At 64.7% G+C, this 56,366-nt stretch carries 55 protein-coding genes (1 of these 55 running past the window's edge); 18 read left to right on the top strand and 37 right to left on the bottom strand.

The genetic code is table 11. The annotated features are described in order from the left end of the window. Positions 1-530 carry the 5' portion of a biotin transporter BioY gene (locus WCJ41_RS05250; RefSeq protein WP_336904786.1) on the bottom strand. 22 nt of this gene lie to the left of the window's left edge, so only the first 530 of its 552 coding nucleotides appear in the window; it begins with the start codon at positions 528-530; the stop codon falls past the left edge of the window. 79 nt (positions 531-609) lie between these two features. Here WCJ41_RS05250 and WCJ41_RS05245 point away from each other — a divergent pair, with 79 nt between their 5' ends. Both WCJ41_RS05245 and araD read left to right on the top strand, forming a co-directional pair. Next, a complete protein-coding gene (locus tag WCJ41_RS05245) occupies positions 610-1,491 on the top strand; it encodes an MBL fold metallo-hydrolase (protein ID WP_336904785.1) in 882 nt (293 codons plus the stop codon). A 2-nt stretch (positions 1,492-1,493) separates the two neighbouring features. Further along, positions 1,494-3,227: an L-arabinonate dehydratase gene (gene araD, locus WCJ41_RS05240; protein WP_336904784.1), complete on the top strand. Its 1,734-nt coding sequence runs from the start codon at positions 1,494-1,496 to the stop codon at positions 3,225-3,227. Here the strand turns inward: araD and WCJ41_RS05235 are convergent. Then, on the bottom strand, positions 3,224-4,858 hold the full coding sequence (locus WCJ41_RS05235) for a long-chain-fatty-acid--CoA ligase (protein ID WP_336904783.1): 1,635 nt from the start codon (positions 4,856-4,858) through the stop codon (positions 3,224-3,226). The genes araD and WCJ41_RS05235 overlap by 4 nt on opposite strands. Positions 4,859-4,933: 75 nt before the next feature. Further along, positions 4,934-6,340, bottom strand: a complete 1,407-nt coding sequence (locus WCJ41_RS05230; protein ID WP_336904782.1) for an amidase family protein — start codon at positions 6,338-6,340, stop codon at positions 4,934-4,936. A gap of 105 nt (positions 6,341-6,445) precedes the next feature. Here WCJ41_RS05230 and gabT point away from each other — a divergent pair, with 105 nt between their 5' ends. Further along, positions 6,446-7,747, top strand: coding sequence for a 4-aminobutyrate--2-oxoglutarate transaminase (gene gabT / locus WCJ41_RS05225; protein ID WP_336904781.1), 1,302 nt, complete (start codon positions 6,446-6,448; stop codon positions 7,745-7,747). A 208-nt stretch (positions 7,748-7,955) separates the two neighbouring features. Further along, the gene (locus WCJ41_RS05220) at positions 7,956-8,441 is read left to right on the top strand and encodes a fasciclin domain-containing protein (protein WP_336904780.1); all 486 of its coding nucleotides are present in this window, start codon (positions 7,956-7,958) and stop codon (positions 8,439-8,441) included. Between the two features lie 48 nt (positions 8,442-8,489). On the opposite strand, the gene WCJ41_RS05215 is transcribed toward WCJ41_RS05220, so the two are convergent. From WCJ41_RS05215 to lnt, 13 genes are all read right to left on the bottom strand, one after another. Further along, positions 8,490-8,975 carry a c-type cytochrome gene (locus WCJ41_RS05215; RefSeq protein WP_336904779.1) on the bottom strand — a complete coding sequence of 162 codons (486 nt, stop codon included), beginning with the start codon at positions 8,973-8,975 and terminating at the stop codon, positions 8,490-8,492. Between the two features lie 221 nt (positions 8,976-9,196). After that, positions 9,197-11,350 carry a polyribonucleotide nucleotidyltransferase gene (gene pnp / locus WCJ41_RS05210; RefSeq protein ID WP_336904778.1) on the bottom strand — a complete coding sequence of 718 codons (2,154 nt, stop codon included), beginning with the start codon at positions 11,348-11,350 and terminating at the stop codon, positions 9,197-9,199. A 166-nt stretch (positions 11,351-11,516) separates the two neighbouring features. Next, positions 11,517-11,786 (bottom strand): 30S ribosomal protein S15, encoded by a 270-nt coding sequence (gene rpsO, locus WCJ41_RS05205; protein WP_336904777.1) that lies wholly within the window; start codon positions 11,784-11,786, stop codon positions 11,517-11,519. 25 nt (positions 11,787-11,811) lie between these two features. After that, positions 11,812-12,729, bottom strand: a complete 918-nt coding sequence (gene truB, locus WCJ41_RS05200; protein ID WP_336904776.1) for a tRNA pseudouridine(55) synthase TruB — start codon at positions 12,727-12,729, stop codon at positions 11,812-11,814. A gap of 104 nt (positions 12,730-12,833) precedes the next feature. After that, on the bottom strand, positions 12,834-13,217 hold the full coding sequence (gene rbfA, locus WCJ41_RS05195; protein ID WP_336904775.1) for a 30S ribosome-binding factor RbfA: 384 nt from the start codon (positions 13,215-13,217) through the stop codon (positions 12,834-12,836). 8 nt (positions 13,218-13,225) lie between these two features. Beyond that, positions 13,226-15,850 (bottom strand): translation initiation factor IF-2, encoded by a 2,625-nt coding sequence (gene infB, locus WCJ41_RS05190; protein ID WP_336904774.1) that lies wholly within the window; start codon positions 15,848-15,850, stop codon positions 13,226-13,228. After that, positions 15,847-16,488 (bottom strand): RNA-binding protein, encoded by a 642-nt coding sequence (locus WCJ41_RS05185; RefSeq protein ID WP_336904796.1) that lies wholly within the window; start codon positions 16,486-16,488, stop codon positions 15,847-15,849. Before WCJ41_RS05185 ends, infB begins: the two co-directional genes overlap by 4 nt. Further along, positions 16,485-18,083, bottom strand: coding sequence for a transcription termination factor NusA (nusA, locus tag WCJ41_RS05180; protein ID WP_336904773.1), 1,599 nt, complete (start codon positions 18,081-18,083; stop codon positions 16,485-16,487). The genes WCJ41_RS05185 and nusA overlap by 4 nt, the downstream gene beginning before the upstream one ends. Then, positions 18,076-18,687, bottom strand: a complete 612-nt coding sequence (gene rimP / locus WCJ41_RS05175; RefSeq protein ID WP_336904772.1) for a ribosome maturation factor RimP — start codon at positions 18,685-18,687, stop codon at positions 18,076-18,078. The genes nusA and rimP overlap by 8 nt, the downstream gene beginning before the upstream one ends. A gap of 413 nt (positions 18,688-19,100) precedes the next feature. After that, on the bottom strand, positions 19,101-19,757 hold the full coding sequence (trmB, locus tag WCJ41_RS05170) for a tRNA (guanosine(46)-N7)-methyltransferase TrmB (RefSeq protein ID WP_336904771.1): 657 nt from the start codon (positions 19,755-19,757) through the stop codon (positions 19,101-19,103). Beyond that, positions 19,754-20,950, bottom strand: coding sequence for a methionine adenosyltransferase (gene metK, locus WCJ41_RS05165; RefSeq protein WP_336904770.1), 1,197 nt, complete (start codon positions 20,948-20,950; stop codon positions 19,754-19,756). The genes trmB and metK overlap by 4 nt, the downstream gene beginning before the upstream one ends. 94 nt (positions 20,951-21,044) lie before the next feature. Continuing rightward, positions 21,045-21,446 (bottom strand): helix-turn-helix transcriptional regulator, encoded by a 402-nt coding sequence (locus WCJ41_RS05160; protein WP_336904769.1) that lies wholly within the window; start codon positions 21,444-21,446, stop codon positions 21,045-21,047. A 181-nt stretch (positions 21,447-21,627) separates the two neighbouring features. Next, the gene (lnt, locus tag WCJ41_RS05155; protein WP_336904768.1) at positions 21,628-23,202 is read right to left on the bottom strand and encodes an apolipoprotein N-acyltransferase; all 1,575 of its coding nucleotides are present in this window, start codon (positions 23,200-23,202) and stop codon (positions 21,628-21,630) included. Positions 23,203-23,268: 66 nt separating this feature from the next. Between lnt and WCJ41_RS05150 the strand changes: the two genes are divergently transcribed. Then, positions 23,269-24,075, top strand: a complete 807-nt coding sequence (locus WCJ41_RS05150) for an aspartate/glutamate racemase family protein (protein WP_336904767.1) — start codon at positions 23,269-23,271, stop codon at positions 24,073-24,075. Beyond that, positions 24,075-24,668 carry a DUF1989 domain-containing protein gene (locus tag WCJ41_RS05145; RefSeq protein WP_336904766.1) on the top strand — a complete coding sequence of 198 codons (594 nt, stop codon included), beginning with the start codon at positions 24,075-24,077 and terminating at the stop codon, positions 24,666-24,668. Before WCJ41_RS05150 ends, WCJ41_RS05145 begins: the two co-directional genes overlap by 1 nt. Here WCJ41_RS05145 and WCJ41_RS05140 read toward each other — a convergent pair. After that, the gene (locus tag WCJ41_RS05140) at positions 24,665-25,153 is read right to left on the bottom strand and encodes a peroxiredoxin (protein WP_336904765.1); all 489 of its coding nucleotides are present in this window, start codon (positions 25,151-25,153) and stop codon (positions 24,665-24,667) included. The genes WCJ41_RS05145 and WCJ41_RS05140 overlap by 4 nt on opposite strands. Before the next feature lie 27 nt (positions 25,154-25,180). After that, positions 25,181-25,936, bottom strand: coding sequence for a protein-disulfide reductase DsbD domain-containing protein (locus WCJ41_RS05135; RefSeq protein WP_336904764.1), 756 nt, complete (start codon positions 25,934-25,936; stop codon positions 25,181-25,183). 162 nt (positions 25,937-26,098) lie between these two features. On the opposite strand from WCJ41_RS05135, the gene WCJ41_RS05130 reads away from it, so the two are divergent. Then, positions 26,099-26,683, top strand: a complete 585-nt coding sequence (locus WCJ41_RS05130) for a YqgE/AlgH family protein (RefSeq protein ID WP_336904763.1) — start codon at positions 26,099-26,101, stop codon at positions 26,681-26,683. A 3-nt stretch (positions 26,684-26,686) separates the two neighbouring features. Here WCJ41_RS05130 and WCJ41_RS05125 read toward each other — a convergent pair whose 3' ends face one another. The 12 genes from WCJ41_RS05125 to coxB all read right to left on the bottom strand — a co-directional run bounded on the left by WCJ41_RS05125 (position 26,687) and on the right by coxB (position 39,780). After that, entirely contained in the window at positions 26,687-30,004 is a 3,318-nt protein-coding gene (locus tag WCJ41_RS05125) for an EAL domain-containing protein (RefSeq protein WP_336904762.1), read from the bottom strand. A 127-nt stretch (positions 30,005-30,131) separates the two neighbouring features. After that, the gene (locus tag WCJ41_RS05120; protein ID WP_336904761.1) at positions 30,132-30,707 is read right to left on the bottom strand and encodes a GNAT family protein; all 576 of its coding nucleotides are present in this window, start codon (positions 30,705-30,707) and stop codon (positions 30,132-30,134) included. Positions 30,708-30,715: 8 nt separating this feature from the next. Further along, positions 30,716-31,975 carry a pitrilysin family protein gene (locus tag WCJ41_RS05115; RefSeq protein ID WP_336904760.1) on the bottom strand — a complete coding sequence of 420 codons (1,260 nt, stop codon included), beginning with the start codon at positions 31,973-31,975 and terminating at the stop codon, positions 30,716-30,718. A 14-nt stretch (positions 31,976-31,989) separates the two neighbouring features. Next, positions 31,990-33,381 carry a threonine synthase gene (thrC, locus tag WCJ41_RS05110; RefSeq protein WP_336904759.1) on the bottom strand — a complete coding sequence of 464 codons (1,392 nt, stop codon included), beginning with the start codon at positions 33,379-33,381 and terminating at the stop codon, positions 31,990-31,992. A 70-nt stretch (positions 33,382-33,451) separates the two neighbouring features. Next, positions 33,452-34,198 (bottom strand): SURF1 family cytochrome oxidase biogenesis protein, encoded by a 747-nt coding sequence (locus tag WCJ41_RS05105; RefSeq protein WP_336904758.1) that lies wholly within the window; start codon positions 34,196-34,198, stop codon positions 33,452-33,454. After that, positions 34,195-34,569, bottom strand: coding sequence for a DUF983 domain-containing protein (locus WCJ41_RS05100; protein WP_336904757.1), 375 nt, complete (start codon positions 34,567-34,569; stop codon positions 34,195-34,197). The genes WCJ41_RS05105 and WCJ41_RS05100 overlap by 4 nt, the downstream gene beginning before the upstream one ends. 71 nt (positions 34,570-34,640) lie before the next feature. After that, complete coding sequence (locus WCJ41_RS05095) at positions 34,641-35,495, bottom strand: cytochrome c oxidase subunit 3 (protein ID WP_336904756.1); 855 nt, start codon at positions 35,493-35,495, stop codon at positions 34,641-34,643. A gap of 12 nt (positions 35,496-35,507) precedes the next feature. Next, on the bottom strand, positions 35,508-36,086 hold the full coding sequence (locus WCJ41_RS05090) for a cytochrome c oxidase assembly protein (RefSeq protein ID WP_336904755.1): 579 nt from the start codon (positions 36,084-36,086) through the stop codon (positions 35,508-35,510). After that, positions 36,086-36,235 carry a hypothetical protein gene (locus tag WCJ41_RS05085; RefSeq protein WP_336904754.1) on the bottom strand — a complete coding sequence of 50 codons (150 nt, stop codon included), beginning with the start codon at positions 36,233-36,235 and terminating at the stop codon, positions 36,086-36,088. The genes WCJ41_RS05090 and WCJ41_RS05085 overlap by 1 nt, the downstream gene beginning before the upstream one ends. 8 nt (positions 36,236-36,243) lie before the next feature. Further along, positions 36,244-37,200 (bottom strand): heme o synthase, encoded by a 957-nt coding sequence (locus WCJ41_RS05080; RefSeq protein WP_336904753.1) that lies wholly within the window; start codon positions 37,198-37,200, stop codon positions 36,244-36,246. A 16-nt stretch (positions 37,201-37,216) separates the two neighbouring features. Beyond that, the gene (ctaD, locus tag WCJ41_RS05075; protein WP_336904752.1) at positions 37,217-38,860 is read right to left on the bottom strand and encodes a cytochrome c oxidase subunit I; all 1,644 of its coding nucleotides are present in this window, start codon (positions 38,858-38,860) and stop codon (positions 37,217-37,219) included. A gap of 20 nt (positions 38,861-38,880) precedes the next feature. Next, on the bottom strand, positions 38,881-39,780 hold the full coding sequence (gene coxB, locus WCJ41_RS05070; RefSeq protein WP_336904751.1) for a cytochrome c oxidase subunit II: 900 nt from the start codon (positions 39,778-39,780) through the stop codon (positions 38,881-38,883). Between the two features lie 317 nt (positions 39,781-40,097). On the opposite strand from coxB, the gene WCJ41_RS05065 reads away from it, so the two are divergent. The 5 genes from WCJ41_RS05065 (at position 40,098) to WCJ41_RS05045 (ending at position 45,002) form a co-directional block, all read left to right on the top strand. Further along, a complete protein-coding gene (locus WCJ41_RS05065) occupies positions 40,098-40,784 on the top strand; it encodes an invasion associated locus B family protein (protein ID WP_336904750.1) in 687 nt (228 codons plus the stop codon). 129 nt (positions 40,785-40,913) lie between these two features. Next, positions 40,914-42,341 carry a metalloprotease TldD gene (gene tldD / locus WCJ41_RS05060; protein WP_336904749.1) on the top strand — a complete coding sequence of 476 codons (1,428 nt, stop codon included), beginning with the start codon at positions 40,914-40,916 and terminating at the stop codon, positions 42,339-42,341. Between the two features lie 8 nt (positions 42,342-42,349). Then, the gene (locus WCJ41_RS05055) at positions 42,350-42,961 is read left to right on the top strand and encodes an HAD family phosphatase (RefSeq protein ID WP_336904748.1); all 612 of its coding nucleotides are present in this window, start codon (positions 42,350-42,352) and stop codon (positions 42,959-42,961) included. After that, a complete protein-coding gene (locus tag WCJ41_RS05050) occupies positions 42,958-44,313 on the top strand; it encodes an MATE family efflux transporter (RefSeq protein ID WP_336904747.1) in 1,356 nt (451 codons plus the stop codon). Before WCJ41_RS05055 ends, WCJ41_RS05050 begins: the two co-directional genes overlap by 4 nt. Further along, complete coding sequence (locus WCJ41_RS05045) at positions 44,310-45,002, top strand: DUF937 domain-containing protein (RefSeq protein ID WP_336904746.1); 693 nt, start codon at positions 44,310-44,312, stop codon at positions 45,000-45,002. Before WCJ41_RS05050 ends, WCJ41_RS05045 begins: the two co-directional genes overlap by 4 nt. 5 nt (positions 45,003-45,007) lie before the next feature. Here WCJ41_RS05045 and WCJ41_RS05040 read toward each other — a convergent pair whose 3' ends face one another. Beyond that, positions 45,008-45,259, bottom strand: a complete 252-nt coding sequence (locus WCJ41_RS05040) for a DUF1127 domain-containing protein (protein ID WP_336904745.1) — start codon at positions 45,257-45,259, stop codon at positions 45,008-45,010. On the opposite strand from WCJ41_RS05040, the gene WCJ41_RS05035 reads away from it, so the two are divergent. Beyond that, positions 45,231-45,887, top strand: a complete 657-nt coding sequence (locus tag WCJ41_RS05035; RefSeq protein ID WP_336904744.1) for a LysR substrate-binding domain-containing protein — start codon at positions 45,231-45,233, stop codon at positions 45,885-45,887. The two genes, WCJ41_RS05040 and WCJ41_RS05035, sit on opposite strands and share 29 nt — an antisense overlap. 10 nt (positions 45,888-45,897) lie before the next feature. Here the strand turns inward: WCJ41_RS05035 and WCJ41_RS05030 are convergent, their stop codons facing one another. Next, positions 45,898-47,244, bottom strand: a complete 1,347-nt coding sequence (locus WCJ41_RS05030) for a glutamate--cysteine ligase (protein WP_336904795.1) — start codon at positions 47,242-47,244, stop codon at positions 45,898-45,900. A gap of 117 nt (positions 47,245-47,361) precedes the next feature. Continuing rightward, the gene (locus tag WCJ41_RS05025) at positions 47,362-48,096 is read right to left on the bottom strand and encodes a 16S rRNA (uracil(1498)-N(3))-methyltransferase (RefSeq protein ID WP_336904743.1); all 735 of its coding nucleotides are present in this window, start codon (positions 48,094-48,096) and stop codon (positions 47,362-47,364) included. Here WCJ41_RS05025 and ubiA point away from each other — a divergent pair. From ubiA to WCJ41_RS05000, 5 genes are read left to right on the top strand one after another with little or no spacing between them, the layout of a single operon-like run. Then, on the top strand, positions 48,095-49,060 hold the full coding sequence (gene ubiA / locus WCJ41_RS05020) for a 4-hydroxybenzoate octaprenyltransferase (protein ID WP_336904742.1): 966 nt from the start codon (positions 48,095-48,097) through the stop codon (positions 49,058-49,060). The two genes, WCJ41_RS05025 and ubiA, sit on opposite strands and share 2 nt — an antisense overlap. Then, complete coding sequence (locus WCJ41_RS05015) at positions 49,057-50,379, top strand: metallopeptidase TldD-related protein (protein ID WP_336904741.1); 1,323 nt, start codon at positions 49,057-49,059, stop codon at positions 50,377-50,379. Before ubiA ends, WCJ41_RS05015 begins: the two co-directional genes overlap by 4 nt. Beyond that, entirely contained in the window at positions 50,372-51,151 is a 780-nt protein-coding gene (locus WCJ41_RS05010; RefSeq protein ID WP_336904794.1) for a 3'(2'),5'-bisphosphate nucleotidase CysQ, read from the top strand. The genes WCJ41_RS05015 and WCJ41_RS05010 overlap by 8 nt, the downstream gene beginning before the upstream one ends. Beyond that, positions 51,148-51,399, top strand: coding sequence for a DUF4170 domain-containing protein (locus WCJ41_RS05005; protein WP_336904740.1), 252 nt, complete (start codon positions 51,148-51,150; stop codon positions 51,397-51,399). Before WCJ41_RS05010 ends, WCJ41_RS05005 begins: the two co-directional genes overlap by 4 nt. Positions 51,400-51,427: 28 nt before the next feature. Beyond that, positions 51,428-52,324 (top strand): DMT family transporter, encoded by an 897-nt coding sequence (locus WCJ41_RS05000; protein WP_336904739.1) that lies wholly within the window; start codon positions 51,428-51,430, stop codon positions 52,322-52,324. Here the strand turns inward: WCJ41_RS05000 and WCJ41_RS04995 are convergent. The 4 genes from WCJ41_RS04995 to WCJ41_RS04980 form a co-directional block, all read right to left on the bottom strand. Then, entirely contained in the window at positions 52,321-53,328 is a 1,008-nt protein-coding gene (locus WCJ41_RS04995) for a bifunctional riboflavin kinase/FAD synthetase (protein WP_336904738.1), read from the bottom strand. The genes WCJ41_RS05000 and WCJ41_RS04995 overlap by 4 nt on opposite strands. A 12-nt stretch (positions 53,329-53,340) precedes the next feature. Beyond that, entirely contained in the window at positions 53,341-54,171 is an 831-nt protein-coding gene (locus WCJ41_RS04990; protein WP_336904737.1) for a TIGR01459 family HAD-type hydrolase, read from the bottom strand. A 12-nt stretch (positions 54,172-54,183) separates the two neighbouring features. After that, complete coding sequence (locus tag WCJ41_RS04985; RefSeq protein WP_336904736.1) at positions 54,184-55,371, bottom strand: EAL domain-containing protein; 1,188 nt, start codon at positions 55,369-55,371, stop codon at positions 54,184-54,186. Between the two features lie 183 nt (positions 55,372-55,554). Further along, on the bottom strand, positions 55,555-56,366 hold an 812-nt coding region (locus tag WCJ41_RS04980), incomplete at its 5' end, for an aminotransferase class III-fold pyridoxal phosphate-dependent enzyme (protein WP_336904735.1).

Here is a 56,366-nt window from a genome sequence, read left to right as displayed (position 1 = left end):
CAGGCGGCAGGAAAGCCGAGGGCGGCCACCGCAGCTTTCACAAGATCACCCGCTAGGAAGGGCATGAGGCCATACTGGATGGCCTTCTCGACACCGATGAAGCCCGACAGCCAGATCAGGCCCGGCACATAGAGGACGGCCGCGCCCAGCAGCATGGCGGCGAACATCTTGGGGACCGACCGGTCCCAGCCGCGCTCGGCGAGGTAACCCACCACCCAGGCGGCGGCAATGAAGCCCAAAACGTAGCCGAAGCTCGCCAGCATGACGCCCGACTTGAACTCGGCGAAGACCGGAAGCCCGATGGCACCTTCCAGCGCATAGAGCGCCAGGGTGGCCGCACCCAGACGCGAGCCATAGGCAGCGCCAATCATCAGCACGGCGAGCGTCTGCAACGTCATCGGCACGGGGATCATCGGTACGTTGACTTGCGCCGCTGCGGCGACGACGAGCGAACCCACAACGGCGAGCACGACATTGCGCGCAAGGCCCGTCTGCGGCCACAGGCGGTCGGAAAGAAGGCTGGCATTCATGATCGTTCACCCCTACCCTGTTTGAAGAAAAAACTGGCACCGCTTATAGAGTTGGCCACCCTGCGCCGCAACTGATCGCATGACGGACTTGCAATTCGACCGCAACTTTGACGTGACGCCCGGCAACGCCGACCGCGTCTCCCCCCTCGTCCGTCGCGTGCTGGTGAACAATCCGAGCCCCTATACCTTCAAGGGCACCAACAGCTACATCGTCGGCTCAGGCCAGGTGGCAGTGATCGACCCGGGGCCGGATGACGACGCGCACCTGGCAGCACTTCTCGACGCGGTGAAGGGCGAGACCGTGACCCACATCCTCGTCACCCATTCACACGCCGATCATTCACCGCTGGCAAAGCGGCTGATGGCAGCGACCGGGGCAATCACCCTCGCCTTTGGTGCGGTGGAGGCGCCGCCCTCTTCGGGGCTCCGGCTCGATGCCTCGATCGACCATGACTTCGTGCCGGACCAGCGGCTTGTGGACGGAGATGCCGTGAGCGGTCCCGGCTGGACGCTGGAAGCGCTGTTCACGCCCGGCCACATGTCGAACCACATGTGCTTCGCCCTGAAGGAGGAACAGGCGCTGTTCGCCGGCGACCATGTGATGGCCTGGGCAACGAGCGTGATCGCCCCGCCCGATGGTGACATGGGTCAGTACTTCGCCTCGCTCCGGAAGTTGCTCGACCGTGACGATCAGGTCTACCACCCGGGCCATGGCCCCTCGAAGCGCGACCCGCTGCCGCTGGTGCGCGGCTATCTCGCGCACCGCCGCATGCGCGAGGAGGCAATCCGCGCGCGCGTTGCGCAGGGCGCACGCAGCGTGGGTGAGATCGTGGCGTCGATCTATGCCGACGTGGACCCCAAGCTCCATGGCGCGGCAGCACTCTCCACCACCGCGCATCTCGATCACCTCGTGGAACAGGGCAAGCTCCGCAAGGTGGACGGCATCTACGAGGCGACCTGACGATGGCCCGCAAGACACCCGAAGATCTCCGCAGCGCCCGCTGGTTCGCGCCCCACGACCTGCGCGGATTCGGCCACCGCTCGCGCCTCATGCAGATGGGCTATGCCAAGGAAGACTGGGCCGGAAAGCCCTGCATCGCCATCATCAACACCTGGTCTGGCATCAACCCCTGCCACGCGCATTTCCGCGAGCGGGCGGAGGATGTGAAGCGCGGCGTCTATCAGGCGGGCGGCTTCCCGATCGAGCTTCCCGCACTGTCGCTCGCCGAGAACTTCGTGAAGCCCACCACGATGCTCTACCGCAACCTGCTGGCCATGGAGGTGGAGGAGCTGATCCGCTCTCACCCCCTGGACGGCGTAGTGCTGATGGGCGGCTGCGACAAGACCACGCCAGGGCTGCTGATGGGGGCCACCAGCGCGGGGGTTCCCGCCATCTATGTTCCCGCTGGCCCGATGCTGCGCGGCAACTGGAACGGCAAGGTGCTGGGCTCCGGCAGCGATGCATGGAAGTTCTGGGACGAACGTCGCGCCGGCAACATCTCGGACGCCGAGTGGAGCGCTATCGAAGGCGGCATCGCGCGCAGCCATGGCCACTGCATGACCATGGGCACGGCTTCCACCATGACGGCCATCGCCGACGTGCTCGGCATGACGCTGCCGGGCACCTCATCCATCCCCGCTGACGACGTCAATCACATGCGCATGTGCGCCGCCGCCGGGCGGCGCATCGTGGAGATGGTGTGGGAGGACCTCAAACCGTCCGACATCATGACGCGGGCGTCCTTCGAGAACGCGATCCGCGTGGCGATGGCCATGGGTTGCTCGACCAATGCAGTGATCCATATGATCGCGATGGCAAGACGCGCCGGGCACCACATCACGCTCGATGACTTCGACGCAGCGAGCCGCATCGTTCCGGTGATCGCCAATGTGCGGCCAAGTGGCGACACATATCTGATGGAAGATTTCTACTACGCCGGCGGCCTCAAGGCGCTGATGAAGGAGATCGCACCGTTGCTCGACCTCGAGCAGGTCACCGTGTCTGGCAAACGCTGGGCGGAGGAACTTGACGGTGTGAAGGTGCACAACACTGACGTCATCCGCTCCATCGAAACTGCGATCTACCCTGAGGGTGCACTTGCAGTTCTGCAGGGCAACCTCGCGCCGCGGGGATGCGTCATCAAGCCTTCAGCCTGCGCGCCGCATTTGCGCCAGCATTCAGGCCCCGCCATCGTGTTCGACGATTACCCGTCAATGAAGGCGGTGATCGACCGCGACGATTTCGACGTGACACCCGATCACATTCTTGTCTTGCGCAACGCCGGGCCAATCGGTGGCCCCGGCATGCCGGAATGGGGCATGCTGCCGATCCCGAAGAAACTGGTGAAGCAGGGCGTGCGCGATATGTTGCGGATTTCCGACGCCCGCATGAGCGGCACGAGCTATGGCGCCTGCATCCTGCATGTGTCACCTGAGTCTTACGTCGGCGGCCCATTGGCGCTGGTGGCGACAGGGGACATCATCACGGTGGACGTTGCCGCCCGGTCCATCACGCTCGACGTGGACGACGTGGAACTTCAGCGGCGCAAATCACGCCTGAAGCCCCCTGCTCCGCGCTTCGAACGTGGCTACGGCTTCATGTTCGCCCAGCATATCGGGCAGGCGGACGAAGGCTGCGACTTCGATTTTCTCAGGAGTGATTTCGGCGGGCCGACAGACGAACCGGCGATCTTCTAGGTGCCGGGAAACGTGTAGTCCTTGAAGCGCGCGCGCAGTTCCAACTTGGAAATCTTGCCCGTCGCGGTGTGGGGGATCTCATCGACGAAGGCCACGTCGTCCGGCATCCACCATTTCACGATCTTTCCATCCAAGTGGCGCAGCACATCCTCACGCGTTACGGCCGCGTCCTTCCGGCGCACGATGACCAGCAGCGGACGCTCATCCCAGCGCGGGTGCGGCAGGCCGATGGCTGCGGCCTCATGCACGCCCGGGCAGCCCAGCGCGATGTTCTCGAGATCAATGGAGGAAATCCACTCACCGCCGGACTTGATCACGTCCTTCGCGCGGTCGGTGATCTGCATGAAGCCATATCTATCAATCGTGGCGACGTCGCCTGTGTCGAACCAGCCGTCAGCATCGAAGGCGTTCTCGCCTTCACCCTTGTAATAGCTGCGCGCAACGGAAGGGCCCTTCACCTTCAGTCGTCCGAAGGTCGTGCCGTCATGCGCCAGCGCCTTGCCGTCATCATCGGTGATCTTCATGTCCACCATGAAGGGCGGTCGGCCCTGCTTCAGCTTCACCGTCCACCAGTCCTCGGAAGAAAGCGACGTCGTCTCGCCCGTTGCCACACCGAGCGAGCCGATGGGGCTCATCTCCGTCATGCCCCAGGCATGGATCACGTCACTGCCATAGGTTTCGACGAAGGCCTTCATGATCGATTCCGGGCAGGCGGAACCGCCAATCACCACGCGGTTGAGATGCGGCAGCCGCAGCTGCGGATTCAGTTCGAGATACTGCAGCAGCATCAGCCACACGGTGGGCACTGCGGCGGTGATGGTGACGCGGCCTTCGGTGAGCATCTCGTAGATCGACGCGCCGTCGAGCTTCAGGCCCGGCATCACCAATGCGGCACCACCGATCGGCGCGGAGAAGGCCAGCGACCAGGCATTGGCATGGAACATCGGAACGACCGGCATGGCCACATCGACGCTCTTGATCGCCATGGCATCGCCCAGCGCACACATCAACCCGTGCAGCACGTTGGAGCGGTGGGAGTACAGAACGCCCTTGGGATGGCCCGTGGTGCCGCTGGTGTAGCACATGCCACAGGCGGTGTTCTCATCAAACTCCGGCCAGACATGCTCCTCATCGCCGCTGGCGATCAGGGTCTCGTAGCAGACGGGATTGCGCAGCGTGGTCTCGGGCATATGCGCTTCATCCGTAAGGATAACGAAGCCCGTCACATTGGGGATCTGCTCCTGCAGCTTTTCCAGCAGCGGCACGAAGGTCAGGTCAGTAAATATCCACTGATCCTCGGCATGGTTCACGATGTAGCCGAGCTGGTCGGTGAAGAGCCGCGGGTTCAACGTATGGACGATGCCGCCCATGCCCATCACGCCATACCAGATCTCGAGGTGCCGCCAAGTGTTCCAGGCCATGGTCGCAATGACCGATCCCATGGAGAGACCCAGCTGCTTCTCACAGGCAGACGCCAGCGCACGGGAACGTCGATTGACAGTCGCATAGTCGGTGCGGTGCAACGGGCCTTCAACGGATCGCGACAGAATCGGCCGGGTGCCATGCCAGCGCGCCGCGTGATCGAGCACGCGGTGAACGAGCAATGGAAAATCCTGCATCAGGCCGCGCATGGCGTCTTGTTCTCCTGACGTGGAAACTATCGGGATTGGTGGGGAGCCGCCAGATGACGTTCGGCTGTTGTTAGGTCAAGTTCTGGGGTCGATGGGCGTGATGGCGCCCAGACCCAGCACCTGCTCGATGAAGCGGGCACCGGCCAGCAGCTTGGCCTCGCCACGCCCGGGCGCCACGACCTGCAGGCCCACCGGCAAGTGGTCCGCCGTGAAGCCGCAGGGGATGGAGATGGCGGGGCTGGCTGTCAACGTAATGGCGTGGACGATCATCAGCCAGTCGACATAGGTATCGAGCTTCACGCCATCACATTCCGCAACGTAGCGCTGCTCCACCGGGAAGGGCGGCACGATGGTGGTGGGGCAGAGCAACAGGTCATAGGTATCGAAGAAGGTGCGCATGCGCCGGAACATTTCGCCGCGCTGCGCCTCCGCCCGGGCGATCTCGGCGCCGGTGATCTTCAGCCCCTTCTCGATGTTCCACACCACCTCGGGCTTCAGGAGATCGCGGTGCGTGTCCAGCAAGGGCTTCATGTTGGCATAGGACAGGGCACGCAGCGTCTGGGCGCATTCCCGCGTTTCGCGCAGGTCCGGATGGGCTTCCTCGACGATGACGCCCTCGGCCTCGAGCTTGCGGGCGGCGGCCATGACGAGATCAGCCACGCGCGGATCGACCGGCGGCAGGCCAAGGTCGCGGGAGACCGCCACACGCCTCGGCTTCCAGCCTGAGCGCGCGGCCTTGAGAAAGGATGTGCCGTCGGACGGGAGCGACAGCGGGTCCGCCGGCTCCTCGCCCACCATGGCGTCAAACAGGAGCGCCAGATCCTCGACATTGCGGGCCATGGGGCCTTCCACGCCCAGGGTCGAGTCGATCTTTGAAAACACGCTCGCAGCCACCCGGCCAGGCGAGGGCCGCATGCCGACCACGCCGCAGAAGCTGGCCGGGTTGCGCAGCGAACCGCCCAGGTCGGAGCCATGCGCCACCCAGGCCATGCCGGTCGCCAGCGCCACAGCGGCCCCGCCGGAGGAGCCCGAGGCCGACAGGGCGGTATTCCAGGGGTTGCGGGTGACGCCGAAGACCTCGTTGAAGGTGTGGGCGCCGGCCCCGAATTCAGGGGTGTTGGACATGGCGTAGATGACCCCGCCCCTGCCCTCTAGATGGGTCACGACCAGATCGGAGGTTTCGGCGATCCTGTCCTTGAAGATGGGGGAGCCCTGCGTCGAGCGCACCCCGGCCACGTCCGTCAGGTCCTTGATCGGCACCGGCAGGCCGGCCAGCGGGCCGCGCTCCGGGATCGGCCGTTCCATCAGCGCCCGGGCGTGCTTGCGGGCCCGGTCGAAACACAGGGTTGGCAGGGCATTCACCTGTCCGTCCACCTCCGCCACCCGGCGTTCCAGTGCATCGAGGCAGTCGAGCGGGGTGATGTCACCCCGCTGCAAGCTGTCGACGACTTGGGCGGCGGTCATCCGGATCAGGTCAGCCATGAAAAATCCCCTCTGCAGGCTCGGATGAAATCCGTTTGCCGCCACCCCGTCAACGGGCGTAAAAGCCGCCCAGCCATTCATAAACCTGATCCCGAGGAGAGCATCATGAACGCACCGGTCGCAGCCCCAGGCATGAACAAGCAGTGGGTGGAGCGCCGCGCCAGGGCCGTGTCCCGCGGCATCAGCGCAGGCGCCCCGGTCATTGCGGCGAAGGCCGAGAACTCCGAGATCTGGGATATCGAGGGCAACCGCTACATCGACTTCGGCGGCGGCATTGCGGTGGTCAACACCGGTCACCGACACCCGCTGGTGATGAAGCGCGTGTATGAGCAGCTCGAAGCTTTCACCCACACCTGCGCGATGGTGATGCCCTATGCCCCCTTCATCGAGGTGTGCGAGAAGCTGAACGCCGTGGCGCCGATCTCGGGCGAGAAGAAGTCGGCGCTCGTCACCACCGGTGCCGAAGCCGTCGAGAACGCGGTCAAGTTCGCCCGCGCCTATACCGGCCGCTCCGACATCATTGCCTTCAACGGCGGCTTCCATGGCCGCACGCTGCTTGGCATGACGCTCACCGGCAAGGTCGTTCCCTACAAGACCAAGTTCGGCCCCATGGCGCCGGGCGTATGGCACGTGCCCTTCCCCGTGGCGCACAAGGGTGTCACCATAGATGACACGATGCATGCCATCGAGTGGCTGTTCAAGGCAGACGTCGAGCCGCAGCGCGTGGCCGCCATCATCATCGAACCCGTGCAGGGCGAAGGCGGCTTCTACATCGCGCCGAAGGAACTGATGGTGAAGCTCCGGAAGCTGTGCGACGACCACGGCATCCTGCTGATCGCTGACGAGATCCAGTCCGGCTTTGGCCGCACCGGAAAGTTCTTCGCCATGGAGCACTATGGCGTCGAGCCCGATCTCATCACCTCGGCCAAGTCTCTGGCCGGTGGTTTCCCGCTCGCCGCCGTGGTCGGCCGCGCCAAGATCATGGATGCGCCGGAGCCCGGTGGCATCGGCGGCACCTATGCCGGCAACCCCGTGGCCTGCGCCGCGGCCTTGGGCGTGTTTGATGCCTTCGAGCAGGAAGGCCTGCTCGAAAAGGCCGATGCCCAGGGCAAGCTGATCATGGAGCGCATGACGTCGATCAAGGCCAAGAACAAGGGCATGCCGATCGGTGATGTGCGCGGGCTTGGCGCGATGTGCGCCTTCGAACTCGTCACCCAGCATGGCGGCAACGATCCCGATGCGGCCGCGGCAAAGGCGCTGGCGGCAAAGTGCCTGGAGCGCGGCCTGCTCATCCTCACCTGCGGTGTCTATGCCGACACGGTGCGCATGCTGACCCCGCTGACGGCTTCGGAGATGGTTCTGAAGGAAGGCCTCGACATCCTCGAGAGCGCCATCCTCGGCAACTGATTTCGTCTCAACGCACGACGCAAACGCCGGGCTTTCGCCCGGCGTTCTGCTTTTCCGGGGAAGCTCACGAAGACGTGAGAAGCGGCGCACTGCCGCAGACGATCCGGCCTTCCCGCGCAACCGTTTAATTCTTGAGTGCAGGCATCACCGTTTGAACAGCGCTGCGGTCACGCACCTTTTGTCGATTTCAAATCCACTGGAGAATTTCATGCACAAGATCCTTCTTGCGGCCACGACTGCTCTTTGCCTCGGCGCGGCTTCCGCCTCCGCCGCCAACGTGGTCGAAACCGCCCAGCAGGCAGGCAGCTTCAAGACGCTGATCGCCGCCGCTCAGGCCGCTGGCCTTGCCGATGCGCTGGCCACCACCAAGAACATCACTGTCTTCGCGCCCACCGACGAGGCCTTCGCCAAGCTGCCGGCCGGCACCGTCGAGATGCTGCTGAAGCCCGAGAACAAGGACAAGCTGGTCGCCGTCCTCACCTATCATGTGCTGCCGCGTGAACTGACGTCCAACGAGATGCTTGCAGGGCCGTTCCACGTGCGCACGCTCAAGGCCAAGCCGGACCGCACACTCGCCATCACCAAGAACGCCAGCGGCGTGACGGTGGACAACGCGAAGGTCGTGAAGGCTGACATCATGACGGACAACGGCGTCATCCACGTTATCGACACCGTGCTGCTGCCGAGCAAGTAATGGCATACGCCGACACTCCGGCTGATGCCGGGGTGTCGGCGACAATGTTCAGCCCTTGGGCATGATCGGCGGCGCGATGACGATGTAGGGCGTCTTTGGCTCCTGTCCCGGGGGCGCATATTCCGGGACCGGCTCACCCGGTTCGCCGAGCGAGACGATGTACTGGTAGAGCGAGCGGATGTCGCCTTCGTCCATGGCATGGACATTGAAGAACGGCATGGGCGGCTTCGCCTGGAATGTCTTGGCATATTGCAGGAAGGCATCCTCGCTGCCCTTGTCCTTGGCGACAAGGCGGAGATTGGCGGGATAGGTCGTTCCCCACGGGCCCTGCCAGCCGAGGCCTGTTCCCTTCAGCGCGACCGCCGGGTCGACCTTGCCGCCTGTCTCGGCGTAGCCATTGGTGTGGCAGTCATGGCAGCCGGAGGTGATGGCAACCTGCGCACCTCGCGCTACCGACACGTCGCCAGCCAGCGCTGATGTCGCCGAAACAGCAACGGCGCCAAATACAAAGGCGCCGCATATCCCAACCTTCATTTCATTCTCCCTCTTTCTCTTGCATCCGAAGCGGTTTGTCTCACCGCATTGATCGCAAAAGGCTGTGATCAAAATCACAGCTTTCTCCGGCGCTTCAATTTGATACCTCTGCGGCCACAACGGACAATCGGATAATCAGGCGAGCCCGCAACCAGGCAGGGAAAGAGAAAGGGCGCGAACCCTGCGGTCCGCGCCCTTCGCATTCATGCCTGCAGGGTGGATTATTCGCCCTGCGGGGCTTCCTCTTCGCCTTCGGCGGCCTGCTTCTTGGAGATGTCCTCGCCGGTGGTCTGGTCGACCTGCTTCATCGACAGGCGCACCTTGCCGCGGTTGTCGAAGCCCAAGAGCTTCACCTTCACGGTGTCACCCTCGTTGACGACGTCCGAGACCTTGTTGACGCGCTTCGAGGCAAGCTCGGAGACGTGCACGAGGCCATCGCGCGAACCGAAGAAGTTCACGAAGGCGCCGAAGTCGACGACCTTGACGACTTTGCCGTCATAGATCAGGCCAACTTCCGGCTCCATGACGATGCCCTTGATCCACTTCAAGGCCGCTTCGATGGCGGTACCCGAGGACGAAGCGACCTTGACGGTGCCGTCGTCCTGGATGTCGATCTTGGCGCCGGTCTTTTCCACGATCTCGCGGATGACCTTGCCGCCGGTGCCGATCACTTCGCGGATCTTGTCGGTGGGGATCTTCAGCGTCTCGATGCGCGGTGCATGCTCGCCGAGCGAAGCGCGGGCGCCGGTGAGGGCCTCCGCCATCTTGCCGAGGATGTGCAGGCGGCCGTCCTTGGCCTGCCACAGCGCGACCTTCATGATCTCCTCGGTGATACCGGTGATCTTGATGTCCATCTGAAGGGACGTGATGCCTTCCGACGTGCCGGCAACCTTGAAGTCCATGTCGCCGAGATGATCTTCATCACCCAGGATGTCGGAGAGCACCGCGAAGCGCTCGCCTTCCTTGATGAGACCCATGGCGATGCCGGCGCAGGGCGCCTTCAGCGGCACGCCCGCATCCATCAGCGCCAGCGAAGCGCCGCAAACCGAGGCCATGGAGGACGAGCCGTTTGACTCGGTGATCTCCGAGACGACGCGGATGGTGTAGGGGAACTGGTCCGTCGCCGGGAGCAGCGGGTGGATCGCGCGCCAGGCGAGCTTGCCGTGGCCGATCTCGCGGCGGCCCGTGGCACCCATGCGGCCCGTTTCACCGACCGAGAAGGGCGGGAAATTATAGTGCAGCATGAAGGTACCCTTGTGGGTGCCATCGAGCGAGTCGATGTACTGCTCGTCCTCGCCGGTGCCGAGCGTGGTGACCACGAGGGCCTGCGTCTCGCCGCGGGTGAACAGGGCCGATCCGTGGGTGCGCGGCAGAACGCTCGCTTCCGCGATGATCTGGCGAACCGTCTTGGTGTCACGGCCGTCGATGCGGTGGCCGGTGTCGAGGATGGCGTTGCGGACAACGTCCTTTTCGAGGTGCTTGAAGGCCTCACCGATCTTGTTGGCGGGCGGAGCGTCGGGCAGGTCAGCGCCGGTCAGCGCAGCCAGAACCTTGTCCTTCGCCTTGGCGACGGCTTCCTGACGATCTTCCTTCTTGGCGATCGCGTAGGCAGCGCGCACATCGGCCTCGGCAATCGCCTTGACCTGGTTGTAAAGCGCCTCTGCATCCGGCGGCGAAAAGTCACGCGGCTCGCGCGAGGAGCGCTCTGCGAGGCGGATGATGGCCTCGATCACCGGCTGGAAGCCGCGGTGGCCGAACATGACGGCACCGAGCATGATTTCTTCCGAAAGCTCCTTGGCTTCCGACTCGACCATCAGCACGGCGTCCTGCGTGCCGGCGACCACGAGGTCGAGCGACGACAGCTTCTGCTGTTCGATGGTGGGGTTCAGCACGTACTCGCCATCGATGTAGCCGACGCGCGCCGCACCGACCGGGCCCATGAAGGGGATGCCGGAGAGGGTGAGAGCCGCCGACGAGGCGACGAGAGCGAGAATGTCCGTGTCGTTCTCGAGGTCATAGGAGAGAACGGTGGCGATGACCTGCGTCTCGTTGCGGAAGCCCTCGACGAAGAGCGGGCGGATCGGACGGTCGATCAGGCGCGAGATCAGCGTTTCGCGCTCGGTCGGGCGGCCTTCGCGCTTGAAATAGCCACCCGGGATCTTGCCGGCGGCATAGGTCTTTTCCTGATAGTTGACGGTGAGCGGGAAGAAGTCGATCCCGGGCTTCGCCGAACGTTCGGCAACGGCCGTGGCGAGAACGGTGGTTTCACCGAGCGAGGCGACAACGGCGCCATCGGCCTGACGGGCCACGCGGCCGGTTTCGAGGCGGAGCGTCTGCCCGGCCCACTGAATTTCTTCGACGTCGATATTGAACATATGGATTTTCCTTTGTGCCCTTCGCCGCCGCTTGAAAGACGTGCACCACCACTGTGGACGGCATCCCCTTTGGGCCGAGAGCCCGGCCCCATTGCCGGACTCACTGGATGGGGACGCGGGCGGCTACTCGGTGATCCGCCCGCTCGTACGTAGACTCGATCTTCGCTTAGCGGCGGATCTCGAGGCGCTTGATGAGCGTCTGATAACGCGCATCGTCAATGCGCTTCAGATAGTCGAGAAGCGAACGGCGCTTGCTCACCATCGTCAGCAGCCCACGGCGGGAATGGTTATCCTTCTTGTGGGTCTTGAAGTGGTCGGTCAGGTAGTTGATGCGTTCCGTGAGGATCGCAACCTGGACTTCGGGCGAACCGGTGTCACCCGGCTTCGTGGCATATTCCTTCACGAGCGCAACCTTGCGCTCAGCAGTCATGGTCATTCGGTCATCTCCAATAAATGGATGGTTACAGGTTGAACAAACGCTTCGGCTTGAGTGATCCCTGGACGATGGTTCCAATCCCGAGTGGTTTGCCGCCACTCATCACCAGAACCGCATCTTCCGCGATGGGAGCATTCGCGCCTCTGAGCAGGACGGCTTGTCCGAGCTTCAGGCGTCGGGCTTGCTCATCGTCGATGGCCACTGCCGGGATGCCGTCCAGCACGGTCTCGATGGGGAGCAAAGCCCCAGTTTTGGCGTCTCCGCCGGGGGCCTTATGGCCGAGTTCCGTCAGGTTTTCCAGTGAAATCATATGGTCTTCGGTGAAGGGTCCCACCGCCACCCGCCGCAGCATGGTGACGTGCGCGGCCGTGCCCAGGACCCGGCCCATGTCGCGGGCCAGAGAGCGGATGTAGGTGCCCTTGCCGCAGGTCACCTCGAAGGTGGCATGGTCGCGGTCTGGGATGTCCACCAGCTTCAGGGCCTCGATCAGGATGGGACGTTCGGCAAGCTCCACTGCCTCCCCGGCCCGGGCCAGGTCATAGGCCCGCTCGCCATCGACCTTGATGGCCGAAAACGCCGGCGGGGCCTGCATGATCTCGCCGGTAAAGCGGGGAAGTATCGACTCGATCTCTTCTCCAGAGGCTCGCCTATCGGACGTAGCAGAAACCTCGCCTTCAAGGTCATCCGTCGTCCGCTCCTCGCCCCAGCGGGCGGTGAAGCGGTAGACCTTGCGGCCGTCCATGGCATAGGAGACGGTCTTGGTTGCCTCTCCCAGGGCAATGGGCAGCAGGCCCGTGGCCAAAGGGTCCAGCGTGCCGCCATGGCCCGCCTTCTCGGCGTTGAACAGGAAGCGCACCTTGCCCACCGCCTGGGTGGAGGTCATGCCGTAAGGCTTGTCGAGGATCAGCCAGCCGGTGACGGGGGTGCGTTTGGTTTTTGCCATTCACACCGCCCCCAAAGAGGTAAAAACCAGCATCCCACCAATCATCAAGCCCGGCCATGATGAAATGAGGGAGGCGGGCTGAGGATGACGCTCGAAAGGGCCCTTCACTCCTTCTTGAGATCCCGTGCCACTTCGGGGCTGCGCAACAGCTCGTCGATCTTGCCAGCGTAGTCCAGAGCGGTGTCGACCCGGTAGCGGATCTCCGGCGTGAACTTCATCTCGAGCTTGGGGGAGACGAGGCCGCGAATATAGCGTCGGTTACGGTTCAGCGCCTCGAGCAACGCCTTCTCCTTGTTCGGCAGAAGCGTGCGAACGAAGGCGTTGGCGATCTTGAGGTCGGGCGACATCTGAACCTCGACGACCGTCGGGTTCAGCCGCTCGAGATCAGGATCGCCCGATTCCCCGCGCAGGAATATTTCCGCCAGTGCGTGGCGGATCAGTTCGCCAGCACGGAGCTGGCGTTGGGAGGGGGCGCTGCCTTTGCTCATCTCTCAGATCAGTCCAGCGTACGCTGGACCTTCTCCACGCGGAAGCACTCGATCACGTCGCCGGCGCGCATGTCCTGGTAGTTCTCGAAGGCCATGCCACATTCCTGGCCAACGGGGACTTCCTTGACCTCGTCCTTGAAGCGCTTGAGCGTCGAGAGCGTGCCTTCGTGAATGACCACGTTGTCGCGGATGAGGCGAACCTTGGCGCCGCGCTGGACGCTGCCTTCGGTGACCTGGCAACCTGCAACCTTGCCGACCTTGGTGATGTTGAAGACTTCGAGGATCTTCGCGTTGCCGAGGAAGGTTTCGCGCAGTTCCGGTGCGAGCTTGCCCGCCATGGCCTGCTTGATGTCATCAACCAGGTCATAAATGATGTTGTAGTAGCGGATCTCGATGCCGGCACGTTCCGCCGCATCGCGCGCCTGGGTGGAGGCACGGACGTTGAAGCCCAGAACCACCGCCTTGGAGGCTTCGGCAAGGCCGATATCGGACTCGTTGATGCCGCCCACCGCATAGTGGATGACACGCGCCTTGATCTCGGTATTGCCGATCTTCTCGAGCGCCTGGACAATGGCTTCCGCCGAGCCCTGAACGTCTGCCTTGACGAGGATCGGGAACTCGGTGGCGCCCTCCTTGATAGCGGACATCATCTGCTCGAGCGAGGAACGTGCCGAAGCCGCACCGCGGCTCTCGCGGCGCTTGCGCTCACGATATTCCGTCACTTCACGCGCACGGGCATCGTTCGGCACGACGTCGAACTGGTCGCCGGCTTCAGGCGCCGAGTTGAGGCCAAGCACCTCGACCGGGGTCGACGGGAAGGCTTCCTTGACCTGCACGCCCTTGTCGTTGACCAGCGCTCGCACGCGGCCCCAGGCCGAGCCTGCGACGAAGATGTCGCCGAGCTTCAGCGTGCCGCGCTGGACGAGCACGGTGGCAACTGGGCCACGGCCCTTGTCGAGCTGGGCTTCGACCACCATGCCGCCGGCCTCACGGTCGGGGTTGGCCTTGAGATCGAGAACTTCCGACTGCAGCAGGATCACTTCGAGCAAGCGGTCGAGGTTGGTGCCCTTGAGTGCGGACACTTCGACTTCGAGCGTGTCGCCGCCCATGCTTTCGACGACGATCTCGTAGCGCAGCAGTTCATTGCGCACGCGCATCGGATTGGCGGCAGGCTTGTCGATCTTGTTGATCGCCACGATGATCGGAACGCCAGCCGCGCGGGCGTGGTTGATGGCTTCCACCGTCTGCGGCATGACGCCATCATCGGCAGCAACAACCAGCACCACGATATCCGTCGCCTTGGCGCCACGCGCACGCATCGAGGTGAAGGCCTCGTGACCCGGCGTATCGATGAAGGTGACAACGCCACTCTGTGTCTCGACCTGATAGGCGCCGATATGCTGGGTGATGCCGCCGGCTTCACCCGAGACGACGTTGGTCTTGCGCAGCGCATCGAGAAGCGAGGTCTTGCCGTGATCGACGTGACCCATGATGGTAACGACCGGCGGGCGCGACTTGAGCTGTTCGGGCGCATCGGTGTCGCCGGCGAGGCCTTCGACCACGTCCGACTCGGACACGCGCTTGACCTTGTGGCCCATTTCCTCGGCGACGAGCTGGGCGGTGTCGGCATCGATCACGTCGTTGATCGTGTGCATCTCGCCCTGCTTCATCAGGAACTTGATGATGTCCACGGCGCGCTCGGCCATGCGGTTGGCGAGCTCCTGGATGGTGATCGCTTCCGGAATGATCACTTCGCGGCTCACCTTTTCGGTGGGCATCTGGAAGCCGTGGGTCTGCTTCTTGAGGCGCTCGGTGCGGCGGCGGAAGGCGGCGACCGAACGTGCGCGCTCATCATCCTCGTTCAGCGCATTGCCGACCGAGAGACGACCGCGGCGCTTGTCAGCTTCGGCAGTCTTGGTGGGCCGCGCCGGGACTGGCGCCTTGATTTCGCGCTTGATGGCGCCCGCGAACGTGCGACGCGGAGCCGTTTCTTCCTCGTCATGCGTGCGCTTGACGGGCGAAACCGCGGCCCTGCCGGTTGCAGCCTTCATGGGCTCGGTGGCGGGGGTCACCACATTCGACTGGGCAGACTTCGGCGCGAGCTTCTTCGCGGCCTCGTCGGCCTTGCGGCGTGCGTCTTCCTCGATCCGGTGGCGGGCGTCGTCCTCGGCCTTGCGCTTGGCGGCTGCCTCGCGGTCGATCAGGTCGCGTGCGTCCTGATCGGCGCGGCGCTTGGCATCTTCTTCCTGGCGCTTGCGGTCTTCGGCCTCGCGCACGCGGGCGCCGGCGAGGGCGCGGTCACGCGCCTCCTTTTCCTCGGCGGTGAGGGTGCGGAGAACGACACCGGAGCGCTGCGTCGGCTGCGGCTTGGGTGCGGCGGGTGTCTGGGTATTGGACGGGGGCGACGGCTTCACGGGGGTGACGTGCGGTGCAGCCTTGGGCTCAAGCGGCGTTGACGGCTTGTCGTCGCCGAAGCGCTTGCGCTTGGTTTCAACCACCACGGTCTTGGAGCGTCCGGCGCCGAAGCTCTGCTTGACCTTGCTCTGCTCGATCGACGGCCGCTTGAGGGTCAAGGTTCCCCCAGCCGGGCGGTTGCCTTCGGGCTTGCGGTCTTTGTCGTTGTTATCAGTCATCTTTTCTCTATCAGGTCCTCGGGCGGGCCAGTCATACGGCCCTCAAACGTCTCGATCCGGCGCACGGCTGTGGAGAGCTTTTCGGCAAGCCCTCCCTTCGCCACGGCAGCATGTACCACATTTGGACGGCCAAAAGCCAAATCCAATTCGTCGATTTCGAAAAGAACGATCTTTTCGACAACACCGGGCTGGGCATGCTTGTCCAATTTGCGGCAACCGTCCGGTTGGGCATCGGTTCCGTGGAACAGCAGCCTGGCCCGGCCCCGGCTCAGCATGTCCTCAACCTTCATGAAGCCCGTCACGGCCTCCCCCGCCTTTTTGGCAAGGGAGAGCAGCGAAAGAGCCTGCTGGCGGAGCAATCTGGAAACAATATCCGGAAGATCGGGCGGGATTGTGGTTTCGGCCCCAAAGCCGCGCGAGAACAGCTTTCTGGCGATGGCCTGGTCCAGCACCTTTCGGTCAAGGCTGACCCACACGCCGCGTCCGGGAAGCTTGCGGGCAAGATCGGGCACCGCCACGCCATCCGGCCCCCGGACGAAGCGGATCAACTCCGCTTCGTCCTTCACCGTGCGGGTGACGATGCACATGCGGTCCGCCAAGGGCTGGTCCGCCTCCGCGCTGACGTGGGCGTCGGTCAGGCTTCCACCTCGGTTTCGTCTTCCGTCTCGGGTTCGACCGGCGCCTCGATCCAGCCTGCGTGGATGCGGGCCTTCATGATCAGGTCATTGGCTTCCTCGGCAGAAACCTCGAGGTCGGAGAAGGCACCCTTGTGCTTGACCGCACCGCCCGCCTTGCGCTCGGTCCAGCCGATCAGCTCGTCGGTGTCGCAGCCGGCGAGATCCTCGATCGACTTGAGGCCAGCTTCGCCCAGGGCAACCATCATGGACGGCGTGAGGCCATCGATGTCCTTCAGCTCGTCGAGCACGCCCAGTTCGACGCGGCGCACGTCGAGCTCGGCGGTCTGGCGATCCAGGAATTCACGCGCGCGGTTCTGCAGTTCCTCGGCCGTCTGCTCGTCGAGGCCCTCGATCGAGGCAACCTCGCGGGCATCGACATAGGCCACTTCCTCAACCGTCGCGAAGCCCTCGGAGGCCAGCAGCTGGGCCAGCGTCTCGTCGACGTCGAGTGCGGAGACGAACAGCTCGGTGCGGGCCGCGAATTCCTTCTGGCGGCGCTCGGACTCTTCGGCTTCGGTCATGATGTCGATGTCCCAGCCGGTGAGCTGGGAGGCCAGCCGCACGTTCTGACCGCGGCGGCCGATGGCCAGCGACAGCTGCTCGTCCGGCACAACGACTTCGATACGCTCGGACTCTTCGTCGAGCACGACCTTGGAGACTTCAGCGGGTGCCAGCGCGTTCACCACGAAGGAGGCGACGTCCTGGGTCCACTGGATGATGTCGATCTTCTCGCCCTGCAGCTCGTTGACGACAGCCTGAACGCGGCTGCCGCGCATGCCGACGCAGGCGCCGACCGGATCGATGGAACCGTCCTTCGAGCGCACGGCGATCTTGGCGCGGCTGCCCGGATCGCGGGCCACCGAGACGACCTCGACGACACCGTCATAGATTTCCGGCACTTCCTGGCCGAACAGACGGGCCATGAACTCAGGGTGTGTGCGCGACAGGAAGATCTGGGGACCGCGTTGCTCGCGGCGCACGTCGTAGACATAGGCGCGCACGCGATCGCCCGGGCGGAAGGTTTCACGCGGCAGCGACTCGTCGCGGCGGACGATGCCTTCGCCACGACCGAGGTCGACGATGACGTTGCCGTATTCGACGCGCTTCACTGCGCCGTTGACGATCTCACCGATGCGGTCCTTGTATTCGGCATACATCCGGTCGCGCTCGGCATCGCGCACCTTCTGCACGATCACCTGCTTGGCGTTCTGCGCGGCGATGCGGCCGAACTCGATGGGCGGCAGCGATTCGGCGATCTGGTCACCGATGTTGGCGGCCGGGTTGCGGCGCTGCGCATCGACGAGGCTGATCTGGGTTGCTTCGTTCTCGACGTCCTCGACGACCAGGAGAAGGCGCTGCAGGCGGGTCTCGCCACTGCGCGGGTCGATCTCGGCGACGATCTCGTTCTCGGCGCCATAGCGGGCCTTGGCGGCCTTCTGGATCGCCTCTTCCATCGCATGCAGCACGACCGACTTGTCGATCGACTTCTCGCGCGCCACGGCATCCGCGATCTGCAACAGTTCGAGCCTGTTGGCGCTCACGCCATAATCAGCCATTGTCGTCTTCGCTCCTCTCTTGCGAAATCTTGTCTTCGTCGATCTCGGCGCCGTCGCCATAGCCCTTGGCGGGCAGGCGGCTCTTGGCGGCCTCGATCAGCTGGTCGGTGAGGACCAGCTTGGCATCGGAAATGTCGGCGAAGGGAACGCCGATCAGCACCGGCTCCTTCGTTGCCCCTTCCGGGTTCTCGATGAACAGGCGAACCTCGCCTTCGTGGCAGCCTTCGAGGGCGCCCTTGAAGCGCTTGCGGCCGGCCACCGGCACGGCCATCTCGATTTTCACCTCATGGCCTGCCCAGGACTCGAAATCCGACGGCCGCACCAGCGGCCGGTCGATGCCAGGGGACGAGACTTCGAGGTTATAGTGCGACGACACCACATCCTCGACGTCGAGGATGGGCGACAGGGCGCGGCTCACCGCCTCGCAGTCCTCGATGGTGAAGGTGCCGTCCGGGCGCTCCGCCATGATCTGCAGGGTGGGGCCGCTCATCTTCACGCGCACGAGCCTGAAGCCCAAGTCGGCGAGCACGGGTTCGGCAAGTGCCGCCACCCGCTGCGCGGGGCCCGTCTCACGGGCCAGTCTGGTTTCTGTTTCGGTCGTCATCGGAGCCCTTTCAGGCAATAAAAAAAGCGGGCCCCGGGACCGGGACCCACTCGCGATCTCCACTTTCGTGGCTATGTGAGTGAACCTAAGTTAGACGGCATATACGCCCTCCGGCCCCATTTCGCAAGGGGTGGCGGTTTTTGAGCCGGCGGAGCTGTGCTGGCTTGATTCCGCAAAGGATTTTACAGAATTTGATGAGGACTCTCAAGGATTGCACCTTGCGCGGACTTGATCCGCGCATCCTTTGGGCGGCTGAGGGGAAAGACTCCGGTTCGAGCCCGGGGGAGATGACCTCACGCCGGGGCAAGACCGCCGTTTAGTGCGGTTCGTAACGATTGTTTTTTGAAATTTGAGAGTGGGTCGCTACCCCCATAGCTGGGTGCGTAAATGGCCGTCCTTGGGCCTCCCAGAGGCTAGACCTTCCGGAACCGCAGATAAGCCGATCCCCTGCCCTCGCGGCGGGCCTTGTTCTCGTAGCGGGTCTCGATCCAGTTCTCATAGGGCTCCGAGGGATCGCCCACCTCGGTGAAGCCGCCGTGTTCGGCCACGTGCTTGCGCGTCCAGGACACGTAGTCGCCGATGTCACTGGCAAACAGGAACAGGCCGTCGGGCGGCAGCAGCCGGTGAAAATGGGCGAGCGTTTCGGAGCTCACGAAGCGGCGCTTGTTGTGGCGCGATTTGGGCCAGGGGTCCGGGTAGAGAAGATAGATGCGCTCGAAGCTCAAGTCCGGCAGCGCTTCGAGCAACGGGCGCGCATCGTGGTCATGGATCTTCACATTGGCGAGGTTCGTCTCTTCCACCAGCGCCAGCATCTTGGCCACACCATTGACGAAGGGCTCCGCGCCGATGAAGGAGATCTCCGGATGGAGCTCCGCCTGGTGTGCCAGGTGCTCGCCGCCGCCGAAGCCAATCTCCAGCCAGCGCCGTTCGCCCATGCCTGACAGCGGATCCTCGAGTGTCACGCGCAGGTGCGGCAACAGCTGATCCATGAGTGCAGAATGATGACGGCGCAAGGTTTTGCCCTTGCGCCGCCCATAGAAGTGGAAGCGTTTTTCGGTGGTGTCGGTCACTTCACCGCGGCTTTGAGCGCCTTCACGAGGTCGGTCTTCTCCCAGGAGAAGCCGCCGTCCTTTTCCGGCGCACGACCGAAATGGCCATAGGCCGAGGTGCGCGCATAGATCGGGCGATTGAGGTTGAGGTGCGTGCGGATGCCGCGCGGGCTCAGGTCCATGACCTTGGTCAGGGCCTTTTCGAGCTTGGCTTCCGGCACCTTGCCGGTGCCGTGCGTGTCGACATAGACCGACAGCGGCTGGGCGACGCCGATGGCGTAGGACAGCTGGATGGTGCAGCGCTTGGCAAGGCCTGCGGCAACCACGTTCTTGGCAAGATAGCGCGCGGCATAGGCCGCCGAGCGGTCAACCTTCGTCGGGTCCTTGCCGGAGAACGCGCCGCCCCCGTGGGGAGCCGCACCGCCGTAGGTGTCGACGATGATCTTGCGACCCGTGAGGCCGGCGTCGCCATCAGGACCGCCGATGTAGAACTTGCCGGTGGGGTTCACGTGCCAGACGGTGTCCTTGGTGATCCAGCCCTTGGGGAGTGCCTTCTGCACATAGGGCTTCACGATCTTGAGCACTTCCGCCGAGGTCAGGTCTTCCTTGGTGTGCTGGTGCGACACGACGATCTGCGAGGCCGCGACGGGCTTGCCGTTCTTGTAGACGACGGAGACCTGGCTCTTGGCGTCGGGGCCCAAGTGCTCCTCCTTGCCGGAATGACGTGCATCGGCGAGGAGCTTCAGGATCTTGTGGGAGTAGTAAAGCGGAGCCGGCATCAGCTCCGGCGTCTCGTCGCAGGCATAACCGAACATGATGCCCTGGTCGCCTGCGCCCTCTTCCGTCTTCTCGCCCGCGGCATCGACGCCCTGGGCGATGTCAGCCGACTGGCTGTGGAGAAGAATGACGATCTTGGCATCCTGATGATGGAAGCCGGACTGCTCGTAGCCGATGTCCTTGATCGCCTTGCGGGCCGCGGCCTCGATCTTGGCCTTGGTGACGGACGCGGGACCGCGGGTTTCGCCCGCGATCACCACGCAGTTGGTCGTTGCCAGTGTCTCGCAAGCCGCGCGCACCTGCCACGGGTCGAAGCCCTGCTCAAGCGCCTCGCGATAGAACAGGTCGACGATCTCGTCGGAAATCCGGTCGCAAACCTTGTCCGGGTGACCTTCGGAGACCGACTCGCTGGTGAAGACGTAATTCTTGCGTGACATATGATTCTAGGGTCCCTTTGACTGAAGCCGCGCGCTTTTTGACAGCCTAATGAAGACTGGTCAAGCAAGCTTAGCTAAAGGCTAACCCTCAGTATCACTCTTTGGTTTCGGCGATCACGCGGGCGATGGTGGAGATCAGTTTCCGCTTGTTGACGCTGTCGGCGTCACGGAAAGCCTTGGCCAGCGTCACACCCTCGACGTTCATGAGGGCGGAGAGCACGGCATCTTCCTCGCGGGCTTCGCCCATGCCGCCCTGCTCCTCGACGCCCGGCAGCTCCTCGAAGAAGAACTGGACCGGAACGCCAAGAATCTTGGTGGTGAAGTACAGGCGACTCGCACTGATGCGGTTGGCGCCCTTTTCGTACTTCTGGACCTGCTGGAAGGTGATGCCGAGCAATTCGCCCAACTTCTCCTGGCTCATGCCAATGAGTTGTCTGCGCATGCGGATACGGCTGCCGACATGCACGTCTACAAAGTTCGGATCGCGTCTTGTCATTTTATCCTCAGACCTGATGCCCCCCGGTCTGACGCCCGTTACTGCCACAAAGTTTTCAGTCATGACTTTGCTCGCAATTGACCAAGCCCCTTTTGTTTAATATACCTAATCTCTGCGCGCAATTGGTTTTCCTACAAAACCGTGCCGGGCAGTCGAAAAAATGCGGTTTGACGCCAGAATTTCAACTATAAATCGTTTTTCTTGCCCGAATTGCACAAATGACTGCAATGACAGTCAGAAGAAGCAACCAAAAGTCGCCAATCCGCGCATAGAGGGTGGCCGGCAGGGCCTCCGGAAGCGGAGAATCAACGACGCCCTTTTCTAGCAAGGGCAGCATCCTCACCGTGCGTCCATAGGGGTCTATAACGGCGGAAATTCCCGTATTGGCTGCCCGGATCAAGGGCAAACCCTGTTCGATCGAGCGCAGCCGTGCCTGCGCCAGGTGCTGCCACGGCCCGGTCGAACGGCCGAACCAGCCATCATTGGTGACATTGATGATCACTTGCGGCCGGTCGGACTCGTCCACCAGGCGGTCGGGGAAGATCGCCTCATAGCAGACGGTGAGGCCGGCCCTGAGGCCCCCGGGCAGAGTCACGGTGCGAGGGCCGGGGCCCGGCACGAAGCTTCCCGGGGTCTGCACCACCTGCTGGAAGCCCAGCGGTTCCAAGGCCCAGGCCAGCGGCAGGAATTCACCGCCCGGCACCAGCCGCCACTTGTCGTAACGGGCCACCGGCTCGGCGTTGCCATCGAAGACGATGATGCTGTTGTGGGCGTCTGGCGCCTCGCCCTCACCCTTGCGATCCAGCCGGACGGCTCCGGTGACGAGCGCCGTGCGGCCGCCCAGCAAGGGCTTCAGTTCAGACTTCGCGACCGGGCTTTCGTCGATCAGGAAGGGGACGGCCGATTCGGGCCAGATCACATGGGTGATGCCACCGATGCCCTCTGGCCGGTCCGGGGTCGGCATGCTCGACATCTGCTCGAGATCACCGAAGATCTGGCGGGCATTCTCCTCGCGCCATTTTTCTTCCTGCGGCAGGTTCGGCTGCACGATGCGGATCGCAACGCCCGGCACCATGGCGTCTGACGCGCCCATGAGTCGCATCTCGCCCCAGCCCCAGAGGACGGGCAGCAGCAGGAGAATGGCCGCGGCTGCAAGTTTCGGTCGGGGCCGGTCCGCTGTGAGGAAGACATAGGGCAGCGACGCCCAGAGGACGACGAGAAGCGTCAGCCCTGTCATGCCGATGACGGAGGCCGCCTGCGCGACACCGCCCATGCCATCGACCAACAGGCCGGGAGCAGCCCAGGGGAAACCCGTGAACAGGTGGCCGCGCAGCCATTCGGCAAGGCCGAGCAGGCTTGCGAAGGTGAGGGCCAGCTGCAATCCAGTGCCACCGACGCGCCTTGCCAGCCACGCAGCGAGTGCCCAGTAGACCGCCATGCCGCCGGACAGGATGCCAAGCATGAAGGGCATCATCCACAGATAGGTGTCGGCCTGAACGAAGAAGGCATAACCGATCCAGTGGAGCGCCACCGCGAAATAGCCGAGCCCGAAGACCCAGCCGAGGACGAAGCCGCTGCGCCACGTCTGCCGCTTGCCCGTTTCCAGCAGCACGAGGAACAGCGGGAAGCCAATGAAGGCAAGCGGCCACAGCCCATAGGGCGGCAGGCCCATGGCGATGAGCACGCCCGCCAGGGCTGAAATTGCGCCGCGCGCCAGGGCCGGCAGGCCCGCCATGCGTTGGAACAGTCGAATCATGCGGCCGGAACTATAGGAGGGGCGTGCTTTCTCTGATAGGAATCATGGCGTTTCGGGAGAACGCGCATGAACGACCGCTCGCCGTCCACCTCCGCCACCGGCGGCATGAAGCTCATCGAGCACCTGCCCTTTGACACCGATGAGGGCATCGCCAGCCGCGCCCGCATCGGCCTCATGGTGCTCGCCACGGACTTCACCATCGAGCATGAATGGCGCGCCATCATGGGTGGCCTCAAGGGTGTCGCCCTGTATGAAAGCCGCATCCTCAACGACGCCCAGATCACGCCCGAGACGCTGCGCGCCATGGAACCGCGCATTGCCGCGGCCACCGATGTGATCCTGCCGGGAAGCCCCATCGACGTCGTCGCCTATGGCTGCACATCAGCCTCGATGGCGATCGGCGAGGAGAAGGTTTTCGCGCGCATCCGCGAGGCCCGCCCGGACGCCCGATGCACCACGCCCATCACCGCCGCCTTCGCCGCCTTCCACGCGCTGAAGGCAAAGCGCATCGGCGTGCTCACGCCCTACCGCGCAGACGTCAACCGCATCGTCGCCGACTACATCCAGGCGCGCGGCTTCGAGGTTCCCGTCTTCGGCTCCTTCAACGAGCAGGATGACGGCATCGTGGCCCGCATCACGCCGGCTTCTGTGAAGCGCGGCGTCGAGACCATCCTGTCGCATGCGCCCGTCGACGCGGTCTTCGTGTCCTGCACCTCGGTGCGGCTGGCGGAAGCGGCGCAGGCCATCGAGGCGGAGACGGGCGTTCCCATCACCTCCTCGAACCACGCCATGGCCTGGCATGCGCTGCGGCTTGCCGGCGTCGACGACGTGATGCCCCAGTGGGGGCGCCTGTTCGAGGCGCAGCTCGCCTGATGCAGGAACTGCACCGCGAGACCATCCCCGCACGTGCGCCATGGAGCCGGGTCATCCGGCGCGGCGAGACGCTGCGCATCATCGACACCCATGGCCAGCAGGCCGTCGATTTCCTGTGCTACAACGCGCATGACTTCGATGAGCGTTATCACGAGCCGAACACCATCAAGAAGGCAGGCCGCATCCTGCTGACGACGGGTGACGTCCTCTACTCCGACCGCGCAAACCCGCTGTTCACCATCACGGCAGACTCGTTCGGCGGCCATGACACGATTGGCGGCTGCTGCTCGGAACCCTCGAACCGCATGCTCTATGGGGTGGCCAACATGGGCTGCCGCGAGAACTTCCTCGCCGCATTGAAACCCCATGGCCTGGGCTGGCGCGACATCGTGCCCAACGTCAACTGGTTCATGACGGTGCCGGTGGGCGCAGCGGGCGATGCCGCCATCGCACTCGGATCATCGAAGCCGGGCGAGCATGTCGACATCCGCGCCGAGATGGATGTGCTGGCCGTCATCTCGAATTGTCCGCAGGTGTTGAACCCCTGCAACAATTTCAATCCGACGGTCATCGAAGTGGTGGTCTTCGGCTAGCCCTTCAGCTGCTGCATGATGGTCTCGGCACCCGAGACATTCACGCCCTTCTCGGTCTCGATGTTGAGCGTCCTGACGACACCATTCTCGACGATCATCGAATAGCGCCTGGAGCGGAGCCCCATGCCCGCCACCGCGAGGTCGAGCTCGAGGCCTACCGCCTTGGCGAATTCGGCATTGCCGTCCGCCAGCATCATGATCTTGCCTTCGGACTCCGTCGCCTTGCCCCAGGCCTTCATCACGTGGATGTCGTTCACTGCGGTGCAGGCGATGGTATCCACCCCTTGCCCCTTGATGTCGTCGCAGGCGATCAGGAAGCCCGGCAGGTGGTTCATGCTGCAGGTGGGCGTGAAGGCGCCGGGCAGCCCGAACAGCACCACCTTGCGGCCGGCGAAGATCACGTCTGACGACATCTTCTGCGGACCTTCGGCGGTGTTCACCGTGAATTCGACGTTGGGCAGCTTGTCGCCCGGCTTGATGGTCATGGGGGTTTTCCTTGCTGGCGGTGGGGATCAGGGCAGCGTGAGGGTCTGTTCAAGACCCTTGCCGCCGATGATGTAGGTGATGGAGATGGCCTGTCCCTTGAGCTTCTGGATATCGCTCAGGCTGCTGATGGCAAGCCGCGCCTCGTGCCCGTCTTCTGACAGGGCGGGGGCATGAAAATAGGCCGAGGTCGCGGATTCGATAAAAATGTCCTCGGGCCTTTCCTTCAGCGCCAGCTTGAGCACCGGCTTGCCATTTTCGTTGACGATCTCCGCACTGGTGACGGCGTCTCCGGCGGTCGGAACATCCGCCCGTGCTGTCTCTACGCGCGAGCTGCCCAGAGGATCACGCGCGTCGGTGCCAAGGCTGATCGAAGCCTCGGCCTGGGCCGGAATGCAAACGTCCTTGCAGACGGCGAAAAACAGGTCGAGCTTGAGGTCAAGGCCTTCCGGCTTCTCGGGCGTCACGGTGACTGGGAAGATCACTTGGCCTTCATAGCCCACCGCCTCGCCGCCCTCGTCGACGTGGCGCGACGGGGTCGGGAACTGGACCTCGGCCCTGGCAGGACGCGACGGTGTCCAGGTGAATTCCGGCGCAATACCGGAGTCGCCCGGCATGCGCCAGTAGGTCTTCCAGCCGGGGGCGAGTTCGATCAGCACGCCGCTGTGCCAGGAGGTGCCATCGAAACCATCGCCGATCAGCGACACGCGATAGGGCTTGTCTTCCGCCAGGGCGGGCATGGCGAGGGCGAACGACAGGGCTGCAATGGCAAGACGGTTCCACATGGCGGCCCTATATGGAAGAAAACCGCGCGCGCGCCAATCACCTTGATGTCAGAACCCGCAAATCGCGGAAACCGGCCTGCGGCATTGTGCTTTAGGCCGTTGCAAGTGGTTCCCCTTGCGGGTTCGCTGCGCTAATCTTCACGGCACAGCAAGGGAAAAGGCATGACCGAGGGTCCCTATCTCGACGGCCAGTTGCTGATCGCCATGCCGGGCATGAGCGACCAGCGCTTCGACCGCAGCGTCATCTACATGTGTGCGCACTCCGAACAGGGGGCCATGGGAATCATCATCAACAAGACGACCCCGATGATGTCCTTCGGCGAACTGCTGTCGCAACTCGACCTCGCAGAAGAAGACACGCTGTCGCCGCCAGACGAACTGATGCAGATGCCGGTTCTGTTCGGCGGGCCGGTGGAACAGGGGCGCGGCTTCGTGCTGCACACCAGCGACTACTTCACCACCGACTCGAGCTTGCCCGTGTCGCAAACCATCGCACTGACCGCAACCGTGGACATTCTGCGTGCCATGGCGAAGGGCAAGGGCCCGCATCGCGCCGTGCTGGCACTGGGCTATGCCGGCTGGGCGCCGGGGCAACTCGAAAACGAAATCCAGCGCAATGGCTGGCTCACCTGCCCGGCAGATGAAGACCTGCTCTTCGGTCTCGACTTCAACGACCGCTACAACGCCGCATTGCGCAAGCTGAAGATCGACCCCGCCATGCTGTCGAGCGATTCAGGCCACGCCTGACGATCAGCCTTCCTCATCGCTGGGGAGCGACACCCGGCGTTGCCGCTTGCGGCGACGCCTGGCCGGCGCCAGCGGATCAACCACCGCTTCTGCGGAGACGGTTTCTTCCTCAGGCAGGTCAATCGCCTCCGGCTCATCCGCCACGTCTTCAAGCGCGACATCACCCGTGTCCTCCGACACAACCATGACGTCATCGGCAACCACGGCATCCGCTTCGGCTTCCGCCAGCACCACCTCGTCGGCGAGAGGCGCGTCGGCATCGGGCTCGGCTGGCGGCAAAACCGGTTCGGGCTTGGGCTCCGGATCGGGTTCCATACGGCGGCGCGGATAGGGCCGGGCCGGTCGCTTCTCGGGCTCCGGACGCACCACGTCCTTGGCCGTGACACGGCGCAGCGCGGGCTCCGGCGGCGGGTCCTTGATGGCGCGCTCCCACAGCCAGGTGATGGCGGTGCGGCCCGCCGTCTGGGCATAGGGAAGGACCGCCAGCGCGTCATTCACCTGTTTTGCCGACATCGGCTTGCCGATGAAGTAGCCCTGGCCGAAGTCACAGCCGAGCTCGCCAAGCCGGTCTACCTGGTCCTGATTCTCGATGCCCTCGGCGACGATGGCGAGGCCCAGATCGTGGCCCATGGCGATGATCGAACGGAGGATCACGTCGGCCCTGTGGTCCTGCGCCTCGGAGGCAATGAAGCTGCGGTCCACCTTCAGCGTGTCGAAGGGCAGCTTGCGCAGGCTCGACAGAGAGGAATAGCCGGTGCCGAAATCATCGCAGGAGAGACCCACACCAAGCTCGCGGAAGCGCTCGAGGATCTGCGCGGCACGCTCGGGGTATTCCATCACGAGGGATTCCGTCACCTCGATCTTGAAGCTGCCGCGCAGCAAACCTTCGCGGCCGATGATCTGCTTCACGTCGTCGAGCAGGCTGGGCTCGATGAGCTGCGCCGAGGAGATGTTGACGGCAACGAAGGCAGGTTCCGCGGAGCGATAGGCGCGTTGCCAGATGCCGAGCTGGCGGCCGGCCTCGTTCAGCACGACGCGACCGATGTCGCGGATCATGCCGGTTTCTTCCGCAAGGCTGATGAAGCTCTCCGGCGCCAGCAGGCCCATCGACGGATGGCGCCAGCGCACCAGCGCCTCGAAGCCCGCGAGGTGCATGTCGGCCAGCCGCGCGATCGGCTGGTAATGGACCTCGATCTCGTTCCGCTCGATGGCGCGGCGCAGTTCAGCTTCCAGCACCACCAGCTCGGCACGGTCATCGATCATCGACGGGTTGAACAGTTCCACCGCGCCCATGCCCTTGCGCCGCGCCTCGTAGAGCGCCACGGCAGCATCCTTCAGCAGCTTGTCTGCGTCCTGCACGTCGGGGCGATACTGCGCGACGCCGATGGAGGCAGTGAGGAAGTATTCCTGATCCTCGAACTTGACGGGGCGCCCCACCGTGTCGAGCAGCGCCTGCGCGAAGCCATCGACCCCGCGGCCGCCCGGCATCTCGTGATAGAGGATCGCGAACTGGTCGCCCGGCATGCGGGCCACCGTATCCACCGCCTCGGCTTCCGCCTTGAGCCTGCGGCCGATGATCGACAGCAGCGCGTCGCCCGCCTCGTGACCCATCGCGTCATTGACGATCTTGAAGCGATCGAGATCGACGAGCAGTACGAAAAGCGCGGTGGCAGAACCCGGTTCCAGCCCGTCGATCACGCGCTGCAGGCGGTCGGTGAAGAGGGCACGGTTGGGCAGGCCCGTCACCATGTCATAGACGGCATCCTTGAGCAGCCGCTCTTCGGCGATCTTGGCGCTGGTGACGTCGGTGACGGTGCCGATGCAGCGCGCCGCGCGATAGCCGTTGCCGCCGGTGATCGAGCGCGCGCGCAGTTCGAACCAGCGATAGCTGCCATCGCCATGGCGCAGCCGGAACTTGCGCTCGATGGGGCTTCGCCCGTCAGCCTCGGCCTCGGCGATGGTGGCGAGATAGGCGGAGCGGTCCGCCGGGTGCATGAGTTCAAGGAAGGCTTCGCCCGCCGCATCCTCGAAGGCGTTGGCAGGCTGGGCAAGCGCCCTTGCGATTTCCGGGCTGAGATAGAGCTCGCCCTCCGCTGGCTGCCAGTCCCACACGAAGGCGCGCGCGCCGGCAAGGGCCAGTGCGTGGCGCCCCGCCTCGCGGAAGAAATGGCGCGAGAGATAGCCCTGCGAGAAGGCATGATGCGCCAGCACGAAGCCGAGGATCACCAGGAGGGCCGCAAGCCCGACCACCACCACGCCGGAAATCGACGAACCAGATGCGCTGAACAGGGCCGCGAGAACCGCAAGCATGGTCCACAGCAGCACGGCGGTCCAGCTCAGCACCGCCGATTCGGCCTTCACCTCGCCGCGCCACCACAGGTAAAGGATCAGCCCGAAGCCGCCCAGCGCCGTCAGCGCGAAGGTGAGGCGCGCCAGCGCGGTGGCCAGCATCGGCTCCGCCACGCCATAGATGGGAATGGCGAAGCTGAGGCAGGCCACGATCAGCATCAGGTTTCCGGCCATGCGCGACACGCGGGCAAGGTCCGCCAGCATGGCAAGAAACAGCAGCAGGAAACCAGCCATCAGCCCTTCGATGACGGCGCGCAGGACCTGCAGCGTGAAACCCGTCATGCCGGACTGCGCGGTGATCACCGTGAGGTGGCCCGCCTCCAGCAGCATGAAGCCGATCGATGCCAGCGCAAAGCCACCGGCAACCGGGAACAGCCCGCGGGCCCGAAAGCCATAGAGCGCGAACATGGCAATCGCGATCAGCACGGCGATGCCGAGCAGCGCGCCCCGAAAGAAGGAGGTGAAATCCTTGTGCGCATCGAAGGCGGCACGCTGCCACAGGGTGACGGGCAGCACGCCACTCGTCACTTCGAAGGCAACCGATGCCTTGCCGCCGGCCGGCAAGGTGAGGAGATAGGCGCTCTCGCCCGGGACGGGTGGAAGAGACCCCAGCTGCCCGTCACCGGCAAGCGCCGTACCATAGACCCGCGGCCCCACGAGCCGGGGCGGATAGAAGCCAGAGCCCGTGAAGCCCTGGTGCGGCACGGAGAGGACCACCGAAACCGGGTCCTTGGAGCGATTGGTGAAACCCGCAGCCACCCAGTTGAAATTGGGACCGGGCCCCTTGGCGGTGAGCGTCATCTGTCCGGCGGGGCCCAGCCCGCCATCCGGACGCTCGATGGTGATGTCGCGCTGGTCGGTCTGAAGCCCGGCGAGGAAGGTGGTGATATCCTGTTGGGGAGGTGCGCGGGTGATGTCCACGAGGTCAACGGCAAGGCTCGGCCGCGCCAGCCCCAATACGGCAGCCAGCAACAGCACAACAAACAGCAGCTGTTGGGCCGGGAAGCATCCCGCCCTGTGTCCACCCCACCTCATGCGACCACCTAAGCTGGCGCGTGCCCTCATGACAAGGGACGATACACCATAGGATTACCTTGCGTCAGTCTGAAAGCCGTGCGAAAAGAAGATGATCGCGCCATTCCCCGGCGATCTTGAGGTAACCGCGGGCCAAACCCTCATGCTCGAAGCTGCACTTCTGAAGGAGCCCGACCGAGGCGGTGTTGTGCGGCAGGCAGGCGGCCTCCACCCGGTGGAGCCCCAGGTGCCGGAAGGCGAACTCGCACATCAGCCGCACGGCCGAGGTCATGTAGCCCTTGCGGGCATGGGGTTCGCCGATCCAGTAGCCGAGCGTTGCCGTCTGGGCGACGCCGCGGCGGACATTCGACAGGGTGAGCGCCCCCACCAGCTGCGCGCCGTCGGCCGTGTAGATGAAATAGGGGTAGGCCACGTCCTCATCGATGTCGCGCCAATACTGGCGGATGCGGCTGCGGAAGGCAGTGCGGGTCAGGTCATTGGTGGGCCAGATCGGCTCCCACGGCATGAGGAAGTCGCGGCTCTGGGCCCTGAGCGCCGACCACTGCTCATAATCTCCCATGTCCGGCACCCTGATCAGCGCATGGCCATCCCGCAGGCTGGGGGGCGGGTCGCCGGCGAAGGGTGAGCGGAGGAAGGCCATGTCACATGCTACGCGAAATGCCGGATGATCGTATCATAGGCCGACAGCTGGCCGATGTGGCCGACCGCGCTGAAGGCCGGCTTCTGGTGCCGGAACAGGCGTTCGGCCAGATCCCGTACCTGCTCGGGCGTCACCGCCTCGATCTTGGCGGTGAGCGTGGCAATGGCCGGCACCTGCCCGAAGGCGAGGAACTGCCGGGCGATCTGGTCGGCGCGCGAGGAAGCGCTTTCGAGGTTCATGACAAGGCTGGCCTTGAGCTGCGCCTTGGCGCGGGCCACTTCATCCTCGGTCACCTGCTGCGCCACCGACAGCATCACCTCCGAGGTGAGGTCGAGGAGTTCGTTCGAGTGCTCCGGGCTTGTCGCGGCATAGACACCCACCTGCCCCGCATCCTCATAGGCCGAGCCGAAGGAGAACACGCTGTAGCAGAGCCCGCGCTTCTCGCGCACCTCCTGGAACAGGCGGGACGACATGCCGCCGCCCAGGATGTTGGACAGCACCTGCAGCACATAGATGTCCGGATGGCGATAGCTCGGCGCCTCGAAGGTCAGCACGATGTGCGCCTGGTCGAGCGGCTTCTCCGCCGTGCAGGCGGTGGGCAGGAAGGACGGCGTCTCGCGCTGCGGGTCACTGCCCTCCTCGATCTTGCCAAGCAGGCGCTCGGCCTCGACCGCGAAGTCCTTGTGGTTGATGTTGCCGGCGGCAGCAACGACGATGCGCGAGCCCCAATAGTTGCGGTTGCGCCAGTCGAGGATCTGCTGGCGCGTCACCGCACCCACCAGGTCATGCGTGCCCAAAATGGAGCGCCCAAGCGGATGGCCGCCGAAGCTTGCAGCCTGGGCGAGGTCGAAGACGAGGTCATCCGGCTGGTCGTGGGCCGCGGCGATCTCCTGCAGGATCACGTCACGCTCGCGCTCGAGCTCTTCCTCGTCCAGTTCCGGCGAGGTGAAGATGTCGGCCAGGATGTCCAGCGCCAGCGCCCAGTCCTGCTTGAGGACGCGGGCATAATAGGTCGTCGTCTCCATGCCGGTGGCGGCATTGATCTCGCCGCCGGCGGATTCGATTTCTTCCGCGATGGCGCGCGCCGAACGGCGCGGCGTGCCCTTGAAGGCCATGTGCTCGAGGAAATGCGCGACGCCGTTTTCCTCTGGCCGTTCGTCGCGGGCGCCGGCCTTCACCCAGATGCCCAGCGCCGCCGTTTCGAGATGCGGCATGTGGTGGGTGATGACGTGGATGCCGTTCTTGAGGCGGGTGATTTCAACACTCATACGAATACTCTGTCTCAGGCCTGTTGTTGCGCCAGGATGAAGTCACGCACCCGGCCAACGTCATTGGGCAATACTGTGAAACGTTCCTTGGCCGTCAGCAAGCCGGAGAGGCGCGGCGGCAGGCCGGGTCTCACGCCGCAAGCCTTCTCGACCGCATCCGGGAACTTGGCGGGATGCGCGGTGGCAAGCGTGACCATCGGGCTTGCCGAGGCTTCAGCCTTGCGGGCAACTGCATAACCGACCGCCGTATGGGGATCGAGCAGCTCGCCCGTCTCGGCCAACGTGTCGCGAATGGTGAGTGCGGTCTCGGCCTCGTCGGTGGCGCCGGAGCCGAATTCATGGCGGATCTGCTCGAGTTCGCGCTCGCCGATGGTGAAGCTGCCAGACTGTGCAAGGCCCGCCATCAGGTGGCGCACGGCGTTGGGGTCGCGCCCATAGGTGAGGAACAGCAGGCGCTCGAAATTGCTGGAGATCTGAATGTCCATCGACGGGCTGGTCGAGGCCTTCACGCCGCGCTGCTCGTAGCGGCCGGTCTTCAGCGTGCGGTCGAGGATGTCGTTGACGTTGGTGGCAATCAGCAGCCGGTCGATGGGAAGCCCCATGCGCTTGGCCACGAGGCCTGCGAAGATGTCGCCGAAGTTGCCGGTGGGAACACAGAAGCTCACCGCGCGGCCGGGCGCGCCGAGCGACAGGGCGGCGGTCACGTAATAGACCGTTTGCGCCATGATGCGCGCCCAGTTGATGGAGTTGACGCCGGCGAGCCCCACCTTGTCGCGGAAGACCAAGTCGTTGAACAGCGCCTTCACGATGGCCTGACAATCATCAAAGTTTCCTTCGATGGCGATGTTGTGGACGGAAGGTGAATCGACCGTCGTCATCTGCCGCCGCTGCACTTCCGAGACGCGGCCATGCGGGTGCATCATGAAGACCGAGGCGTGGTGCGATGACTTGAAGGCCTCGATGGCGGCACCGCCCGTGTCGCCGCTGGTGGCGCCGACGATGGTGGCCCTGCTGCGGCGCCTGGCCAGCGCCCAGTTCATCAGCCGCGCGAGCAGCTGCATCGCCACGTCCTTGAAGGCGAGCGTCGGCCCGTGAAAGAGTTCGAGCAGCCACTGGTTGTCATCGAGCTGCTTCAGCGGTGCCACGGCCGGGTGACCGAAGCTCGCGTAGGCCTCGGCGATCATGTGCCTGAGGTCAGCCTCGGGGATGGCGTCTCCGATGAAGGGGTGCATCACCGCAAAGGCGACGTCTTCATAGCTCTTGCCCTGCAGGTGGGTGATCGCCCGGCTGGAGAGTTCCGGCCAGGTGGCGGGAACATAGAGGCCGCCATCCCGCGCGAGGCCGGTGAGCAGGACATCTTCGAAACCCAGTTCCGGGGCTTCGCCCCGGGTCGACACATAACGCAAGGCCGTGACCCCTCAAGGATTTGGGGCACCTTTAGCCCCGCCCCCGCGGGCCATCAAGCGAAGCTTTCCGTCACCTGCCGGCCTGCCATTCGCGCCGCCTGCGCCGGAGGTCGAAGATATAGAAGCCGGACACTCCCAGAAGGGTCAGCGCCAGCCCGAACCAGGTGATGGCATAGCCCAGATGGTTGTTTGCGAGGTCGGCCTTGGCCTCCTGCGGGGCGGGAAACTCCACCCCGTTGGCCGTGGGCACCAATTGCACGGCGAAGGGAAAGGGATTGAGGTCGGGCGCAAGACCGCTCGCCGCCACCATGCCCTGCACGTCCCACCAATACCACATGCCGGACGCAGGATCGTTGACCGGGTCGAAATAACCCTGGCCAGAGGGATGGGTGCGGATGACGCCCTCGATCTCCTGCGGGCCCTCGAGCAGGGTGTAGCTGTCCAGCCGCTGGCCGGGCAGCCGGCCGCGGTCGACGATCACCGCCCAGCCGTCATCACTGGCGGCGGGGGCAATGATGGTCCAGCCCTGACCGCCCTGATAGCCCGACAGCATCTTCATCGGGGGAGCGTTCTTGTAGGTGCCGGTGAACTTCACCCGCACGAACTCCACGTTGCTGCCGGCGCGCGACATGTTGTAGGCCATCGACAGGTCGACGGGCTCGGCTGCCGCATTGGCCGAGAGCTGGGCGAGCAGTGCCTCTTTCCAGGCCAGCCGCTTCACCTGCCAGGCGCCGAGCGTCATCAGGATGGCGAAGCCGATGAGCGTGGCGAGGAAGACGGGCCAGATGCGCGGCGGGCGTTCGTGCGGGCGGATCATTGCTCGAGGCGCCCCGGACGCGCGTCCGTTTTCCATTGCTGGTTGATGAGCAGGCCCTTCATCGGGCGGAGCAGCAGCATGGGCAGGATGATGAGCACCGGAATGGCGATCAGCGCATGCACCCAGTAGGGCGGGCTGTAGGCCACTTCGACGCCAAGGATGGAGCCGACGCCTGCCACGCAGACGAACAGCATGACGAACCACGCGGCCCCATCGCCGCCATCGGCGAATTCATAGGACAGGCCACAGCTGGAGCATTTGTCGGCCACGGTGAGGTAGCCATTGAACAGCTTGCCACGGCCGCAGCGCGGGCATTTGCCGGCAAGGCCCGTCTTGAGGGACGAAAGGTCAGGGTAATAGACGTCGTTCATCGCAGTCCTCGAAAGCGAAGGGGCCGCAGCGGTTGTCCGTTGCGGCCCCATTCTAGCAGACAATCGGGTGATCAGTGCTCTGGAATGATCACGCCCGCCGAGCTCCAGATATAGACGCTGGCGAACAGGAACAGCCAGACCACGTCGACGAAGTGCCAGTACCACGCCGCCGCCTCGAGACCGAAATGGGCCTTGGGCGTGAAGGCGCCGTTGGACGCGCGGATCAGGCAGACCAGCAGGAAGATGGTGCCGATGATCACGTGGAAGCCGTGGAAGCCCGTGGCCATGAAGAAGGTGGAGCCATAGATGTTGCCGCCATTGTCGCGGCTGAATGCGAAGGCGGCGTGCGAATACTCATAGGCCTGGATCATGGTGAACAGCACGCCCAGCAGCACCGTCGCCAGCAGGCCCATGTTCAGGCCCTTGCGGTCGTTGTTGAGCAGCGCATGGTGCGCCCAGGTGATGGTGGTGCCCGAGGTGAGCAGGATCAGCGTGTTGACCAGCGGCAGGTGCCACGGGTCGAAGATGACGGTGCCCTTGGGCGGCCAGACGCCACCGGTGACCGCCGTGCGCGACGCCTGGATCGCGTCGGCCGGGAAGAGGCTGGCATCGAAGAAGGCCCAGAACCACGCGACGAAGAACATCACTTCCGAAGCGATGAACATCAGCATGCCATAGCGCAGGTGCAGCGCCACGACCGGCGTGTGGTGGTTCTCGTTACCCTCGCGGATCACGTCCCGCCACCACATGAACATGGTGTAGAGCACGAAGGCAAAACCCAAAAGCATTACCGTCGGGCCGATCGTTCCGTGCATCCAGAACACCGCGCCCACCGCGAGGACGAAGGCGGAGATGGAGCCGACGAAGGGCCAGGGGCTTGGATCAACCAGGTGGTAATCGTGATTCTTTGCGTGAGCGTCAGCCATTTCCCCTACTCCTTAATTCGCGACGCTGGACGGGGCCACGGTCTTGGCCTCCGTCACAGCCTTGGGCTTGTCCACTGGATAGAAGGTATAGGACAAGGTGATTTCATCGATACCAGCTGCATCCGGATCGTTGAGCATGTCCGGATCGACGAAGAACGTCACGGGCATCTCGATCTTTTCGCCGGGCTTCAGCGTCTGCTCGGTAAAGCAGAAGCACTGGATCTTGTTGAAGAAGGCGCCGGCCTGCGGCGGCGTCACGTTGAACACCGCACTCCCCGTGAGCGTCTTGTCGGAATGGTTCACGGCCTCGTAATAGGCCATGGCCTGCTCGCCGAACTTCACCTTCACGGACGGCTGCACCGCATGGAAGGCCCAGTCGAGCTTGCCCGACGTGTTGCCGTCGAAGCGCACGGAGATGGTCTTGTCGAGTACCTGCTGCGGCGCTGTCTCGGCGCGCTGCGTGGTGCCGCCAAAGCCCGTCACCTGGCAGAACAGCCGGTAGAGCGGCACCGAGGCATAGGTGAGCCCGACCATCGCCACCACCGTCGCGGTGGACATCATGACGACGCGGGCGTTGCGCGAGATCTTCATCACATGCTCCGCATCGCCACCGATCCGCCGAGGCGCACGATGGTGGTGATGAAGAACAGCACGGCGAGCGCCACGAGGATGAGCGCCATGGCGATGGCGCGCTTCTTGCGGCGCGCCATGTCCTCGGGTCCGAAGGGGGTATTGGTCATCACATCCTTCATCCGAAGACCGGCGCGAAGCTGGGCAGGCCGATCGCACGCTCGACGAGGATCAGCGCGAAGACGATGAACAGCCACGCGGTGGAGAAGCCGAACAGCTTCTTGCAGGCAATCTCGGCCTCCTGGCCCTCGCGGATGCGGTAGACCCGCCAGGCATGCCAGATGAACATCGCGCCGAGCGCGATGTTGGCAATGAGGTAGAGCCAGCCCACCGTGCCGGTGAGCGCCGGGAACAGCGTCACGGGTACGAGCAGCAGTGTATAGAGCAGGATCTGGCGGCGCGTCTCATCGGCACCCGCCACCACCGGCAGCATGGGCACGCCGGCATTGGTATAGTCGGCGTTGATCTTCTTCCACAGCGCCAGCGCCCAGAAGTGCGGCGGCGTCCAGGTGAAGATGATGAGGAACAGCGCGATGGAACCGAGATCGATGGAGCCTGTCACCGACGCCCATCCGACCATCGGCGGGAAGGCACCCGCAGCACCACCGATCACGATGTTCTGCGGCGTCAGGCGCTTCAGCCACATGGTGTAGACGACGATGTAGAAGAAGATGGTGAAGGCCAGCAGCGCGCTGGCCAGCACATTGACGAGAAGGCCGAGCACCAGCACCGAGCCCACGGCCAGCACCATGCCGAAGCCCAGTGCCTCGGACGGCGTGATGGCGCCGGCGGGAACCGGGCGCTTCGCGGTGCGCTTCATCAACGCGTCGATGTCGGCGTCATACCACATGTTGAGGGCGCCGGCGGCACCCGCCCCCACCGCGATCGCCAGCAACGCCACGAAGGCAAGCCAGGGATGCATGGTGCCGGGCGCGGCGATGATGCCGACAAAGGCAGTGAAGATGACGAGCGACATGACCCGCGGCTTCAGCAGCGCGAAGAAGTCCTTCACCGTGCCCTGGCCGCCCGTGACGGCGGCCGGGGTCTCGGTGAGTTGGGCGTTGATGTCGCTCATCTTGCTTGGCTTGCGGTTACTTGATCACCGGAAGGGTGGAGAACTGGTGGAACGGCGGGGGAGAAGACAGCGTCCACTCCAGCGTCGTGGCACCCACGCCCCACGGATTGTCACCCGCCACGCGCTTCTTGGCGAAGGCCTCGAACACGCCGTAGAGGAAGATCAGCACGCCAACGGCCGAGATGTAGGAGCCGTAGGACGAGATCTGGTTCCAGCCGGCAAACACCGTGGGATAGTCGATGTAGCGGCGCGGCATGCCAGCCAGGCCGAGGAAGTGCTGCGGGAAAAACACCATGTTCACACCGATGAACGTCACCCAGAAGTGCAGCTTGGCGATGCCTTCGTTGTACATGTAGCCGTACATCTTCGGGAACCAGTAGTACCAGCCCGCGAAGATCGCGAACACGGCACCCAGCGACAGCACGTAGTGGAAGTGGGCAACGACGTAATAGGTGTCGTGCAGCACGCGGTCGACACCGGCATTGGCGAGCACCACGCCGGTGACGCCGCCAACCGTGAACAGGAAGATGAAGCCCAGCGCCCAGATCATGGGTGCCCGGAACTCGATCGACCCACCCCACATGGTGGCGATCCACGAGAAGATCTTCACACCCGTCGGCACAGCGATGATCATCGTGGCGGCGACGAAGTAGGCCTGCGTGTCGGCGTCGAGGCCGACGGTATACATGTGGTGCGCCCACACGATGAAGCCGACGACGCCGATCGCCACCATGGCATAGGCCATGCCGAGGTAGCCGAACACCGGCTTCTTCGAGAAGGTCGCCACGATCTGCGAGACGATGCCGAAGCCCGGCAGGATGAGGATGTAGACTTCGGGGTGGCCGAAGAACCAGAACAGGTGCTGGAACAGCACCGGGTCACCACCCGCCGACGGCACGAAGAAGGAGGTGCCGAAGTTGCGGTCAGTCAGCAGCATGGTGATGCCGCCGGCCAGAACCGGAAGCGACAGGAGCAGCAGGAAGACGGTGACCAGCACCGACCACACGAACAGCGGCATCTTGTGCAGCGTCATGCCCGGTGCGCGCATGTTGAAGATGGTGGTGATGAAGTTGATGGCGCCGAGGATCGACGAGGCGCCCGCGATGTGCAGCGCGAGGATCGCGAAATCCATGGCGGGGCCGGGCTGGCCGGTGGTCGACAGCGGCGGGTAGATCGTCCAGCCGCCACCGGTGCCCATGTTGCCCGGAGGACCTTCGACGAACATCGAGATGATGAGCAGGCCCAGCGCCGGCGGCAGCAGCCAGAAGGAAATGTTGTTCATGCGCGGGAAGGCCATGTCGGGCGCGCCGATCATCAGCGGCACGAACCAGTTGCCGAAGCCGCCGATCATGGCGGGCATGACCATGAAGAAGATCATCAGCAGGCCGTGCGCCGTCACGAACACGTTGTACATGTGCTTGCCGGCATCGATCGCGGCGTCAGCCGGCGTGCCATAAACCATGGTGGCAAGGCCCTGGAAATACTGGATGCCGGGCTCCGCCAGCTCCATGCGCATGATGACCGACAGCGTTCCGCCGATGAGACCGGCGAAGATCGCGAACCACAGGTACATCGTGCCGATGTCCTTGTGGTTGGTTGAGTAGACATAGCGCTTCCAACCGGTCGGGTGGTCTTCGTGCGCAGCGATTGCGTGTGCCATTCTATATGCCTCGTTCCCGATTACTTCTGAGCCAGCTGGCCTTCGGCGGCTTCTGCGCTGGCGAGATTCTTGTAGGCTTCCTCGAGCCCGGCGGTCTGGGCGGTCTTGGCCCAGGTGTCATAGTCAGCTTGCGACACCACATGCACCTCGATCGGCATGTAGGCGTGGTTCTGGCCGCAGAGCTCCGAGCACTGGCCGTAGAACACACCCTCGTGCTCTGCGTGGAACCAGTCCTGGTTCAGGCGGCCGGGGATGGCGTCGATCTTCATGCCGAACTGCGGGATCGTCCAGGCATGAATGATGCCGTCCGGATCGGACGTGACAATGAGCTTCACCGTCTTGTTGACGGGCACCACGACCGGGTTGTCGGTCTTCAGCAGGTAGGGGACATTCGCCTGCTTCGCCTTTTCCATATCGTTGGCGTTGTCGTCGAGCGACGCGGTGAAGGAGACCTTGGCCGAACCGTCGTCGTTGAGGCCGAGGTCAGGGTATTCATAGGTCCAGTTCCAGGCCGGGTTGCCAATGACCTTGATGGTCATGTCGGCAGCCGGAATGTCGCGCTGCAGGTAGAGCAGTTTGAAGGAGGGGATGGCGATCGACACGAGAATGATGATGGGGATGACCGTCCACGCCACCTCAACCGTGGTGTTGTGCGTGGTGCGCGACGGCACCGGGTTGGCGCGGGCATTGAACTTGCGCATCACATAGATCAGCAGCCCCAGCACGAACAGCACGATCCCCGTAATGACTACCAGCAGGTAATTGTGCAGGCTATGGATACCGACCATGGAGGGCGAGTTCGACGGCTGCAGCCCTATCTGCCAGGGATAGGCATAGCCCTCGATCGCCCAGGCCGCGGGGGCGCTTGCCACGCTTGCCGCAAGGGCAAGCCCTGCCGTCAATGTGTTGCGAAACGTCATTGTTACCCTCTCTCATCAACGCCTTGCGATGAAACGCAAGGTTTATGGGGGCCATGGCTGTCCCTTGGAGCCCCCACTCCAGCTTCCAATTGTCAACCACATTTGACGGTCTGCCGCAACTTGGGCAAGCGCGGCAAAACGTCGTGGCGAACCCCGGCGCTGCCGCGACCGGAATTCCGCCCCAATTCCCCCCGAAACCGCCCGCCGTCAAGTCGGCAAGCATGCAGTGCAACAGCGGAATTTCCGGTGAATGCGGGTTGTGCAAGCCAAACGGCGGCGCTAAACCCGCCGAATCGGGAACCAGAAGGTAGATCTCCGTGCGAATCAACATCAAGCCGAGCCGCCTGCTCGCCCTCACCACCCTCGGCCTCGCGCTCAGCCTCGGCACGATTGGCGTCGCGTCTGCCCAGGAAGACACCACCACCCAGAAGCAGGACCAGCAGGCCCCGGCCGCCGGTGACCAGCAGCAGCCGCAGTTCGGCCCGCGCAAGAAGGCCGGCCAGCAGCAGGCCCAGCCCGGCCAGCAGCAGCAGCCCCCGAAGATCGACATGATCGCCGAGAACGGCCAGTGGAAGGTGCAGTGCGAGACCGTCCCGGCCGCGGAAGGCCAGCCCGGCGGTCGCCAGTGCGGCATGATCCAGGTCACCAAGAGCGAGAAGAACCCGAAGGCCTCGCTCACCCTGGTTCTCGTCAGCACCAAGCAGAACGGCAAGCAGCTCTACAACATGCGCGTCATCGCCCCGATCGGCGTCTTCCTGCCAACCGGCGTGGCCCTTGAGATCGATGGCAATGCCGTGGGCCGCGTGCCGTTCACGCGCTGCATGCCGCAGGTCTGCATGGCTTTTGCCGAAGCCAGCGCCGACACGCTTTCCAAGCTCAAGAAGGGCAAGCTCGCCAACTTCATCATCTATGAAGCACCCGGCATCGGCCTTCCCATGAAGCTGACGCTCGAAGGCTTCTCGGCCTCGCTGGCCGCCCTCGACAAGGCCAGCAACGGCGGCTGATCGGCTTACCCATCGCGTTTTTCAGAGGGCCGTTCCGCAGGAACGGCCTTCTTCGCTTCTGCGTGCTGGCAGAATGCGCTTCACTCACCTATCTTGGGCCGAACAGCTTCCTGACCCAAAGGTGACGCCTTGAGCTCCAGTGCCCCCGTTTCACTCTTCGATTCCGACGATTTCAGCCGCGCTGAGGCCGAAACCCTTGTTGCCGACACGCTGAAGGGGGCCGAGGACGGCGAACTCTTCGTCGAAAAGCGCCAGACCGAGAGCCTGGTCTGGGACGACGGCAAGCTCAAATCCGCCAGTTTCGATGAAAGCCAGGGCTTCGGCCTGCGCGCCGTGCGCGGCGAGACGGCCGCCTATGCCCATGCCACCGACCTGTCCAACGCCGCGCTGCGCCGCGCCGCCGAGGTCTGCCGCACCGTCGCCACGGGGGGCAACATCGTGCATGCCGTGGCGCCGGAGCGCACCAACCGCAAGCTCTATGCCGACACCAACCCGTCCGAAGCCATGGGCTTTTCAGAGAAGATCGCACTCTTGCAGAAGGTGGATGCCTATGCCCGTGGCCTCGACCCGCGGGTGAAGCAGGTCTCCGTTTCCATGTCGGCAGACTGGCAGGCGGTGGAGGTTCTGCGCGGCGATGGCTCCAGCTACCGTGACGTGCGACCGCTGGTGCGCTTCAACGTGTCGGTGGTCTCCGCCGACGGCAAGGAACAGGGCCAGGGCCACCACGGCCTTGGCGGCCGCGGCGAACCGCTCAGCTATTTCACCGACGACATCTGGATGGCCGCCACCCAGGAGGCACTGCGCCAGAGCCTCGTGGCGCTTGAGGCGCGTCCCGCCCCGGCAGGCGAGATGGACGTGCTGCTCGGTCCAGGCTGGCCCGGCATCCTGCTGCACGAGGCCGTGGGCCATGGCCTCGAGGGTGATTTCCACCGCAAGAAGACGAGCGTGTTCACCGGCATGCTGGGAAGCCGCGTGGCGTCGAAGGGCGTCACCATCGTCGATGACGGCACGCTCACCGACCGGCGCGGCTCGATCACCATCGACGACGAGGGCACGCCGTCCAACTGCACCACGCTGATCGAGGATGGCATCCTGGTGGGCCTCATGCAGGACCGCATGAACGCGCGCCTCATGGGCGTCGCCCCCACCGGCAACGGCCGGCGCCAGTCGCATGCCCATGCGCCCATGCCGCGCATGACCAACACCTACATGCTGGCGGGCGACAAGCATCCGGAGGAAATCCAGCGCTCGATCAAGCGCGGCCTCTTCGCCAAGTCCTTCGGCGGGGGACAGGTGGACATCACCTCGGGCAAGTTCGTGTTCTCCTGCACCGAGGCCTATCTGATCGAAGATGGCAAGATCACCATGCCGGTGAAGGGGGCGACCCTGATTGGCGCAGGCGCCGATGCGCTCACCCGCATCTCCATGGTCGGCAATGACATGGCGCTTGATTCCGGCGTCGGCACTTGCGGCAAGCAGGGCCAGGGCGTGCCGGTGGGCGTCGGACAGCCGTCGCTCCGCATCGACCGGCTCACCGTCGGCGGCACCGCCGCCTGAAAGATGCGATGAAGCCCGAGGTCGTCATCTTCGACATGGACGACGTGCTGTGCCGCTACGACCTTGGGCGCAGGTTGCGCGCGCTTGCCCGCATCACCGGGCAGATGCCGCGCGACATCCGCGCCGCGATCTGGGATTCAGGCTTCGAGGATGTGGCCGATACCGGCGGCTATCCGGACCCCGACGATTATTTGCGTGAATTCGGCCAGCGCCTCGGCTTTCAGCTCACCCGCGCGCAATGGGTGGAGTCCCGCCGCGAGGCGATGCAGCCATGGCCCGACATGCTGGCACTGGCCAAGGCCATCGGCGGCCAGGCGCGCATCGCCATCTATTCCAACAACGGCCCGCTCACCAAGGCAGCACTGCCGGAGCTCTTTCCCGCCTGCACGGCGGTGTTCTCGGAGCACTACCATTCCTACGAATTCGGCATGAAGAAGCCGGACCCAAAGAGCTTCCTGAAGCTCATGGAACGCATGGGAACAGATCCCGCCCGCTGCTGGTTCATCGACGACAAGAAGTCGAACGTAACGGGTGCGCGCCTGGCGGGTCTCGCCGGCCACCACTTCGTGAGCCATGAGCAACTGCTGCCCGACGTGCGGGCCATGGGCTTCACCACATGAGCCACGTGGGCGGGCAGAAGCGCGCCGCACCTTTCGTGACCGGCTCCATCATGCGCCACGTGGTGGTCATGACGCTCACCGGTGCCGTGGGCCTCATGGCGCTGTTCATGGTCGACCTCGTCGACCTGTTCTTCCTCTCGCTCCTCAACGACACGGAAGTGACTGCGGCCATCGGCTATGCCGGCACCATCGTGTTCTCCAACCTCTCGGTGTCAATCGGCTGCGGCATCGCCGCTGCGGCCCTCGTGGCGAGGAACGTCGGCGCCGGCGACCAGGAACGGGCAAGGCAGTTCGCCACCAGCGCGCTGATGTTCTCGCTCATCACCGCCGCCGTCATCACCCTCGCCATCGACCTCGGCAGCGGTGCGCTGCTCACGCTGCTCGGCGCCAAAGGCGAGGCGCAGCACCTCGCGCAGCTCTTCATCTGGACGCTGTCGCCCGGCTACGTGCTGATCGCAGGCGCCATCTCATGCTCCTTCATCCTGCGGGGCCTGGGCGATGCCAGGCGTGCCATGTACATCACGCTGTCCACGGCACTCGTCACCGCCTGCGCCGATCCGGTCTTCATCTTCGGTTTCGGCTGGGGCATCCAGGGCGCGGCGGCGGCCACCGTGCTGGGTTACATCGTGTCTTTCGGCATCGGGCTCCATGGCGTCGTGCGGGTGCACCGCTACATCAACCCGTTCCGGCTGGGCGGCCTGAGGCGCGATTTCCCGCCGCTCTGGGCCATCGCCTTCCCGGCCATCCTCACCCAGCTCGCGCAGCCCTTCGCCAATGCCTACATCACCTATGAGATCGCGCCCTTTGGCGATGAATCGGTGGCGGGTTTCGCCATCGTCGGGCGGCTCGTGCCGGTGGCCTTCGGCATCATCTTCTCGCTGGCCGGTTCGGTGGGGCCGATCATCGGCCAGAACTATGGCGCCAAGCGCCATGACCGGGTGCGCCGGACACTCACCGACGGGCTGATCTTCTCGGCCGTCTACACGCTCCTCACCTCGCTCCTGCTCTTCCTGTTCAGCCATCAGATCGCCGAGGCCTTCAATGCGGCGGGCCGCTCGCGCGATCTCGTCGTCTTCTTCTGCACCTACATCGGCATCAGCTGGGCTTTCGCGGGCGGACAGTTCGTGGCCAATGCCGCCTTCAACAACCTTGGGCGCGCCGCGCTGTCCAGCTGGTTCAACTGGGCCAAGGCAACGCTCGGCACCATTCCCTTCGCCATCATCGGCGCGCGCCTGGGCGGCCCCGAGGGACTTCTGGCAGGAACCGCCCTCGGCTCTGTCATCTTCGGCATTGCATCGGTGATCACCGCCTATAGGATCGTGCGACGGAGCGAGACCGGAGCCGCGCGATGAGCCTCATGAGCATGCTGGACCAGGCCCAGGGCGGCCGGCTCTTCACCGTCGTGGCGCGCAGCGTCGACCTCGACGAGGCACAGACCCGCAAGGCCATGACGAAGCTCTGCCCGGCCATCGCCGAACGGCTGCACACACGCGCCGCGCAGGACGACGAACTGTTCCAATCGCTGCTCGACCTCATCTCCGACAATGGCGCTGCCTCACCCCTCGATGATGCAGATTCGCTCACCGGCATCGAGGCCGTGTCGGACGGCAATGCCATCCTCGATGACGTGTTCGGCTCGCGCAGTGCGGCCATGGCGGCACTGCGCTCCGCCGACCCAAGCATTCCCGAACGCGAACTGGCCAAGCTTGCGCCGATCTCGGCCACCGCCGTGGTCGCCGCCCTCGAGCAGTCCAACAGGCCGCTCGCGCTGGCCTCCGAGCCGGCACCCGCCGCTGGTGCGGCCAGTGGCCAGGGCGTCTTCGGTGCGCTGGTGGCAGCGATCATCGCCGGCATCGTCGCGGCACTGAAGCGCAAGCTCACGGCGTCGACGCGTCGGCGCCGCTCGACCAGCTATTCCCGCACCCGCACCCAGCGGCGGACGACGAGCGCCGGCCGCAGCCGTGCGCCGGCCCGCCGCCGCACGGCGAATGCCTCGGTCGAGGACATCTTCAAGGACATTCTCGGCAATCTGGGCAAGTAGCTGGCTCACCGCCCGCGCCGCCGCCGGGTAGCCCTTTCCTCCGGCTCCAGCGCGGCATTGACCGTCAACGGCAGGCCGGAGGCCCAGCGCACGTCCGCGCGGGTGACGCCAATGTCATGCAGCAGGTAGTCGTCCAGCGCATCGAGGCGCACCACGGCACGCCGGGCGCGCCAGTTGCGGATGACGCGCCACAGCAGGGAAAGGCTGGTCGAATATGCAAGGCGCCTGGTGTCACTGAACGACGAGGCCGTCTCCACCTTCCAGCGGCCTGAACTCACCGGCACGGTGCGCTTCGGCACGCCGGACGACTATGCCGACCGCTTCCTGCCGGAGATCCTCGCCCGCTTCGCCCGCACCCACCCGCTGGTGACGGTCGACGTCGACTGCCTCAACTCTTCCACGCTCTTCGAACGCACCAGGCGCGGTGAGATGGACCTGGCGCTCGTTACCTTCGGCTGCAATGTCCAGACCGACGAGCCGGTGCGCCGCGAGCCGCTCGTCTGGGTCACCTCGGCCCGCCATTCCACGCATCTGCTCGACGTCATGCCGCTCGCCATCTCGCATGCCGGCTGCGAATGGCGCGCCACCGTGCTGGCAGCGCTGGAGAAGACTCGCCGCAAGTATCGCGCTGCCTATTCGAGCCCCAATTCCAATGCGGTGAACGCCGCCGTGCAGTCGGGCCTCGCCGTGGGCGCCGTGCCGGAAATGTGCGTGAGGCCCGGCATGCGCGTGCTCACCGAGAAGGACGGTTTTCCGTCGCTTGGATCATTCGAGATCGGACTGATGCGCAAGCCCGACCGGTCAAGCTCCGCCGTGGATGCACTCGCCCGCCACGTGGCGGAAAGCCTGGGCAATCTCAATGCCGGGATAATGGCCGCGGAGTGAGCGGCCGCACTCAGTAGGCGAAGTCGCGGAACACCCGCGTCACGTCCTGGTGCCAGTCGCCATTGTAGAGGGCAAGCAGGTGCTCCGCCGCCGTCTTGCCGCTCTGGGCGATCTCGTCCAGCGGATCGAGGAAGGCGGCTTCCGTCTTGCCCTTGCAGCCATGGAGGTTGCGCGCCTCCAGCCCCTGCCGGGCGATCTTCAGCACGTCCTTCGCAATGTCCTGGACGCTCCGTCCGCGGATCGTCGCGTGGAGTGCAAGGCGCGGAACATCGTCGCGCAGCGTCTGGCGCTCTTCTGCGGTCCAGTCCTTGGCGATGTCCCACGCCGCATCAAGTGCGGCCTGGTCATAGAGCAGGCCAACCCATAGCGCGGGCAGCGCGCAGAGCCTCCGCCACGGGCCTGAATCCGCGCCGCGCATCTCGAGATATTTCTTGAGGCGCACCTCGGGGAAGATGGTGGTGAGGTGGTCGGCCCAGTCCTTCATCACCGGCTTCTCGCCGGGCAGCTGCGGCAGGCGGCCATCGAGGAAGGCGCGGAAGCTTTCACCCGAAGTGTTGATGTATTGGCCGTCACGCATCGCGAAATACATCGGCACGTCGAGTGCGTAGTCGACATATTGCTCGAAGCCGAAGCCCGGCTCGAAGGCGAAGGCCAGCATGCCGGCGCGCTGGTTGTCAGTGTCGCGCCAGACTTCCGAGCGGTAGGACAGGAAGCCGTTGGGCTTGCCATCGAGAAAGGGTGAATCGGCAAACAGCGCGGTGGCAATGGGCTGCAGCGCAAGTGACACGCGCAGCTTCTTCACCATGTCGGCTTCGGAAGAAAAGTCGAGGTTCACCTGCACCGTGCAGGTGCGGAACATCATGTCGCGGCCCTTGGTGCCCACCTTGTCCATGTAGGGCGCCATGATGCCATAGCGGCCCTTGGGCATGACCGGCGTTTCCTTGAGGCTCCACAGCGGCGAGGCGCCAAGCCCGAGGAAGCCGATGCCTAGCTTGTCGCCGATTTCGCGCACTTGCGTCAGGTGCTCATGCACCTCCTCGCAGGTCTCGTGCACCGTATCGAGTGGAGCTCCCGAGAGTTCGAACTGACCACCCGGCTCGAGCGAGACATTGCCCAGCCCGTTGGGGTCCGACAATGCGATGATATTTTCGCCCTCATAGATGCCGGCCCAGCCATAGCGGTCCTTCAGCCCGTCGAGCAGCGCCTTGATCGAGCGCGGCCCGTGATAGGGCACAGGCTGCAGCGTGTCGGTGAGGAAGGGGAACTTCTCGTGCTCGGTGCCGATCTTCCACGCGGACTTGGGCTTCGAGCCTGACGCCAGCTCCTCGATGAGCTGTGCCTTGGTCTCGATGGGCATGCGCGCCTTGGGGCTATCGGGGGCGGGTCCGCTCACGGTGTCGATCCTGTCAAAATTGTGTTCGAGGATGTAGGCGGCTGCCCTTCATCCGGCAAGCGAAGATTCGGAATGGACCCATCAGCGCGCGTGATGCCAGTCGCCCAGAACCGCCTGGACGAGCGTCAGCGCCGCCACTGCGGCCGTATCCGCCCGCATGATGCGCGGGCCCAGCGAAATGGCCGTGACGAAGGGCAGCGATTTCAGCAGCGCCTTCTCCTCATCCGTAAATCCGCCCTCGGGCCCGATCAGCACGGCGGCGGGCACCTGGAGGTTTCGCAACGCGTCAATGGGGCTGGCGATCGAGGCCGTCTCGTCACAATAGACCAGGGCGCGGTCCGGCTCCCAGCCGAGCAGCAGCTTCGGCAGCTTCACCGGTTCCATGACGTCCGGCACGAAAACGAGGTTGCACTGTTCCGCCGCCTCCACGACATTGGCCTTCATGCGCTCGAGGTTGACGCGCTCGGCAATGGTGCGCTGGGTGATGACGGGCCGCAGCCGCCGCGCGCCAAGTTCGGTGGCCTTCTGCACCACATAGTCGAGGCGGGCGTGCTTCAGGGGCGCGAAGCAATAGTCGACGTCGGGCGGCGGGGTAACGGCCGAGACCAGCCGCTCGCAGCGGATGCGAACACCCTTCTTCGTCACCTCGGTGAGATAGGCCAGCCACTCGCCGTCGCGTGCATTGAACACCGACACGGGGTCGCCCGCGGCCAGCCGCAGCACGCCTGAAAGGTAATGCGCCTGCTCGCGTTCCAGCGCGATCTCCCGCTGGTGTTCGAGCTCGGCGTCGAGGTGGAGGCGAGGGGTGGTCTTCATGGCAGGCCCGGTGTACACCGCCCAAATGACCGAAACCAGCCACCCCGAAACCCGCATTGCCGATGCGCTGCCGGACCACTGGGCCGACCGTGTCCTGCCGGGTGCGCTGAGGCCCTATGCGCGGCTGATGCGGCTCGAGCGGCCCATCGGCTGGTGGCTGCTGCTGCTGCCCTGCTGGTGGGGGCTGACACTGGGCCAGATCGCCTATGGCGGCGGCACGCCCAACCCGTGGTATGCGTTCCTCTTCCTCCTCGGCGCCATCATCATGCGGGGTGCGGGCTGCACCCTGAACGACATCGCCGACCGCAACTTTGATGGCCGGGTGGAGCGCACGAGGCTCCGCCCCATCCCGGCGGGCCAGGTGAGCGTCAGGCAGGCCTTCGCCTTCCTCATCCTGCTGTGCCTCCTCGGCCTCGTCATCCTGCTGCAGTTCAACTGGTTCACGGTGGCAACGGGTGCCGCCTCGCTCGTCATCGTCGCCGTCTACCCCTTCATGAAGCGCATCACCTACTGGCCGCAAGCGGTGCTGGGTCTGGCCTTCAACTGGGGCGCGCTGGTGGGTTGGGAGTCAATCCACGGCTCACTGTCACTGGCTCCCGTGCTGCTCTATGCCGGTGGCGTGTCGTGGACGCTCGCCTATGACACCATCTATGCCCACCAGGACAAGGAGGACGACGCGCTGATCGGCCTCAAGTCCACCGCATTGAAATTCGGCGACAAGTCGATCTGGTGGTTGGCCTTGTTCTTCGCGCTGGCACTCGCCCTCATCGATGCGGCCACCTGGCTCGCCGGCGGCAGCATCATCGCGCATGTCGGCATTGCCGCAGCGGCAATGCAGGCGGCCTGGCAATTGGCGCGCTTCCAGCCCGACAATGGCGCAAGATGCCTTGAACTTTTCCGGTCCAACCGCATATTCGGACTCATCATCACCCTCGGCTTCCTTCTGGATTCACTCCTCACATGATCGACGATCTCCTTTCGCTTGCCGGCGAGGCCGTGGCCCACGCCCGGAAACTCGGCGCCGACGCCGTCCATGCCGTGGCCGCCGACGGCCGCTCCACCGAAATCTCCATCCTCGACGGCAAGATCGAGAAGGTCGAGCAGTCGGAGGCCCGTGACATCTCGCTCAAGGTCTTCGTCGGCAAGTCCTCCGCCTCGATCTCAGGCAGCGTGCTGACCAAGGATGCGATTCACCGCCTGGCAGAAAATGCCCTGCGCATGGCCAAGCTGGCGCCACCCGATCCCTATGCCGGCATCGCCGATCCGGACCAGCTGGCGACGAACATCCCCGAGCTCGACCTTGAGGCCAATGATCTGCCCGACCCGCAGAAGCTCGAAGAACTCGCCAGGCGCGCCGAGGCCGCAGGCATGGCCGTGAAGGGTGTCACCAAGTCATCGGGTGCGGGTGCTTCGCGCTCCGAAACCTCGGTGGGCATCGCCATCTCCAATGGCTTCGCGCAAGGCTACAGGCGCACCGGTGTTGGCCTCTCGATGTCGGCGATTGCCGGCGAAGGGCTCGGCATGCAGCGCGACTATGATTACACCTCCGCCATCCACTACGTCGACCTGCGCGAGCCTGAAATCATCGGGCGCACGGCGGGCGAGCGCGCGGTGGAACGCATCAATCCACGCAAGGTGAAGTCGCAGTCCGTACCGGTGATCTATGACCGCCGCGTCGCCTCGGGCCTCATCGGCCACCTGCTCGGCGCCATCAACGGGGCCGCCATCGCGCGCGGCACGTCCTTCCTCAAGGAGTCGATGGGCCAGCAGATCTTCGGGCCCCACATCACCATCGTCGAGGACCCGCACATGCTGCGCGGCCACGGCTCGCGCCCCTTCGATGGCGAGGGCCTGGCCTGCACGAGGCGCAACCTCATCGAGGACGGCATCCTCACCGGCTGGATCCTCGACCTGCGCGCGGCCCGCCAGCTCGGCCTCGCGCCGACGGGCCAGGGCTCGCGGGGCGGCCCCTCCACTGCCAACGTCTTCCTGCCAGCCGGCGCGGAAACGCCGGAGGACCAGATCAAGGGCATCACACAGGGTCTCTACGTGACCGAGCTCATCGGCTCCTCCATCAACAACGTGACGGGCGACTACAGCCGCGGCGCTTCCGGCTTCTGGATCGAGAACGGCGAGCTGACTTATCCCGTGAGCGAGATCACCATCGCCGGAAACCTGAAGGACATGTTCAAGACAATCCGTCCTGCTTCCAACCTCGAGTTCCGCTCCTCGGTGTCGGCACCCAACTGCCTCGTCGAGGGTCTCACCATTGCCGGTGTCTGACGCCGCACTTCTCTTCGATGTGGTGCGCGAGGCCGGTGAACTGGGCCTTGGCCTGTCGCGCAAGAAGAACCTCAAACACTGGACCAAGCCTGACGGCAGCCACGTGACGGAGGGCGACCTCGCCATCAACGCGCTGTTCGAGCAGCGCCTGCGCGCCGCAAGGCCCGGTGACGGCTGGCTGTCGGAGGAAACGCCCGACGACCCGCAAACCCGCATGGCGCATGACCGGCTATGGATCATCGACCCCATCGACGGCACCCGCGCCTTCCTCGAAGGCCGCAGGGAATGGTGCGTGGCGGCGGCGCTGGCGGTGAAAGGCCGCCCGGTGCTCGCCGCCGTCTTCACGCCGCGCCACGACGAATTCTTCATCGCCGCTTTGGGCGAAGGCGCAACCCTCAACGGCGCCCGCCTGTTGATCCCGGATCAGGCCTCGCTCGAAGGCGCCCACATCGCGGGCAACCGCAAGGCATTGGCCAGCCTCGCGCCTCTTGGCATCGCGGCCGACCCATCCGGTTCTCTGCCACTGCAGCTGCGCCTCGCCCATGTCGCGGCCGGGCGGCTGGCCGGTGCCGTGTCTATCGGCAAGCGCAATGACTGGGACCTCGCGGCCGGGGAATTGCTGGTTCTGGAGGCAGGCGGCCGGGTTTCCGGCGTTTCTGGCGAGGGATACATTTACAACCGCGCCGAGCCGTGGCAGCAAGGCCTCGTTGCTGCAGGTGCGAAGCGCCATGCGGCGCTGATCGATGCCCTGAACATTCAGAGGACGCCATGACGAAGACCCCTGCCAAGCCCGACCAGCAGCTTCTCCACCTCGTGTTCGGGGGCGAGCTCGACGACGTGAAATCAGTGACCTTCAAGGACCTCCACAAGCTCGACGTGGTGGGCTTCTACCCCAATTACGCTGAGGCCTATCAGGCCTGGCTCGGCAAGGCGCGCGAGACGCTGGACAACGCCCAGATGCGCTATTTCATCGTCCACCTCCACCGCCTGCTCGATCCTTCGACGCAGAAGGCGGACTGAGAAGCGGGGCCGGCGGCAGGCTGGGCCAATGACCAGCTCCAGCAATCTCCGCGCCATCCTTGCGATGGTGGTCTCCATGGGCTCCTTCGTGGCCTCCGACAGCTGCATGAAGCTGGCCCTGCCGCATGCGCCGCTGTTCGAGCTGATGCTGATGCGCGGGCTGGTCTCGCTCACCGTCTGCCTGGGGCTGATCCTGGTGATGGGCCAGGGCTTCAGCATTCCCCGCATGTTCGACAAGTGGCTGGTGGCGCGCGGCGTGCTGGAGACCATTGCCAACCTCAGCTTCATCTTCGCGCTGGGCTTCATCGCCATCGCCGACCTGACGGCCATCGTCCAGACCTGCCCGCTCTTCGTGCTGCTGGGCGCCTGGGCCTTCCGCGGCGAGCGGCTGGGCGGCCAGCGCCTCGCCCTCATCCTCCTCGGCATCGCCGGGGCCATGCTGGTGGCCCAGCCCGGCACGGGTGCCGTCTCGCCGCTGGCCGGCCTCGCCTTCCTCACCGCCATCGCCTCGGCGGTGCGCGACCTGCTCACCCCCAACGTGCCCAAGGGCATGCCGCCGCTGGTGGCCGCCCTCACGGTGATCACGGTGCTCACCCTCACCGGGCTCTGCGGCATGCTGGCGGTCGAGACGCCGGTCATGCCGGGAATCCGCGAAATCCTGCTGATGATCCTGTCCGGCACCACGGCGGTGTCGGGCCACCTGCTGCTCTACCTCACCTACCGCATGGGCGAGGCGCGTACGGTCGCGCCCTTCATGTACACGCTGACCATCTGGGCCGTGCTGTCGGGCCTCGTGATCTTCGGCGAAGTGCCCAACACGCTCGCCATCTCCGGCATGGTGCTGGTGGCGCTGGCCGGCCTTGCCATCATCTGGCTCGACGGCCGGCAAAGGAAGCAAGACGCGCGGCTGGCGGCAGAGGCCTAGGTCTTGCCCTCGGCCTGCATCTGCCCCAGCGGGAAGGCGGTCATCGGGTCATCCGCCTTCAGCGCGGCAAGCCGCGTCACCACTGCTTCGCAGTCGGCCTTCATCTGCGTCACCAGTTCGTCGATGGAGGCGAAGCGCTTGTCGCCGCGAATGAGGTCGATGAACTCGACGAACATCTGCCGGCCATAGAGATCGCCATCGAAGCCGATGAGATAGACCTCGAGGAAGGTGCGCCCGGTGTCGAAAGTCGGCCGGTCGCCGAAGTAGCCAGCCCCCGACCACATCACGGCATCCGGCTGCAGCGCATCGCGCACCCGCACGGCATAGATGCCGCGGAACGGGTCGGCACCCTTGTCGAGAATGATGTTGATGGTGGGGAAGCCGATGGTGCGGCCGCGCTGGTCGCCCCGCACCACCTCGCCCAGTACCGTCCAGTGATAACCTAAGTCACGCGCCGCCGCGGTCACGTGGCCATGGCGCAGCGCCTGGCGGATGGCGCTCGAGGAGAAGGCCGAATGCTGGTCACCTTCGTCTGTCACCTGCTCCACGATGGTGACGCCGAAGCCGAACTTGGCACCGAGCTCCGTCATGGTGGCAGGGCTGCCCTTGCGGCCCTTGCCGAAGTGGAAGTCGTATCCCATCACCACATGCTTCACGGCAAGCCGCTCGACGAGGTGCAGCCGCACGAACTCTTCCGGAGAAAGCTCCGACAGCGCCTTGTCGAAATCCAGCACCGCCATGAAGGATGAGCCCAGCGCCGCGACAAGCCGCGCCTTCAGGGCTGCGGGCGTCAGCCGGAACACCGGCTCGTCCGGCCGGAAGAAGCTCCGGGGGTGCGGCTCGAAGCTCATCACGCCCCATGGGCAGCCAATCCGCGCCGCCTCGTCCGCGGCGCAGGCCAAAAGCGTCTGGTGGCCGCGGTGGACACCATCGAAATTGCCGATGGCGACAACACCGCCCCGGCAGGTTTCAGGAACGGGCGACAGGCCCGCAATCAGTTGCATTCCAAACCCTTATCACACCCACGACAGGTCATGGACCGTTGCCACGATGCGGGCGTGCGGCACGGCCCGCAGCACCTCAGCCTCGGCCACATGCAGCCCCTCGCTCGCATCCGTCAACCCTTCTGCAACAAGAAGGGCGTCAAGACCATAGTCCGCGGCGCCGCGGATATCGGTTTCCGGCCCGTCGCCGATGGCCAGGATGTCCGGCCGGTCGATGTCACGCCCGGTGATGCGCTGCGCCTCGGCCATAGCGAGGTCATAGATCGGCGCGAAGGGCTTGCCCGCCATCAGCACCTCGCCGCCGCGCGCGGCATACATCTCGGCGAGCTTGCCCGCGCAATAGAGGATGCGGTCGCCCTTCTTCACGATCTTGTCCGGGTTGGCGCAGATCATGTCGAGGCCCCGCCGCTTCATGTCGTCGAGCAGCGGCTCATAGTCTTCGAGCTTGTCGTTCAGGTCATCGAACAGCCCGGTGCACAGCACCGCCTCCGCCGCGTCGAGGTCGACGCGCGAAACACCCGTGCCCTCGTAGATCGAAAGATCGCGCGCCGCACCCACATGATAGACGCCCTTGCCACCATGCAGCTTCATCAGCACCTGCGTCACATCGCCTGAGGTCACGATGCGGTCATGGCTCGCAGGGTCGACGCCGATTTCGAGCAGCTGCTTCTCGACGCCTGAGTTGCTGCGCGGCGAATTGGTAACGAGGATGACGGTGCCGCCCTTCTCGCGATGCCGCTTCAGCGCTTCGACCGTGATGGGAAACGGCGCCACGCCATTATGCACCACACCCCAGATGTCGCAGAACCACACGGCATAAGTATCGGAGAACGTCTTCATCATGGGCTGCAATGATCAGGCGACGTTGGCATGGCGCGCCGCGGCCGGCGCGATGCCGGCATCAGGGCGCACCTTGCGCGGCGGCGCGAAGAAGGGGCCGTGGCCGAAGCGCGCGAAGCGGCTCACCGCGCTGGCCTGCTGCGGCGTCTTCACGTCGCCCACGATGATCTGCATCTGCAGGCCGCGCGCCTGTCGGGCGAATTCATTCCACGTGGCGCTGGGGCCAGAGCCCGCATCCACCGCATGAGGCGGGAAGGACAGGAAGCGCACGCCCAGCTGCCGCAGGGCCGTGAGGTCGAGCCCCCCGAGATAGACCTCGCGCAGCGCCAGCGTGGCGCCGGCGCGCGCCAGCCTTGCGAGATTGTCGATGCCCGCCGCATCGAGCGCGCCCAGGTCCTGCTGCGCGAATTCGAACACCATGCCCTGCGCCACGTCGCTGTCGCGCTGCAGGAGCGCCAGCAGGCGGCTTGCCTCGTCGCGCGAGGCGAGTGTCGCCCGGCCCACCGGCACGAAGACCCGCAGTCCCGGATTGCGGCTGCGCAGCCGGCGCAGCACCGGGGCCACCATCTTGACCATGCGCAGGTCGAGTGCTGCGCGCATGCCGCCCTGATCAGCCTTCTGCATGAGATCGTCGTGGTTTACCATCGCGCCGCTGCCATCACCGAGGCCGACCATGGCGCGATAATGGCTGGTCGCTCCGGTCGAGAGATCGACCACCGGTTCGAGCAGCAGCGTGAGTTGCTCCGCCGCCTTGTCGGCCTTCTTCAACTCCGCCGCCTTGTCGGCCTTCTTCAACTCCGCCGCCAGCGGTGCGGCGCCAGCGTGAGCCCGCACACTGGGCTGCGGCGACGGCCCGTCAAGCAGCTCGCGGCGCAGGGCGGAGATGTCGGCAGCAATCGCCGCCACATCTGTCGCCACGGCGGCCTGCTGCTCGACGTCAGAAATGCGGGCCAGCGCCTCGTCTGTCTTGCGTGAAAGGCCGCGCAGCGACTCCTGCTGCGACCACAGCCACGACTCATGGCGCGACAGCTTCACCACAGCGATCGTGACGGCAAGCAGCAGGCAGCAGGAAAGAACCAGGATGGCGCCCGCCACCGCCATCAATTGCGGCCCGGCAGACATGACGAGGTAGGCCGCGATACCAATCGCAGCGAGCGGAAAGGCGGTGAGCCCCAGCATCACCGGCGCCATGTGTCGTGACATTCTGCCTCGACCCCTTACCCCGTCACAAACCCGGCCCGCTGGTGATTCGCCTACCAGGCCGGGCAACTGCTTCTGGAATCGCATGAAAAGCTCCGTACGGGAAGTCCCCGTCTCCGTAGTTCCAACAGAAAAGGCCGGAGGTTTTTCCTCCGGCCTTCGCAACTGCAAACGATGCTGTGAAGATCAGGCCACGGAGGCCAGAACCTTCGGCAGCTTGTCTGAGAAGATCTCGTCGATCTGGTTCTCGTTGATGATCAGCGGCGGCGAGAGCGCAATCGTATCCGCCGTGATTCGGACCAGCAGGCCCACGTCATGGAAGCCGTTTTCCATGGCCTTGTAGGCCCTGAGACCCGGCGAACCCTCGATGGGCTTCAGGTCGATCGCTGCCACGAGGCCGATGGTGCGGATGTCCTCGACCAGCGGATGGCCCTGGAGCGTGAAGGCAGCGTCCGCCCACACGTTCTCGAGCTTCTTGGCGTTCTCGAACAGCTTCTCGTCGCGATACAGGTCCATGGTGGCAACGCCCGCCGCGGCCGCCATCGGGTGGCCGGTGTAGGTATAGCCGTGGAACAGCTCGATCACGTGGTCGGGTCCGTTCATGAACTTGTCGTAGATGCCCTGGCGCACCATGCAGCCGCCCATCGGGACGGTGCCGGAGGTCACACCCTTGGCGAAGGTCAGGATGTCGGGAAGAACGCCGAAGCGCTCCGCCGCGAAGGCATGGCCAAGGCGGCCGAAGCCGGTGATGACCTCGTCGAAAATCAGCAGGATGCCGTGCTTGGTGCAGATCTCGCGCAGGCGCTTCAAGTAGCCCTTGGGCGGCGGCAGCACGCCCGTGGAGCCTGCCATCGGCTCGACGATCACGGCGGCAATCGTCGAGGCATCATGCAGCGCCACCAGACGCTCGAGCTCGTCGGCGAGGTGCGCGCCCCATTCCGGTTCGCCACGGGTGAAGGCCTGTTCCTTGCGATTGTAGGTGTGCGGCAGGTGATCGA

It is taken from the genome of Aestuariivirga sp., assembly GCF_037139295.1.
Taxonomy (GTDB): domain Bacteria; phylum Pseudomonadota; class Alphaproteobacteria; order Rhizobiales; family Aestuariivirgaceae; genus Aestuariivirga.
Note: the sequence above shows the minus strand (reverse complement) of the source record. Positions and strands in the feature narration are given on the sequence as shown.

Coding starts and splice junctions, on each gene's coding strand:
- WCJ41_RS05245 (WP_336904785.1), top strand. CDS start 610: ATGACGGACTTGCAATTCGACCGCAACTTTGACGTGACGCCCGGCAAC.
- araD (WP_336904784.1), top strand. CDS start 1,494: ATGGCCCGCAAGACACCCGAAGATCTCCGCAGCGCCCGCTGGTTCGCG.
- WCJ41_RS05235 (WP_336904783.1), bottom strand. CDS start 4,858: ATGCGCGGCCTGATGCAGGATTTTCCATTGCTCGTTCACCGCGTGCTC.
- WCJ41_RS05230 (WP_336904782.1), bottom strand. CDS start 6,340: ATGGCTGACCTGATCCGGATGACCGCCGCCCAAGTCGTCGACAGCTTG.
- gabT (WP_336904781.1), top strand. CDS start 6,446: ATGAACGCACCGGTCGCAGCCCCAGGCATGAACAAGCAGTGGGTGGAG.
- WCJ41_RS05220 (WP_336904780.1), top strand. CDS start 7,956: ATGCACAAGATCCTTCTTGCGGCCACGACTGCTCTTTGCCTCGGCGCG.
- WCJ41_RS05215 (WP_336904779.1), bottom strand. CDS start 8,975: ATGAAGGTTGGGATATGCGGCGCCTTTGTATTTGGCGCCGTTGCTGTT.
- pnp (WP_336904778.1), bottom strand. CDS start 11,350: ATGTTCAATATCGACGTCGAAGAAATTCAGTGGGCCGGGCAGACGCTC.
- rpsO (WP_336904777.1), bottom strand. CDS start 11,786: ATGACCATGACTGCTGAGCGCAAGGTTGCGCTCGTGAAGGAATATGCC.
- truB (WP_336904776.1), bottom strand. CDS start 12,729: ATGGCAAAAACCAAACGCACCCCCGTCACCGGCTGGCTGATCCTCGAC.
- rbfA (WP_336904775.1), bottom strand. CDS start 13,217: ATGAGCAAAGGCAGCGCCCCCTCCCAACGCCAGCTCCGTGCTGGCGAA.
- infB (WP_336904774.1), bottom strand. CDS start 15,850: ATGACTGATAACAACGACAAAGACCGCAAGCCCGAAGGCAACCGCCCG.
- nusA (WP_336904773.1), bottom strand. CDS start 18,083: ATGGCTGATTATGGCGTGAGCGCCAACAGGCTCGAACTGTTGCAGATC.
- rimP (WP_336904772.1), bottom strand. CDS start 18,687: ATGACGACCGAAACAGAAACCAGACTGGCCCGTGAGACGGGCCCCGCG.
- metK (WP_336904770.1), bottom strand. CDS start 20,950: ATGTCACGCAAGAATTACGTCTTCACCAGCGAGTCGGTCTCCGAAGGT.
- WCJ41_RS05160 (WP_336904769.1), bottom strand. CDS start 21,446: ATGACAAGACGCGATCCGAACTTTGTAGACGTGCATGTCGGCAGCCGT.
- lnt (WP_336904768.1), bottom strand. CDS start 23,202: ATGATTCGACTGTTCCAACGCATGGCGGGCCTGCCGGCCCTGGCGCGC.
- WCJ41_RS05150 (WP_336904767.1), top strand. CDS start 23,269: ATGAACGACCGCTCGCCGTCCACCTCCGCCACCGGCGGCATGAAGCTC.
- WCJ41_RS05145 (WP_336904766.1), top strand. CDS start 24,075: ATGCAGGAACTGCACCGCGAGACCATCCCCGCACGTGCGCCATGGAGC.
- WCJ41_RS05140 (WP_336904765.1), bottom strand. CDS start 25,153: ATGACCATCAAGCCGGGCGACAAGCTGCCCAACGTCGAATTCACGGTG.
- WCJ41_RS05135 (WP_336904764.1), bottom strand. CDS start 25,936: ATGTGGAACCGTCTTGCCATTGCAGCCCTGTCGTTCGCCCTCGCCATG.
- WCJ41_RS05130 (WP_336904763.1), top strand. CDS start 26,099: ATGACCGAGGGTCCCTATCTCGACGGCCAGTTGCTGATCGCCATGCCG.
- WCJ41_RS05120 (WP_336904761.1), bottom strand. CDS start 30,707: ATGGCCTTCCTCCGCTCACCCTTCGCCGGCGACCCGCCCCCCAGCCTG.
- WCJ41_RS05115 (WP_336904760.1), bottom strand. CDS start 31,975: ATGAGTGTTGAAATCACCCGCCTCAAGAACGGCATCCACGTCATCACC.
- WCJ41_RS05105 (WP_336904758.1), bottom strand. CDS start 34,198: ATGATCCGCCCGCACGAACGCCCGCCGCGCATCTGGCCCGTCTTCCTC.
- WCJ41_RS05100 (WP_336904757.1), bottom strand. CDS start 34,569: ATGAACGACGTCTATTACCCTGACCTTTCGTCCCTCAAGACGGGCCTT.
- WCJ41_RS05095 (WP_336904756.1), bottom strand. CDS start 35,495: ATGGCTGACGCTCACGCAAAGAATCACGATTACCACCTGGTTGATCCA.
- WCJ41_RS05090 (WP_336904755.1), bottom strand. CDS start 36,086: ATGAAGATCTCGCGCAACGCCCGCGTCGTCATGATGTCCACCGCGACG.
- WCJ41_RS05085 (WP_336904754.1), bottom strand. CDS start 36,235: ATGACCAATACCCCCTTCGGACCCGAGGACATGGCGCGCCGCAAGAAG.
- WCJ41_RS05080 (WP_336904753.1), bottom strand. CDS start 37,200: ATGAGCGACATCAACGCCCAACTCACCGAGACCCCGGCCGCCGTCACG.
- ctaD (WP_336904752.1), bottom strand. CDS start 38,860: ATGGCACACGCAATCGCTGCGCACGAAGACCACCCGACCGGTTGGAAG.
- coxB (WP_336904751.1), bottom strand. CDS start 39,780: ATGACGTTTCGCAACACATTGACGGCAGGGCTTGCCCTTGCGGCAAGC.
- WCJ41_RS05055 (WP_336904748.1), top strand. CDS start 42,350: ATGAAGCCCGAGGTCGTCATCTTCGACATGGACGACGTGCTGTGCCGC.
- WCJ41_RS05050 (WP_336904747.1), top strand. CDS start 42,958: ATGAGCCACGTGGGCGGGCAGAAGCGCGCCGCACCTTTCGTGACCGGC.
- WCJ41_RS05045 (WP_336904746.1), top strand. CDS start 44,310: ATGAGCCTCATGAGCATGCTGGACCAGGCCCAGGGCGGCCGGCTCTTC.
- WCJ41_RS05030 (WP_336904795.1), bottom strand. CDS start 47,244: ATGCCCATCGAGACCAAGGCACAGCTCATCGAGGAGCTGGCGTCAGGC.
- ubiA (WP_336904742.1), top strand. CDS start 48,095: ATGGCAGGCCCGGTGTACACCGCCCAAATGACCGAAACCAGCCACCCC.
- WCJ41_RS05025 (WP_336904743.1), bottom strand. CDS start 48,096: ATGAAGACCACCCCTCGCCTCCACCTCGACGCCGAGCTCGAACACCAG.
- WCJ41_RS05015 (WP_336904741.1), top strand. CDS start 49,057: ATGATCGACGATCTCCTTTCGCTTGCCGGCGAGGCCGTGGCCCACGCC.
- WCJ41_RS05005 (WP_336904740.1), top strand. CDS start 51,148: ATGACGAAGACCCCTGCCAAGCCCGACCAGCAGCTTCTCCACCTCGTG.
- WCJ41_RS05000 (WP_336904739.1), top strand. CDS start 51,428: ATGACCAGCTCCAGCAATCTCCGCGCCATCCTTGCGATGGTGGTCTCC.
- WCJ41_RS04995 (WP_336904738.1), bottom strand. CDS start 53,328: ATGCAACTGATTGCGGGCCTGTCGCCCGTTCCTGAAACCTGCCGGGGC.
- WCJ41_RS04990 (WP_336904737.1), bottom strand. CDS start 54,171: ATGATGAAGACGTTCTCCGATACTTATGCCGTGTGGTTCTGCGACATC.
- WCJ41_RS04985 (WP_336904736.1), bottom strand. CDS start 55,371: ATGTCACGACACATGGCGCCGGTGATGCTGGGGCTCACCGCCTTTCCG.